The following is a 57671-nucleotide window of genomic DNA, read 5'->3' as shown; positions in this document are numbered from 1 at the left end:
TATATGCCGTCCGTGCGTTGTGCGACATCATTTTACAACAACCATCACCTAACTTACCGATGATTACGACGCCACAGCCCGCGACAACGGAACGATTAGATATTGGTGCTGATGCGAACGGGCCATCATTACTTGATTTTTAGGGGGAATAAAAATGAAAATATTTACAATTATTGCATCAATTAGTGCGGCGTTATGTGTTGCTTTCGGTGCTTTTGGAGCACATGTGTTAGAAGGAAAAATTCCAGAGAGATATATGGATACGTGGCAAAAAGCCGTTCAATATCAAATGTTCCATACGATCGGTTTATTTATTGTTGCCTTACTTGCGACAAAATGGCCGAACGTGACGCTGGTTGGCTGGTTAATGCTCGTGGGAATCGTTTTATTTTCAGGTAGTTTATATGCACTAAGCTTAACACAAATTAAATTACTTGGAGCGATTACGCCTTTAGGGGGCGTGTCGTTTATTATTGCTTGGCTACTTTTAGCGTATGTGGCAATGAAACAAATGTAAAACGAGGCGAGCTTGACGCCTCGTTTTTAACGTGGAGCATATGTGCTTAATCCGACACCAGATGCAAATGGATATTCATAATTAATTTCTTCATCAAACGTCACATAGTCGAGATAAATCATCGGCAATAAATAGCGCATTCCTGTTTGAGGGTCGCTTAAAATGAGATGATCACGACCAGCCGCTTCAATGACACCGCGGAAAATTTTCGCATTCCATTCGCGGTTGTTTTCAAATGTCATATAAACCGTAGCAATTTTTCCTTTGTTTAGGCGCAAAATGTTTTCAATATATGATTCTTCAATTGGAAGCATGCCGGGTAGCGGCTGACTTGCGGTTGTCGGTGTTTGCATCGCCCCTGTTTGCGGTGTAAACGTTGGTGCAGGCATGCCAAACGGATATGTTGGCATTTGGTATGGATAGTAGTACGGATACGGATAATATGGTGTTTGTTGACGTTCATCACTCATTGTACTTCCCCCTCAAAAAATTAATATACGCGTGGGCAATCCGAGCGAGTCGGTGCGTAAAAACAATGTGACTTAAAACGCCCGGCATTCCATTGATTAAACCATTGGGCTGGGCAAGCACCGTCTGGGCGGAAAAACCAAAGCGAATTCGTTGCAGGGTGAAATCGCTCGCCACGGATGACACGCCGGGCAAGGCGCATATCTTCTTCACGTGCCCGTTGATAAAAATATCCTTTTTGTACTGCTTCAAACCCGCCAGGACTTTGAAATACCATTTGGCGAATCGAACGAAGTCCTTCAAAATCTAAGCAGTTTGCGCGTACGCGGTTCACCCCAACATTCCCAACCATCAACATACCGAGCTGACCATCTTCTTCGGCTTCTGCCCGCATAAGACGGGCAAGCAATTTAACATCCTCCTCTGTATACGCAACAACAGCCATCCCTTCACCTCACTTTATAGAAATCGCTATTAGCCTATGATGAAAAATAAAAAATGTGAGGAAAGTCGTCATTGTTATATGTATGAAACACATCATAAAAAAAGACCTCCAAATCGGAGGTCTACACATGTAAAAAATGTTCCATTTTTTCTTTCGGTAAAATGTTGCCGACAAAGAAAGAGCCGAATTCACCAAATCGTGCGCTCACTTCATCAAAACGCATTTCATATACGAGTTTCTTGAATTGAAGGACATCGTTTGAAAATAGCGTGACGCCCCATTCGTAATCGTCCAATCCGACCGAACCTGTAATGATTTGAACGACTTTTCCAGCATACTTTCTTCCTGTCATGCCGTGTGCGCGCATCAAGTTGCGGCGTTCTTCCATCGGAAGCATGTACCAGTTGTCGTTTCCTTGGCGTCGTTTGTCCATCGGATAAAAGCAAACGTGATTTGTTTTCGGTAAGATCGGATATAAACGGCGACGCACTTCTGGATTTTCATATGGATCGCCAGCCTCAGCCGGCAAGTAATTGCTTAGTTCAACGACAGAGACGTACGAATAGGCTGGTACGAGATATTCAGCGAGCTTTGTTTTATTGATCGCTGTTTCAATTTCATGAAGCTCTTCCATCGTTGGACGTAAAAGCATAAACATGATGTCTGCTTTTTGTCCCATAATCGTGTAAATCGCATGACTACCTTCTTTCGCAGCCTCTGTGCTTTCCCATTTTTCAACTAACGTGAAAAACTCTTGTATCGCTTCTTGGCGCTCTTCATTTGTGAGCGTTTTCCAAGCCGCCCAATCTACCGTGCGGAAATCATGCAGGCAATACCAACCGTCTAACGTTTGTGCCGCTTCACTCATGTCCAACACTCCTTTTGTTATGTACTATCGAAATTGTATCATATGTGTTTCGTTTATGCCAAACACACTATTTTAAACGTTTGTAAATAAGAAAAGCAATGACAATGACGATTCCGCCGACGATCGTGATCGTTGTAAAATGCTGTTCAATAAATGTTTTCGCCTGCGCACCTAGGATGAAAATAATGAGCCCTTCTATAAAAAAGCGTGCTCCACGACCGATAAACGACCAAAAAAGCAACGTACGAATGTTGATGTTAGAAATGCCAGAGAAAATCGTAAACACTTTATACGGAATCGGTGTGAATCCTGCGATGACGATCGCCATCGCCCCATATTGTTGAAAATATTGCTCCACTTTGTCCATTTTCTCATCCGAGATAAAGTAACGTAAAATCGGTCTGCCGAACCTTTTTCCAATATACCACCCAAGTAATGCACCGAGCACGGAGGCGACCGTCGTTAAAAAGGAAAACCATAATGCTTTCTCTGGCTGGGCGATGCTTAATGGAATTAATAATACATCAGGTGGAATCGGGAAAAACGAGGATTCTGTAAATGAAACGATGACGAGACCAATAACACCAAATTCAAGCAACCATTGTTCAATATAATGAATCCATTGTGACATATTATAACGCTCCTTTGTTTTGTGCATGCTTCCTAACAAATATATCACTTTTTAGGCGATATATCACTCGGTACAAAAAACAGAATTGTTATAAAAAAAAGACTATTTTCGTTTATGGCGTAATTCATTGCTTTTCGTCTCAATAAGAGTATTCTAATAGATAGACGAATTTTTTTAAACTAAGGAGGAACATTTCGTGAGTGATTTATTTGCAGCCTTAAAACAAAAGGTCGCAGGAAGAAATGTAACGATCGTATTTCCAGAAGGACTTGATGAACGTATTTTAACAGCTGTCGGACGTCTAGCAGCAGAAAATGTATTGCGTCCGATTGTGATTGGCGATCAAGAAGCTGTCGTCCAAAAAGCAAAAGAGCTCGGTTTGACGCTTGAGAAAGTAGAGATCATCAACCCACATACGTATGAAGAAATGGATGAGATGGTTGCAGCGTTTATTGAACGTCGTAAAGGAAAAGTGACGGAAGAAGATGCGCGCAACATTTTGCTTGATGAAAACTACTTCGGTACGATGCTTGTGTATATGGGAAAAGCGCACGGGCTTGTGAGCGGTGCCGCACACTCAACAGCCGATACGGTTCGCCCTGCGTTACAAATCATTAAAACAAAACCAGGCATTCGTAAAACGTCGGGCGTGTTCATTATGGTACGTGGCGATGAAAAATATGTATTTGCCGATTGTGCCATTAACATCGCTCCAGATAGCCAAGATTTAGCAGAAATCGCAATCGAAAGTGCCCAAACAGCGAAAATGTTTGATATTGAGCCGCGCGTAGCGATGCTTAGCTTCTCAACGAAAGGATCAGCGAAATCACCGGAAACAGAAAAAGTGATCGAAGCGGTGCGCATCGCAAAAGAAATGGCGCCAGAGTTAACGCTCGATGGCGAGTTTCAATTTGACGCTGCATTTGTGCCGTCTGTGGCGAAAAAGAAAGCGCCAGACTCCGTCATACAAGGCGATGCGAATGTTTTTATTTTCCCAAGCTTAGAAGCAGGAAATATCGGGTATAAAATTGCCCAACGTCTCGGCAACTTTGAAGCGGTCGGTCCAATTTTACAAGGATTAAATCAACCGGTAAACGACTTGTCGCGCGGATGTAACGCCGAAGATGTATACAAATTATCACTTATCACAGCAGCGCAGGCGCTTGCGGCGATGGAATAATGAGTGAATTGTTGCGACAACAAACGTGGCGAATTATCGATCATTCGAGTCTCGGTCCATCGTTTGATGCGAAACAGTCATTTGCGTTTGATGATGCGCTTTGTGAATCCGTAGGTAACGGTCAGTCACAACCGATTGTTCGCTTATGGGTACATCATCATACGATTGTGCTCGGCATTCAAGATACGAAATTGCCGCATATTGACAAAGGACTCGCCTACTTACGCGAACAAGGTTGGCATACGATCGTTCGTAACTCTGGTGGATTGGCGGTCGTATTAGATGAAGGGGTTTTAAACGTTTCACTTATTTTTCAGGATACAAAAAGAGGAATTGACATTGATCGAGGATATGAAGCGATGGCGACACTCATTGCGCGCATGTTGCCAGAAGCGCGCGTGCAAGCAGGAGAAGTCGTCGGTTCGTATTGTCCAGGAAGTTTTGATTTAAGCATTGATGGAAAAAAGTTTGCGGGCATTTCACAGCGCCGCATTCGAGGTGGCGTCGCTGTGCAAGTGTATATATGTGCAAACGGAAGCGGCGCCGAAAGAGCGCAATGGATTCGTGAGTTTTATGAACGATCTCTTGCGGGAGAACAAACGAAATTTACGTATCCGACAATCGTTCCGCATACGATGGCATCGTTAAGTGAATTGCTCGGCAAACAAATGACCGTTTCAATGCTTATCATCCGCCTATACGAAGCTCTCCAATCGTTTGGAAGTACGCTTGCGCCATCATCGCTTACCCAAGCAGAATGGGAGCGATACTATATGTACTTTCAGCGTATGATCGACCGAAATGAAACGATGTTGCCGAAATAAAAAAGCTGTCCGGGTGTGACAGCTTTTTTACTCAGCAATTTTTTCGATTTTTTCTAAATTTCCGTTGCGATCCATTTTGAAAATAGGTGCCTTAAACTCATCTTCTGAAATTTCGATTTGTCTTGCCCGATTGATGATCCGAGCCATCGTTCCATAATCTTCGCGCAATTCTTCATTTTCTTTTTGTAGTTTTGTAAATTGTTGTTCTAGTTGTTTATATTGTTGTTGTAATTGTTCGAGCTCAAGCTTTAGTTGCTTATTTTCCACTAGCGCTGTTTCTTGACCGATGTACGATTGCTTTAAAGAGTGTAAAAAAGCAATGACATGGTCAAGTGTTAAATGACTTGTCTCGACATGTTCATATTCATTTGTTTGCACTTCTAACGGTTCCATCCCTAATTCTTCAAGCGAAGGTACAGGAGGTGTATAAAGCGGCCGTTTTCGCAACGCGTGTTTATTTCCAAGTGCACGTTGCCGTTGTTTACGGAACTTTTTCGCCATTTGTAACGATTCTTCGTATTGTTGGCGAACGACCGCATTCCAGCGAAATCCGCATGCGGCTGACGTACGATTCAACTTATCACCTACTTCTTCAAATGCATTTAATTGTGTGCTTCCTTCGCGCACGTGGCGCAGCACCGTTTCAGCTAACAACAAATCTTCTTCTTCAGTCCAAGCATCTTGTCGTTTTTTTGTCATGGAAAAAACCCCTTTCGCATTCTTTTATTTTCATAATCACCAAAAAACAAGAAAGATATACTATTTTTCAAAGGAAATAGATGTAGCTTGCATTGTTCGCATATACACGTTAGAATACTCGTTAGCGAAAAGGAGTGAGGACGGTATGCAAAATGAATTTCGCGTCTGTGACGATTGCCAAGCAACGAATTTAAAAACGTTGTTGCCAAGGTTAAAAAAATTAGATCCGAACGCGACTATTGAAATTGGCTGTCAATCGTATTGCGGTCCAGGTCGGAAAAAAGTGTTTGCGTTTGTCAACAATCGCCCTGTATCGGCGATGACGGAAGATGAATTAATTGAAAAGATTGCTGCGAAGTTGAAAAAATAAGGTGGCTGTCACCGATCAAGGGGCATTCTATGCGAGAGGAATGCCTTTTTTGTTTTATTTTGGTACATGTCATTGAAGGAAGTCTTTGTTTTTTTCATAGAACGCTCTATAATAAAGCTATGTTATGAACAGAAGAGAGGGAGAAGGATTGTACCTCAATGAAAAATTAAGTGAAGAGAAAGTGTTTAAAGATCCGGTGCATCGGTATGTGCATGTGCGAGATAAAGTCATTTGGGATTTAATTGGTACAAAAGAATTCCAACGGTTGCGTCGCATTAAACAGCTCGGTACGACGTATTTGACGTTTCATGGGGCGGAGCATAGTCGCTTTAATCATTCACTTGGTGTATATGAAATTGTTCGTCGTATCGTCGATGATGTGTTCGCAGGTCGACCGGATTGGGATGAAAATGAGCGCTTGCTTTGTTTATGCGCTGCGCTTTTGCATGATTTAGGGCATGGGCCGTTTTCGCATTCATTTGAAAAAGTGTTTCGTCTTGATCATGAGCAATTTACGCGCGCAATTATTTTAGGTGATACAGAAGTGAACGCGGTGCTTCGTCGTGTATCATTAAACTTTCCGAAAAAGGTTGCGGAAGTCATTGCGAAGACGTACGAAAATAAGCTCGTCGTTAGCCTTATTTCTAGCCAAATTGATGCCGATCGCATGGACTATTTATTGCGCGATGCATACTATACAGGTGTCAGTTACGGACATTTTGATATGGAGCGCATTTTGCGTGTCATGCGTCCGCGCGAAGAACAAGTTGTTATTAAGCGAAGCGGTATGCATGCAGTAGAAGATTATATTATGAGCCGATATCAAATGTATTGGCAAGTATATTTCCATCCTGTCACGCGTAGTGCTGAAGTGATTTTGACTAAAATTTTGCATCGCGCGAAACATTTATATTTAGCCGGTTATACATTTCAAACACCTCCTGTCCATTTCCAATCTCTTTTTCATGGAAACGTGCAACTAGAAGACTATTTAAAATTAGATGAAGCGGTGACATTATACTATTTTCAACAATGGCAAGATGAACGAGATTCAATTTTGAGCGATTTATGCCGTCGCTTTATGAATCGCAATTTATTTAAATACGTTGAATTTCAACCGACGAACGAGGAAATGAAAAAGCTAGTGGAATTGACGACGTTGTTTAAAAAGGCGGGCATTGATCCGGATTATTATTTAGTCGTTGACTCTTCATCCGATCTTCCGTACGACTTTTATCGTCCTGGGGAAGAAGAGGAGAGGCTCCCGATTTATTTGTTAATGCCGAACGGGGAGTTGCGTGAATTATCGCGGGAATCGACGATCGTTGATGCGATTTCGGGGAAACGGCGCACCGATCATAAACTATATTTTCCGCAAGATTTCCTCGATGACTTATCGACAAAACGAAATGTGAAGAAAAAAATTAAGCAACTTTTATATGAATAGGAGATGGGGACATTGCTTTTCGAGCATGCGAAAATAATGAAAGCGTTGGCGGCAGTCGGGGAGATTGTAGGGCGAAAAAAGTTACAAAAAATGATTTACATTGCGAAAAAAATGAAGTTTCCTTTTTATGAAAAATTCGATTTTCATTTTTACGGTCCGTATTCCGAAGAGTTGACATTGCGCATTGAAGAGTTATGTAACGTCGGATTTTTGCAAGAAATGAAAGAAAAAAAAGGCGGATATTATCAATATCGTTATGCGTTGACGGAAGCGGGTGAGCAGTTTTTAACTCACTATCATTTGGACATGCCTGATTTAGACGTTTGTTTGCGCAGCTTGAATGAACAAAGTGCAAGATTTTTAGAACTAGTCTCGACGATTTTATATTTTGAAGATTTAAGTAAGGATGAAGTGAAAGAAAAAGTATTTACATTAAAAAGCAAACAACGGTACACGGAGGAAGAAGTGGAAGAAGCGTATCGTTATATCGAACAGCTACGTGAGCAAGCGTACATAAAAAGCTGACCTCCAATGGTCAGCTTTCGTCGCTTAATCGCTTTCCGCCAATGGCATAATGATTTTTCGACATTTCTTCAATAAAAACGACAATTTTTTCTTTCGGTGCACCTGTCGTTTCTGCCACTGCGTCTGTTACTTTCTCAACGAGCGCTCGTTTTTGTTCTTCTGTGCGACCTTCAAGCATTTTTACGGTTACATATGGCATCGTGATCGCCCCTTTCTCCTTTATTCGACAATCTTCATTATATCACTCATCGACCGTTATCAGTAGTGCTTCCGCTTGTTTTTCGTGTATAATAATCAAAAAATGAAAAAAGTTTGAAAAGGAGAAGGAACGTGGATCAATTTTTAGCATATCCGCTTCGGGAAATACCGTATGTTGTATTGGCGCTTGCGCTTGCGTTTTCTGTCCATGAATTCGCCCACGCATACGTGGCGTATAAATTTGGGGATCCGACGGCAAAACAACAAGGGAGACTGACGTTGTCACCGCTTGCTCACTTAGACATATTAGGGACGTTGCTTATTTTTATTGCTGGGTTCGGTTGGGCGCGTCCGGTACCGGTCAATCGCGGATATTTTCGTCACCCGCGTCTTGCGGGCGTTCTCGTTTCTGTCGCAGGTCCGCTCAGCAATTTGTTGCTTGCGGCCATTGGCTTCGCTTTATGGTATGCGATGATTCGCATCGGTATATTTGAATTCATCCCAATCTGGTTTCGAGACGGATTGTATCAGTTTTTTGAAATTTATATCGGATTGAATATTTTATTGTTCGTTTTTAACTTATTGCCGTTTCCTCCGCTTGATGGTTATCGTATTGTCGAAGATTTAGCACCGATGCACGTGCGTGCGAAAATGACGCAATTTGAAAACTACGGGGCGCTCATTTTTTTAATTCTTATTTTTACGCCATTAGATCAATATACGATTCAACCGATTTTTCATGTCGCTATTCCAGCGGTTGCTCAATGGCTACAAAGTATATTTTCAACACTTATTTTGTAAAGAAAGGATGAATGATCGTGGAAGAGAAAAAAAAGCCGATGTTTAACATTATTAAAAAAGAGCCGAAAGTGCACGGAACGTTTGGAACAGGGGTGCTCAGTTTATCAAACGTTTCTCCAGTCATTATTGACGTTGAAGCAGGTGAAGCGTTCATTGATATGGGGGCGATGCATGCGCGTAGCGTCGTAGAAAAAGGCATTAAATTTACGCCAAATCGCGAAGAAGTGCCAAATGGCAAACTATATTGGCTCGTGTGGGTAACGATTGATCAGATGGAAGAAGGACCGTATTATGCCGGGGTGACGGCATGTGAGATGACGGTCGATCGTGAAGCGCGCCGCGGATATAAATCGCTTCCTGAGCACGTCAATCGGATGGATAAATCATTAAAGCGCCATATTATCGTCGACCATATGGATGGGCGCTCAAAAGAAGTTTTAGCTTCATTTTTACAACAACATAACCGCGACATGTGGGAGCGTTCGAGCGAGGAATTGAAACGTCAGCTTCAAAATCATGGATAAAATGTGACGGTTTTGTGAACGAGGTCATATCCATACTTGTCGTTGAGTGGGAAAAGGAGTAAACTAAAGGTACAAATGTAACACATGATAAAACTAGGACGCATAAACGCCCAAGCATACTCGCTTGGGCGTTTATGTTTTAAAACCAATCAAACAACCGTCTCAACCATGAATCTTTTTCTTTTTGTTTTTTCTTCTTTTTCTTTTCTTTTTGATGGTCTTTGCAGTAGTCAGTCGGCTCTGTGCCGACGACATAGTAGCTTAAGCGTTTGATCGGGCAAGCCGTTGTCGCAAGCTTTCCGCTATGAGGATCGACATATACGCCGATAACCCCTTCTGGTGGCTCAAATGTCGCGACTTTTCTTCCGCGTAAACTATCTTCCATAAAACTGACCCAAATATGTTTTGCGTATTGCTTTTCATCCGTGCGATCAATCGTTTCATCCCGGTCATATCCCGTCCAGACGGCGCTGACGAGCTGCGGCGTATAACCAATCATCCAACTGTCTGTTTTCGTCGTTCCTGATTTTCCAGCATACGGTCGAGTCATACGTGATGTAATCGATTGCCCCGTCACCGAAGCATAGTCATTTAACGTTGGATCAAACATGCCGGTCATTAAATGCGTCGTCACAAAAGCAAGCGCCGGATCGAGTATTTGTTCATCGCTTGACCGTTGTTCATATAGCACTTTTCCTTCATAGTTTGTCACCTTTTTAATAAATACAGGCTCGACTTTTTTTCCGCCATTGGCGATGATACTGTAGGCGCGCGCCATATCAATGACTTTCACAGGTGACGTACCTAGAGCAAGCGACGGCACTTCTTTCAATTTGCTTGTAATACCGAGTTGTTTCGCGATTGCCACAAGCTTGTCTTGTCCAAGTAGCAAATGCGTTTTTACAGCATAAACGTTATCGGAAAGAGCAATCGCTTGAGCAAGTGTAATTGCATCGTTTGCGTAATAGTTGTTAAAGTTTCGAGGTGTATATGTCGAGCCGTCTTCAAGTGTAAATGTTGTCGGTTCACTACGTAATAACGTCGATGGGGTGAACCCATGTTGTAGTGCGACATAATATAAAAACGGTTTAAATGTAGAACCAGGTTGACGTTCTGCTTGTGTTACGCGATTGAACGGGCTTTTTTCATAGTCGCGTCCCCCGACAAGTGCTTTGACTTCTCCTGTTTTTGGTTCCATCGCAACGAGTGCAACTTGAATATTTGATTGTGAATGAATCGTTTCTTTTATTTTTTCCTCCGCGATTGCCTGCATGTTGACATCGAGCGTCGTGTACACACGTAATCCGCCCATTTCAATCGTTTCTTCATCAAGTCTGAGCACCGTTTTTAACATATGCTTGACAGCGTCTTGGAAATATGGGGCAATCGTTTTTGTTTTCATATGCTCGCCGTTTGAAAAATGAAGCGGTTCATTTGCCGCTTGTTTTGCTTCTTCTTTCGATAAAAATTTTGCTTCAACCATCGAATGTAAAACGATGCGTTGCCGTTTCTTTGCTCGTTCTAGATCAACGAGTGGCGAATAGTAGCTTGGGCCTTTCGGAATGCCTGCAAGCATCGCTGCTTCTGCCACGGTCAGCTCACGAGCGGATTTTCCGAAATAAAAGTTAGCAGCTGCCTCAATGCCGTATACGCCATGTCCGTAGTAAATCGTGTTTAAATATCCTTCTAAAATATCATGTTTATCGTAGTTTGCTTCCAGTCGAATCGTATATAGTGCTTCTTGTATTTTGCGCCACCACGTCTTCTCATAGCTTAAAAACAAATTGCGTGCATATTGTTGGGTAATTGTGCTTGCTCCTTGCACTTTTTTCATCGCTTTTATATCGGTAACGATCGCCCCAGCGATGCGCTTCAAATCGAAACCGTAATGGTCAAAAAATTTTCGATCTTCCACCGCAATCGTTGCATCAACGGCGTGTTCAGACATGTCCGATAGTTTAACCCAATATCTTTTCCCACCGTAATGGTTTTCGCCAATTTTCGTCCCATCTTCCGCATAAAAAATCGTCGATTGTGGAACGGCTAAAGGGGGAGGACCTTGCCACTTTGCGAATATAATAAGCCCGACGATCGTGAGCGTGCCTAACAGGCTAGCAACAAACGCAAGCCAAAGAAATAGCCGCATATATTTAAATGTTCGTTTCCATCGTTCGATGGCAATCATCTCCATAGCCATCACCTCATTTTTTACGTTTAAAATTAGTATGAAAACATTTTTATTTTTTTAAACGTTTTCTAGCAATTTTTACTTGAAATTTTGCTAGATTGCTCTATACTTTTTCATGTTTAGCATTTTATTTTTTGGGCATGATAAGCGGTGCATTATTGACGAAAGGGTGTTCAATATGGAACTTTGGTTTACTGAAAAACAGACGGACAACTTTGGAATTACAGCACGAATTAAACGCACTTTACATACAGAGCAAACGGAATTTCAAAAGCTCGATATGGTCGAAACAGAAGAATTCGGGAACATGCTTATTTTAGACGGAATGGTCATGACGACACAAAAAGATGAGTTCGTCTATCATGAAATGGTTGCGCACGTTCCTTTATTTACGCATCCGCATCCAGAAAACGTCCTTGTTGTTGGTGGTGGAGACGGCGGTGTCATTCGCGAAGTGTTAAAGCATCCGAGCGTGAAAAAAGCGACGCTCGTTGAAATTGACGGAAAAGTGATCGAGTATTCAAAAAAATATTTACCGGAAATCGCGGGTCAATTGGACGACCCACGCGTTGAAGTAAAAGTAGATGACGGCTTCATGCACATTGCGCAAAGCGAAAACGAATATGATGTCATTATGGTTGACTCAACAGAGCCTGTCGGTCCAGCAGTTAATTTATTCACAAAAGGGTTTTATGCGGGCATTGCGAAAGCGTTAAAAGAAGACGGCATTTTTGTCGCACAAACAGACAATCCGTGGTTTAAAGCAGATTTAATTCGCACTGTTCAACGTGATGTACGTGAAATTTTCCCAATTACACGTTTATATATCGCAAACATCCCAACATATCCGAGCGGTATGTGGACGTTTACACTCGGTTCAAAAAAATATGATCCGCTTGAAGTAAGCGATGATCGCTTCCACGATATTGAAACGAAATATTATACAAAACAGCTTCATAAAGCATGCTTCGTATTGCCGAAATTTGTTGAAGACCTAGTGAAGTAAGGAGAGAAAACGATGCGATTTGATGAGGCGTATTCCGGTAACGTATTTATTAAAAGTCATCCAAATTTTGAAGAAAGCCAAGCGGTTATTTACGGAATGCCAATGGACTGGACGGTGAGCTACCGTCCGGGTTCTCGCTTCGGTCCAGCGCGCATTCGCGAAGTGTCGATTGGGCTTGAAGAATATAGCCCATATTTAGACCGTGAGCTGGATGAAGTGAAATATTTTGATGCAGGTGATATTCCTTTACCATTTGGTAACGCTCAGCGCAGTTTAGACATGATTGAACAGTTTGTTGATCGTATATTGGAAGCGGGAAAATTTCCGCTCGGTCTTGGTGGCGAACATTTAGTGTCTTGGCCGGTCATGAAAGCGGTGTATAAGAAATATCCAGACTTAGCGATTATTCATATGGATGCTCACACAGATTTGCGCGAGCATTACGAAGGCGAGCCGTTATCTCATTCCACGCCAATTCGTAAAATTGCTGAGCTTATCGGACCGAAAAATGTATATTCTTTCGGCATTCGTTCTGGAATGAAAGAAGAATTTGAGTGGGCAAAAGAAAACGGCATGTATATCGCAAAATTTGACGTGCTTGAGCCGTTAAAAGAAGTGCTTCCGACGCTTGCGGGTCGCTCGGTATATGTCACGATCGACATTGACGTATTAGACCCAGCGCATGCGCCAGGAACAGGAACCGTCGATGCAGGCGGTATTACGTCAAAAGAACTATTAGCTGCGATTCACGCCATCGCTCGTTCCGATGTGCGCGTTGTCGGAGCAGATTTAGTTGAAGTTGCACCTGTATATGACCATTCTGAACAAACAGCCAACACAGCAAGCAAGCTTGTACGGGAAATGCTTCTCGGTTGGGTAAAATAAAGATCAATCCCTGTCGGTGAGACAGGGATTTTTTTCATAAAACTATTGCCAACGTCATACATTGAAAGTAACATTTACATAGTGTCAATATTGGAAAGGAGGTGAAAAAATGGGCATTCGATTAATTAAAATTTCTGCTGTTTATTTCGCAATTGGCGTCTGTTTAGGGCTTTATATGTCGATGACGCACGTTTTTACATTTACACCTGTTCACGTTCATATTAACTTGCTTGGTTGGACAGCGTTGACGCTTGCTGGCATTTTATATCATTTATTCCCTCATGTTGCGGAAACGAAAACAGCGAAATTACATTTTTGGCTTCATAACGTCGGTTTACCAGCAATGATGATCGGCTTAGCGTTTGTCGTCTCTGGAAATGAAGCGTTCATTCCATTGACAGCGCTCGGAGGTACTCTTGTGACGCTCGCCGTACTCGTGTTTGCATGGAATGTATTAAAAAACTTAAAGCAGGTGTAATATGTTAGGCGGTCTCTAAAAAGAGGCCGCCTATTGCATGTATGCGCCTCTTTTTCTATACTTAACTACAGTCACAACAACAGCAAGGATGTGGGGAAGGTGAACGGAACACCAATACAACTCAAGCAAGTGACAGAAATTCGTGACGGTGCACGAAAAGAAATTGTTGTCATTGAGGCAAATGGTTTATACTACTTAAAAGGAGACGCAACGTATGTGACGTTTGAAGAGACGTACGAAGGAGAAACGATCAAAAATATTGTGAAGATTGCCAATGATGAAGTCGTCGTTCTTCGTTCCGGTGCAGTCTCGATGCGCCATACGTTCCGTAAACAGTCAGAAACGGTCGGCACGTACGAAAGTCCGGTGGCGCGCTGGGAAATGAAAACAAAAACAGAACAAGTTTTGTATCAGTATAATGAAAAAACAAAAAAAGGGCAGTTGTTTTTTTCCTACATACTCCATTTATCTGGGAAACATGTCGGTCGTCATGCAGTGACGATTTCGTTTAAGGAGGCAAAAAAATGAACATTGTTGAACAAATGAAACAAAAACTAAAAGAAGAAATTAAAGAAGCGGTCATTCGCTCAGGCGTCGCGACAGAAGCAGACGTTCCAAGCGTCATTTTAGAGACGCCGAAAGACAAAGCGCACGGCGATTATTCAACAAACGTCGCGATGCAACTCGCGCGCGTTGCGAAAAAGGCACCACGTATGATTGCGGAAGACATCGTGCATCATTTTAACGGTGAAGCTGTGTTCGTGAAAAAAGTAGACATTGCTGGACCAGGGTTTATTAATTTTTACATGGACAATCGTTATTTAACTGAGCTCGTTCCGACCATTTTACAAGCAGGGGACGCGTACGGTGAAACAAACGTCGGCAATGGACAAAAAGTGCAAGTCGAGTTTGTTTCCGCAAACCCGACAGGTAGCTTACATTTAGGTCATGCGCGTGGAGCAGCTGTTGGCGATTCATTATGCAACATTTTGAAAAAAGCAGGTTTTGACGTCACACGTGAATATTACATTAACGATGCTGGCAATCAAATCGCCAATTTAGCCAAGTCGGTCGAAGCGCGTTATTTTCAAGCGCTTGGTATCGATAAGGACATGCCAGAAGACGGCTACTTCGGTGAAGATATTATTGAGCTAGGGAAAAAATTAGCAGAAGAACATGGCGACAAGTTTGTCGCGCTCGATGAACAAGAGCGACTTCAACAATTCCGTGAACATGGGTTAGCGTTTGAAATGGATAAAATTAAAAAAGATTTAGCCGACTTCCGCGTCACATTTGATGTTTGGTATTCGGAAACATCGCTTTACCATAACGGAAAAATTGAGAAGGCGCTTGAAACGTTGCGCGAAAAAGGGCATATTTACGAGCAAGATGGCGCGACATGGTTCCGCTCGACGACATTCGGTGATGACAAAGACCGTGTACTTATTAAACAAGATGGCACGTACACGTATTTATTGCCGGACATTGCATACCATCAAGATAAACTTGAGCGTGGATTTGAAAAAATTATTAACATTTGGGGCGCGGATCATCACGGTTACATTCCGCGCATGAAGGCGGCAATCGCCGCACTCGGATACGACCCAAATGTGTTAGAAGTTGAAATTATTCAGCTCGTTAGTTTATATCAAAACGGTGAGAAAGTACGTATGAGCAAACGGACAGGGAAGGCGGTTACGTTGCGTGACTTAATGGAAGAAGTCGGACTGGACGCTACGCGCTATTTCTTTGCGATGCGCTCATCAGATACGCATTTAGATTTCGATATGGATTTAGCTGTATCGCAATCAAACGAAAACCCTGTATATTATGCACAATATGCCCATGCGCGCGTATGCAGCATGCTTCGTCAAGGCGAAGAACAAGGGTTATCTTATGATGGTGACCTATCTTTTACGTACGAATTAGCGGAAAAAGAAATCGACTTATTGAAAAAGCTTGGGGAGTTTCCTTCAGCTGTTGCGGAAGCAGCGGTGAAGCGTTCACCACATCGAATGACGAACTACATTTTCGATCTTGCCTCTGCATTGCATAGTTTTTACAATGCGGAAAAAGTGCTTGATGCAGCGAACGTGGAAAAAAGTCGCGCTCGCTTAGCACTTATGAAAGCTGTACAAATTACATTAAAAAATGCTTTAGCGCTTGTCGGTGTACATGCTCCTGAAAAAATGTAATACGAAAGAGGGTGTCCTAAATGACGGGGGCACCCTCTTTTACTACAATAACGGAGACATCCATGTCGCAACCCCTTCTTTCAGCCGATGAAGCCAAGATTGCTTGCGAAAATATTCCGCTGTCAACAACGTTGATGTGTCGATGTCTTTGGCGATCGTTTGTTTGACATGTTGAATGAACGATTTGTCATATATGTAACAATTTATTTCGTAGTTGATAAACAAACTGCGGCGATCGAAATTGGCGGTGCCGATATCACATATGTCATCATCAATGACGATCACTTTTGCATGGTAAAATCCGTTATAAAACTGATAAATACGTGCCCCTGCCCCAAGAAGTTGACGAAAATAAGGGAATGAAGCTTCTTTCACAAACGGATGATCGGCTTGCATCGGCACCATAATCGTCAGTTGAACGCCTCGTTTCATCGCTTCAAGAAGGGAATTCATAATTTTTTTACTTGGAATAAAATATGGGGTCCCGATGATGATTTCCTGTTTTGCTTGTTTAATCAGCTGAATAAATTCATCTTCTAAATACTTCCCGTCCGTTGGAAGAAAACGATGTTTCATCATTCCTTTTTGAAGGGGAGGAAAATACCGTTCATCATCCCCAAACGATTGCCCAGTCGCTTTTGTCCAGTCTTCTTGAAACTGTCGCTGCAAGTCATGCACACCTTCTCCGACAATCTTCAAATGATAGTCACGCCAATGGCCAAACTTCGGATCTTGACCGATATATTCTTTCCCGACGTTAAACCCACCTAAGTAGCCAATTTTCCCGTCAATAACAGTAATTTTCCGATGATTCCGTTCGTTCAATTTGTAGAAAAAAAACGGCAATGTCGGACGGTTCGCAAAAGCAAATTGCCCACTTTTTTGTCGGAGGGAAGCCGGTAACCCGAAGCTGCCGACCCAATCGACGAGCAGACGTACTTCTACCCCTTCGTTTACTTTTTGCTCAAGTAAAGAAAAAAATCGTTGACCCATTTCATCATCGCGTACGATGTAAAATAAAATGTGAATATGATGTTTCGCTTGTTCTAACTGTGCAAAATAGTCATCAAACAACGTTTCACCTGTCGTAAATAGCGTAATGTCGCTTTCACGTTCAATGCCGACCTTTTTTCGTGCTGATGCTTTTGACACTTTATCGCCCCATTTATAATCAAGCAAAAGAAGAAACAATAAAATGATCGCAATGACGAGCCAACGCATGCCTCCACTCCTTTCTTTCGTGTAGTTTCCCCAAAAAGAAAATAAAAAATGAGAAAAAATATTGACTGAATGCTCATTCATTATATAATGAAAGTAAGTTTGTTCAGAAAATTTATTTTATTTTTACAACAAAGGGGGAAGGGTATTGTGCTTTGGTTGAACTGGATCGCTTTTTTGCTTGTGACAGCGTACGCTGTTCATCTATTTGTCTATCTCGTCAAAACGCGCATTGCGTATATTAAGCTAGGGAAAAAAGTTGAGTTTGATGGAAAAGTAAAAGAACGTCTGCAAAACATATGGATCAACGTTTTTGGGCAAAAAAAGCTATTAAAAGATAAAAAAAGTGGCATTATTCACGTCATGTTCTTTTACGGCTTTATTCTCGTTCAATTTGGTGCTATTGACTTCATCATTAAAGGACTTGTACCGGGAGCGCACTTGCCGCTCGGGCCACTTTATCCAGCGTTTACGTTTTTTCAAGAAATTGTGACATTACTTATTTTAGTGGCGGTATTATGGGCGTTTTATCGTCGTTACATTGAAAAGCTTGTCCGCTTAAAACGTGATTTCAAAGCAGGACTTGTTCTTATTTTTATCGGTGGACTTATGCTTTCCGTGCTGTTTGGAAATGGCATGGGGCGCATTTGGCATAACGAAGGAACGTCATGGAGCGAACCTGTCGCTTCTGCGATTGCGCTTGCGTTTAGTTGGGTAGGAGAAACAGGAGCAGCAGTATTGTTTTTTGTTGCTTGGTGGGTGCACTTGCTGATTTTATTAACGTTTTTAGTGTACGTGCCACAATCGAAACATGCCCATTTAATCGCTGGACCAGTCAATGTCTTTTTTAGTCGGTTAACGAGACCGAAGCTTGAGAAAATCAACTTTGAAGATGAGACGCAAGAGGCGTTTGGTGTTGGGAAAATTGAAGATTTTAAGCAAACGCAACTCATCGATTTATATGCGTGTGTCGAGTGCGGGCGCTGCACGAACATGTGTCCAGCAACGGGGACAGGGAAAATGTTATCACCGATGGATCTTATTTTAAAATTGCGCGACCATTTAACTGAAAAAGGCGCAGCCATCACATCGAAAGCTCCTTGGGTACCAACGTTTGCGTTTGCGAATACAAAAGGAAACCAACTCGCCTTCATGGCGCAAGGAATGCAAGAACAAGCCGCAACGATCGAAATGCCAAATTTGATTGGCGATGTCATTACGGAAGAAGAAATTTGGGCATGTACGACGTGTCGCAACTGTGAAGACCAATGCCCAGTTATGAATGAACATGTCGATAAAATTATTGACTTACGTCGTTACCTCGTATTAACAGAAGGAAAGTTAAACCCTGATGCACAGCGTGCGATGACAAATATCGAACGTCAAGGAAATCCATGGGGACTGAATCGCAAAGAAAAGGAAAATTGGCGCGAGTTGCGTGAAGATGTCCGGATTCCGACAGTAAAAGAAATGCAAAAAGCTGGAGAAGAATTCGAATATTTATTCTGGGTCGGCTCGATGGGTTCATTCGATAACCGAAGCCAAAAAATTGCGTTAGCTTTTGCGCGCCTATTAAATGAAGCAGGCGTGAAATTTGCGATTTTAGGCAACAAGGAGAAAAACTCTGGCGATACGCCGCGCCGTTTAGGAAACGAATTTTTATTCCAAGAATTAGCAACATCTAACATTGCAGAGTTTGAAAAAGCAGGTGTGAAAAAAATTGTGACGATCGATCCGCATGCGTATAACACATTCAAAAATGAATATCCGGATTTCGGCTTTGAAGCGGAAGTATATCACCATACAGAGTTACTAGCAAAGCTTGTGGAAGAAGGTCGTCTCGTCCCGAAATATGAAGTCAACGAAGTCGTTACATTCCACGATTCATGTTATTTAGGCAGATATAACGATGTATACGATGCACCGCGTCAAATTTTGAAAGCGATTCCGGGTGTGAAGCTCGTGGAAATGGCACGCCATCGCGAAACAGGCATGTGTTGCGGTGCAGGTGGCGGATTAATGTGGATGGAAGAAACGACAGGCACGCGCATTAACGTAGCGCGCACAGAACAGGCGCTTGAAGTGAATCCAACAGTTATTAGCTCGGGCTGTCCGTACTGTTTAACGATGTTATCAGATGGAACAAAAGCAAAAGAAGTGGAAGAAAAAGTCGGCACGTATGATGTTGCTGAGTTGTTAGAAAAGGCTGTATTTGGACCTGTTCATTAAAAAATTCTAAAAAAAATAAATAGTTTTATTTTTAAGACATTTTAAGTATAATGAAAGCAACGGGAAGGTGTGCGGTTTCGTGCGCCTTCTTTGCCCGTCCATCATTGAACGAGCGTTCGCTCAACATTTTTGAAAGGGCTTTCTTATGAAGAAAAGGGGGAGAAACATGGGGAAAACGGTCATTGTTAGCGGGGTACGTACGCCATTTGGAAAATTTGGTGGAAGTTTAAGTGCATTCAGCGCTGCGCAGCTTGGAGGTATGGCAATCAAAGAGGCGCTCATGCGCGCAAATATGAATGCAGAAGATGTCGATGAAGTCGTTTTTGGTACTGTATTGCAAGGTGGACAAGGACAACTTCCATCGCGACAAGCGGCCAGAGAAGCAGGCATTCCGTGGGAGACGAAAACAGAAACGATTAATAAAGTGTGCGCCTCAGGGATGCGTAGTGTCACGCTCGGTGATCAAATTATTCGTGCTGGGGACGCGGATGTCATCGTTGCAGGTGGAATGGAATCGATGAGCAATGCACCGTATATATTGCCGAAAGCACGCTGGGGACTGCGCATGGGTGATTCGACGGTAAAAGATTTAATGGTGTATGACGGATTAACATGCAGTTTTACAGGCGTGCATATGGGCATTTACGGAAGTGAGACGGCAAAAGAGTTAGGTATTACGCGTGAAGAGCAAGATCGTTGGGCGTATCGAAGTCATCAATTAGCCATTGCAGCGATCGAAAGCGGTAAGTTTGCGGAAGAAATCGTTCCGGTTACGATTCCACAACGAAAAGGTGAATCGATCACGGTAGCGGTTGATGAATCACCGCGCAAAGATACGTCGCTTGAAAAATTAGCGAAGCTTGCGCCTGTGTTTGATCCAACAGGCACGATCACAGCAGGCAATGCGCCAGGGGTAAATGATGGGGCAGCTGCGCTTGTATTAATGAGCGAAGAACGGGCGCAACAAGAAGGGCTCACCCCGCTTGCGACGATTGTCGCGCATACGGCAATTGCCATTGAAGCGAAAGATTTTCCGAAAACGCCAGGCATCGTCATCAATGAATTGTTGCGTAAAACAGGAAAAACAGTAAACGACATTGATTTATTTGAAATTAACGAAGCGTTCGCTGCTGTCGCTTTAGCAAGCATGAAAATTGCCGACTTGCCGGAAGAAAAAGTAAACGTCAACGGCGGTGCTATTGCGCTTGGGCATCCGATCGGTGCAAGCGGGGCGCGCATTATTATTACGCTCATTCACGAATTAAAACGCCGTGGTGGTGGCCTTGGCATTGCAGCGATTTGTAGCGGCGGCGGTCAAGGCGATGCAGTAATGATTGAAGTTCATTAACGGGGGATGGAACGATGAAAAAAGTGATGGTTGTTGGTGCTGGTCAAATGGGGTCAGGGATTGCTCAAGTGTGTGCCACAGCAGGATATGACGTCATTTTAAACGATGTCAATGAAGAGCGCGTACAATGGGGGCTGAACAATATTGCGAAAAGCATCAATAAGTTTGTTGAAAAAGGAACATTCAGCGCACAACAGCGCGATGAAGTGATCGGTCGCATTCGTCCATCGACAACTTTGCAAGATGGAAGCGATGTCGATGTCGTCATCGAAGCGGTTGTTGAAAATATGGATGTGAAAACAGCATTGTTTGCACAGCTAGATGAAATCACTCCTCCGCATGCCATTTTAGCGACAAATACGTCCTCACTACCGATTACAGAAATTGCCGCAGCAACGAAACGACCAGAGAAAGTCATTGGCATGCATTTTATGAATCCAGTACCGATTATGAAACTCGTTGAAATTATTCGCGGTCTCGCGACGACTGACGAAGTATATGAAGCGATCGAACAAATGACAAAAACGTTAGGAAAAGTACCGGTTGAAGTAAACGATTTCCCAGGATTTGTTTCCAATCGTGTATTAATGCCGATGATTAACGAAGCGATTTATTGTTTATACGAAGGTGTGGCGACGAAAGAAGCGATTGACGAAGTGATGAAACTTGGCATGAATCATCCAATGGGACCGCTCACCTTAGCGGACTTTATCGGCTTAGATACGTGTCTATACATTATGGAAGTGCTTCATGATGGGCTTGGTGACGATAAATATCGTCCGTGTCCGCTTTTACGTAAATATGTGAAAGCGGGTTGGCTCGGACGAAAAACAGGGCGAGGATTTTACACGTACGAATAAAGGGGTTGTCAGCATGAATTTACATTTTACAGAAGAACAGCAAATGATGCGTCAAATGGTGCGCGAGTTTGCTGAAAATGAAATTGCACCGTTCGTTGAACGGATGGAGCGCGGAGAGTTTCCGCGCCCGATTCTTGAAAAAATGGCGGAGCTCGGCTTAATGGGGATTACTGTACCTGAGCAATATGGCGGTGCGGGGATGGATTTTACGTCATATATCATTGCGATACACGAAATTTCAAAAGTGAGCGCTGTCGTAGGGGTCATTTTATCTGTCCATACGTCTGTCGGCACAAATCCGATTTTATATTTCGGAACGGAGGAGCAAAAGCGAAAATATGTGCCGAAGCTCGCGCGCGGTGAATATTTAGGAGCGTTTTGCTTAACAGAACCAGGATCAGGATCGGATGCAGCAAGCTTAAAAACGACAGCCATTCGCGATGGTGACCATTATGTATTAAATGGCTCGAAAGTATTTATTACAAACGGTGGGGAAGCGGATACGTATATCGTATTTGCTCGTACAAATCCAGAAGAAAAAGGAAGTAAAGGAGTAAGCGCATTTATCGTTGAAAAACATACGCCAGGTCTTATCATCGGAAAAGACGAGAAAAAAATGGGGTTGCACGGCTCACGTACGGTTCAATTATCGTTTGAAGATATGCGCGTGCCTGCGGAAAACTTACTCGGTCAAGAAGGGGACGGATTTAAAATCGCGATGGCTAACTTAGATAGCGGTCGCATCGGGATTGCGGCTCAATCGCTTGGTATTGCCGAAGCCGCGCTTGAACATGCAACGAATTATGCGAAAGAACGCATTCAATTCGGTAAGCCGATCGCCGAACAACAAGGCATTGCGTTTAAACTAGCCGATATGGCAACGAACGTTGAAGCGGCCAAACTGCTCGTTTATCATGCTGCTTTTTTACGTTCAAACGGCATGCCGTGTGGAAAAGAAGCGTCGATGGCGAAGCTGTTTGCATCAAAAACAGCGATGGAAAACGCCATTGAAGCGGTACAAATTTTCGGAGGCAACGGCTACACAGAAGACTATCCAGTTGAACGATTATTCCGCGATGCGAAAGTATGCGAAATTTATGAAGGGACGAGTGAAATTCAACGGCTTGTCATTAGTAAACATTTGTTGAGGGGGATGGGAAAATGAATTTTCAACTTAGCGAAGAACATGAAATGATACGAAAAATGGTGCGCGATTTTGCGAAAAACGAAGTGGCACCGACAGCAGCAGAACGTGATGAAGAAGAACGTTTTGATCGCGACATTTTTAATAAAATGGCGGAGCTCGGTTTGACGGGCATCCCGTGGCCAGAGGAATACGGTGGTATCGGTAGCGATTATTTAGCATACGTCATCGCTGTGGAGGAGCTTTCAAAGGTGTGCGCCTCGACAGGAGTGACGCTTTCCGCTCACATTTCGTTAGCAAGTTGGCCGATTTATAAATTTGGAACAGAACAACAAAAACAAACGTATTTACGAGCATTAGCGACAGGAGAAAAGCTTGGGGCGTACGGTTTGTCTGAACCAGGAGCAGGTTCTGACGTTTCAGCAATGAAAACGCGTGCTGTAAAGGATGGCGATCATTACGTATTAAACGGCTCAAAAGTATGGATTACAAACGGTGGGGAAGCAGACATTTATGTTGTTTTTGCGGTGACAGATCCAGAGAAAAAACATCGTGGTATTAGCGCATTTATTGTTGAAAAAGGAACGCCTGGATTTTCGATCGGGAAAAAAGAGAAAAAGCTTGGCATTCGTTCATCACCAACAACCGAGCTTATTTTTGAAGATTGTCGCATTCCGAAAGAAAATTTGCTTGGTGAAGAAGGAGAAGGATTTAAAATTGCGATGATGACGCTTGATGGCGGTCGAAATGGCATCGCTGCGCAAGCGGTCGGCATCGCTCAAGGGGCGTTGGATGCAGCGGTAGAATATGCGAAAGGACGTATTCAATTCGGTAAGCCAATTGCAGAACAACAAGGCATTGCCTTTAAGCTAGCTGATATGGCAACAGCAATTGAAGCTGCTCGTTTACTAACATATCAAGCGGCATGGCTTGAATCAAACGGTTTACCGTATGGAAAAGAATCAGCGATGGCGAAATTGTTTGCAGGGGACACGGCGATGAAAGTGACCGTTGAAGCAGTACAAATTTTTGGTGGCTACGGTTACACGAAAGACTATCCAGTGGAGCGATTTATGCGCGATGCAAAAATTACGCAAATTTATGAAGGGACGCAAGAAATTCAACGCATCGTCATTTCAAGAATGTTAACGAAATAGGAGGGGTGTGATGAAAAAGCGTGAAGTGCCAGCGTCTGTCAAAGATGAGCGGCTTGTGAAAAAAAGGCGCAACCAAATGATTAAAGGGGCGATTTCGCTATTTAAACAAAAAGGGTTCCATCAAACGACGACGCGCGAAATTGCCCGCGCTTCTGGCTTTAGCATCGGGACGCTATACGAATACATTCGCAAAAAAGAAGACGTCCTTTATTTAGTGTGCGATCGCATTTACGATGAAGTGCGCGACCGCATGGAACAAGCTATTGATACGACACAAGGGGATTTAGACAGCTTAAAATTAGCGATTGCTTACTATTTCCGTGTCGTTGATGAACTGCAAGATGAAGTGCTCGTCATGTATCAAGAGGCAAAATCACTTGGTAAAGAATCGCTTCCTTATGTACTTAATAAAGAATTGCAAATGGTTGCGATGTTCGAACATATTTTGCGACGCTGTGTAGACAATGGGGTATTTTCTTTAACGGAACAAGAAATTCAATTATTTGCACATAACATTTTCGTTCTCGGTCAAATGTGGGGGTTTCGACGCTGGGCGTTGAAAAAAATGTATACGCTCGATGAATATATTCAATTGCAAACAAAGCTATTGCTTGAAGGGCTTATGAAGCGGTAGCGAAAGGGGATGGGAGAAAGATGGCGCACATTTATCGTCCAAAACATCACGTTCGCTTTGTGACGGCGTCTAGTTTATTCGATGGGCATGATGCGGCAATCAACATTATGCGTCGCATTTTGCAGGCGAGCGGAGCTGAGGTCATTCATCTTGGACATAACCGCTCGGTTGAAGAAATTGTGAACGCTGCGATTCAAGAAGATGTGCAGGGCATTGCGGTATCTTCGTATCAAGGCGGTCATATGGAGTTTTTTAAATATATGTACGACTTATTACAACAGCGTGGTGCGGGACATATTCGCATCTATGGTGGTGGCGGTGGTGTCATTATTCCAAGGGAAATAAAAGAATTGCACGAATATGGTATCGCGCGTATTTTCTCGCCAGAAGACGGTCGACGTTACGGATTGCAAGGAATGATTAACATCATGATGGAAGAATGTGATTTTCCGACTGTCAAAGAAATTACCGATGAAGTAGAGCGATTAGCAACCGGGGACGTTCAAGCCGTAGCTCGCTTAATTACAGTGTGTGAGAACGGCGTAAACGCTCATAGCGAAATCGCTGCTACAGCCGAAGCCGTTTTACGACAAGTGAAAGCGATGGCGAAACGCGTACCAGTTCTCGGTATTACTGGGACAGGCGGTGCGGGAAAAAGCTCGCTCACCGATGAACTTGTCCGCCGCTTTTTAAACGAAATTCCGGAGAAAAAAGTGGCGATTTTATCCGTTGACCCGACAAAACAAAAAACGGGCGGTGCGTTGCTTGGGGATCGCATTCGTATGAATGCCATTTCTTCTCCGCGGGTGTATATGCGGAGCTTAGCGACACGTAGCTCGCGTTCGGAATTGTCTCTTGCGATTCAAGATGCGATTGAAGTCGTGAAAGCGGCGGGCTTTGACTTAGTCATTGTAGAAACGAGCGGCATCGGACAAGGAGATGCAGCCATCAAAGATATTTGCGATATTGCGATGTATGTGATGACGAGCGAGTTCGGTGCTCCGTCACAGCTTGAGAAAATTGATATGATCGACTATGCCGATCTTATCGTTATTAATAAATTTGAGCGACAAGGTTCAGAAGATGCAAAGCGCCAAGTGCAAAAACAATACCAACGAAGCCATCAATTATTTGATCGCGATGTAAGCGAAATGCCTGTATTCGGAACGATCGCAAGCCAATTTAACGATCCAGGAACGAATACGCTGTTTGTTGCCTTAATCGACTTGATTAATGAACGAATGGGCACGAATTGGACAACGACGTTGCAAAAAGTCGATCATGTCGAAAAACAAAACGTCATCATCCCGAACGAACGTCGCCATTATTTGCGCGAAATTGCCGATACGATCCGTCAATATCATAAGCGCGTCAATGAACAATGTGACATTGCTCGCCGCGTATTTCAGCTTGAAGGCGCCATCGAAACGATGAATGAGTACCATCATGAACAAGCATTGGAAGCTTTACAAGATGCAAAACGATCATATGAGGAAAAATTAACGCCAGAGTCAAGAAAGCTATTAGCTTCATGGGAAGATGTCAAAAAGAAATATGCCGCTAAAGAGTTTGTGACGAAAGTGCGTGATAAAGAAATCGTTACACCGCTAACAACGAAAAGTTTAGCCGGTTTAGACATTCCGAAAGTCGCATTGCCGAAGTTTAAAGATTACGGAGAAATTTTACGATGGCTTTATAAAGAAAACGTTCCAGGTGTATTTCCATTTACTGCAGGTGTATTCCCGTTTAAACGGCAAGAAGAAGATCCGAAGCGACAATTTGCAGGAGAAGGTACGCCAGAGCGAACGAATCGGCGCTTCCATTACTTATGTAAAGACGATCCAGCGAAACGGTTAAGTACAGCGTTTGATTCCGTTACGTTATATGGAGAAGACCCGAATGAACGTCCAGATATTTTCGGAAAAATTGGTGAAAGCGGTGTAAGCGTTTGTACGTTAGATGATATGAAAAAGTTATACAAAGGTTTTGATTTATGCCATCCGCTTACATCTGTATCGATGACAATTAACGGCCCTGCGCCAATCATTTTAGCGATGTTTCTAAATACAGCGATTGATCAACAAGTAGAGAAGAAAGAAGCAGAGCTTGGACGAAAGTTAACGAAAGAAGAATACGAACAAGTCAAAGCATGGACGTTGCAAACGGTTCGAGGGACAGTCCAAGCAGACATTTTAAAAGAAGATCAAGGGCAAAATACGTGTATTTTTTCGACTGAGTTTGCTTTGCGCATGATGGGGGACATTCAACAATACTTTATCGACAATCGCGTTCGTAACTATTATTCTGTTTCAATCTCAGGCTATCATATTGCGGAAGCAGGGGCGAATCCGATTACGCAATTGGCGTTTACGTTAGCAAACGGTTTTACGTACGTGGAATATTATTTAAGCCGAGGCATGCACATTGATGATTTTGCGCCAAACTTATCGTTTTTCTTCAGCAACGGTCTCGATCCAGAATATACCGTTATCGGTCGGGTAGCCCGACGCATTTGGGCGGTTGCGATGCGCGAAAAATACGGAGCAAATGAGCGAAGCCAAAAGTTGAAATATCACGTACAAACATCAGGACGTTCGCTTCACGCTCAAGAAATTGACTTTAATGATATTCGAACAACACTACAGGCTCTCATGGCTCTTCATGATAACTGCAACTCGCTTCATACGAACGCCTATGATGAAGCGATCACTACGCCGACTGAAGAATCTGTTCGTCGCGCCATGGCCATTCAGCTTATCATTACAAAAGAGCATGGATTAACGAAAAATGAAAATCCGCTACAAGGATCATTCATTATTGAAGAACTAACGGACTTAGTTGAAGAAGCAGTATTAAAAGAATTTGAACGTCTTGATGAGCGTGGCGGTGTACTTGGTGCGATGGAAATGCAATATCAACGCGGTAAAATTCAAGATGAATCGATGTATTACGAAATGAAAAAACATAGTGGAGAGCTGCCGATTATTGGAGTAAACACATATTTAAACCCGAACGCAGCGGTTGAGGAAGAAATTGAAAGCCTGCAGCTTGCACGTGCATCATATGAAGAAAAGCAATTACAACTTGAAAACTTGCGCAAATTCCACGAAGAACATAAAGACGAAGTGGAAGAAGCGCTGGCGCGGTTAAAACATGTCGCGGTAAGCGGAGGAAACATTTTCGCTGAGCTCATGGAAACGGTCAGAGTTGCAAGCTTAGGACAAATTACGAAAGCGTTGTATGAAGTCGGTGGGCAATATCGCCGCAATATGTAATGTCGGGGCATGTCCCGACATTTTTTTTGGGCAACCGTCTAGCATAAAGTAAATGAATTTGTTTATAATGAATGGTATGGATTTTTGTTGTTTTCATACGTTGGAGAAAGGGAGTGCGGAAAGTGAGTTTGGAGCAATACTCTCAAGAACAATTGCGAGAGATGTCTTTCGTCGAACTTGCGTATTTGCTATTGTCTGAGAAAAAGCAGACGGTGTCATTTCAAGAGATGGTCGAACAGCTAGTCGCGATGAAAGGGTTATCTGAAAGTGAAGTAAGCGCGCGATTAGCGCAATTTTATACAGATTTAAACGTCGACGGCCGGTTTATTTGTGTTGGGGAAACGGCTTGGGGCTTGCGTTCGTGGTATCCGTATGACCAAACAGAAGATGAAGCAGTGCCTGTAGAACGCGTGAAGAAGAAGAAAAAAGTAGCCGATGACTTTGACGATTTCGATGAACTCATCGATGAAGACGAATTAGTATATGACGATTTAGATGAAGAATTATTAGATGATGAAGAGTTGTTAGACGATGATTTTGTATTAGATGAAGACGAAGAAGTCATTGATGATTTATTAGATGAAGAACTCGACTTAGACGACGCTCCAATTGATGAAGAGCTAGACGTCGTCGATGAAGAATTAGAGTTAGAAGAAGATGAGGAATTATAACCTTGACTTTTTACATCGATATATGTAGAATTCTGTTTGGGCTCTTTTCATAGAGATACGTTCGCTCCCTTACATATTTGTAAGCGGAGCGTTTTTATTTTTCCCCGAATTCGCACACACTGTAACTATTCTAAATGAGTTGAGGGGGAAGGTTTTCATGACAAAATATATTTTTGTAACAGGTGGCGTCGTATCATCGCTTGGAAAAGGAATTACGGCTGCGTCACTTGGCCGATTATTAAAAAATCGTGGCTTAAAAGTGACGATTCAAAAGTTTGATCCGTACATTAACGTTGACCCGGGAACGATGAGTCCGTATCAACATGGAGAAGTGTTCGTTACAGATGACGGAGCGGAAACGGACTTAGACTTAGGACATTATGAGCGCTTTATTGACATTAATTTAAACAAATACAGCAACGTAACAACAGGAAAAATATATTCGACCGTACTGAAAAAAGAACGTCGCGGTGATTACTTAGGTGGCACGGTACAAGTTATACCTCATATTACAAACGAAATTAAAGAGCGCGTGTTTCGGGCAGGACGTGAAACGAATGCGGACGTAGTTATTACTGAAATTGGAGGAACGGTTGGCGACATTGAATCTCTTCCGTTTTTAGAAGCGATTCGTCAAATTAAAAGCGATGTCGGACGCGACAACGTCATGTACATTCATTGTACGCTTGTACCGTATATTAAAGCAGCAGGTGAAATGAAAACGAAACCGACGCAACATAGTGTCAAAGAATTGCGCAGCTTAGGCATTCAGCCAAACGTCATCGTCGTGCGTACAGAAATGCCAATGTCTCAAGATATGAAAGATAAAATCGCTTTGTTCTGTGACATCGATCCGAAAGCGGTCATTGAAGCGCGCGATGCCGATACGTTATACGCTGTACCGCTTATGCTTCAAGAACAAAAGCTCGATCAAATCGTTTGCGAACATTTAAAACTAAATTGTAATGAAGCGGATATGACCGAATGGGTTGCGCTCGTCGAAAAAGTGCGCAACTTATCAAATAAAACAACGATTGCGCTCGTTGGAAAGTACGTTGAACTGCAAGATGCGTACATTTCTGTCGTCGAAGCGTTGCGTCATGCTGGATACGCATTTGATGCGGATATCGATATTCGTTGGATTAACTCTGAACATGTTGATCGAGACAACGTTGCCCAGTTGCTTCAAGGGGTAAATGGCATTCTCGTTCCGGGTGGATTTGGCGATCGTGGTATTGAAGGAAAAATTGAAGCGATCCGTTATGCCCGTGAACAACGTATCCCATTCCTCGGTATTTGTTTAGGTATGCAGTTAGCATCTGTCGAATTTGCTCGTCATGTCGTCGGATTAAAAGGCGCTCATTCGGCGGAAATCGATCCGAACACACCACATCCAATTATTGATTTATTGCCAGAACAAAAAGATATTGAAGATTTAGGAGGAACGCTTCGCCTTGGCTTGTATCCGTGCAAGCTCGTTGAAGGAACGAAAGCGTACGAAGCATATCAAGACGAAGTCATTTATGAACGCCATCGCCATCGTTATGAATTTAACAACGAGTATCGTACAATGATGGAGGAAAATGGTTTTGTCTTTTCCGGTACAAGCCCAGATGGTCGTCTTGTAGAAATTATTGAGTTGAAAGATCATCCTTGGTTCGTTGCGGCGCAGTTTCATCCGGAATTTACATCCCGCCCGACGCGTCCACAGCCACTTTTCCGCGAATTTATTCGCGCATCGTTAGAAAAATAAAAGAGGATGTCCGATATGGGCATCCTCTTACTCGTATTCGGCAACGATTTCTTGCGTCATGAGCGCTAAGCTATGATAGGCGAATAAAGCGGCAATCGCAGAAGGAAAGCCAACACGCGTACCATTTTCTGTTGGAACGAGCGGCTGTTTTAAACATAAATCAATATGTACATCGACATAGTCAACAAGTGATGCCGTCGTCTCTGCTTTAACAGATGACATGCCGATCGTCCATATGTTTTGTTCTTGAAGCTGTTTGGCGATGTCAATGGCTTTTTCATCTGTGCAAAAACGCGCAACAATAAGCACGCGGTCAGCAGTTTTTACTTCGGTTAAGTTGAACCGTTTTACGTTTGGCAGCCTTTCAGCTCCATGTAGCGCTTCCGCAACAACCGCTTCCATTTCATCGATACCGTAAATAAAAATCGTACCGTTACCAATGACCGCCTGCGCAAGTAAACGGGCGGCATCTTCAAGCTGTTGTTCTTCTTGGGCACTTATGCGCTGAAACACACCAGCGAGCTGTGTCGATAATATTTTTAACATGATAAATCTCCTTTTCATGCGACTTTATCTTTGTTGCTCATTATATTAAAAAATAAAAAAATGATCAAAATTAGAGCATGAAGCAGGATAAATGGTAAAAATTTCGAAATAATGATACGATAATAAAAATAGGAGCTTTACATATGAAAAAAAGGGAAAAATAGAGGTGTTTATATGGCGGGGAAGATTTTGATTGTGGACGATCAGTTTGGCATTCGTATTTTATTAAATGAAGTATTTCAAAAAGAAGGGTACGAAACGTATCAAGCGGCAAACGGTGTTCAAGCGCTTGATTTGTTTGCGAAGCACTCCCCAGATTTAGTGTTGTTAGATATGAAAATTCCTGGCATGGACGGAGTAGAAATTTTAAAGAAAATGAAAGAGATGAATGAAAATGTGAAAGTCATTGTAATGACGGCTTACGGAGAGCTTGATATGATTCATGAAACGAAGAAACTCGGTGCGCTGACACATTTTGCGAAACCTTTTGATATAGACGATATGCGTGATGCAGTGAAACAATATATCGGATAACCATTGACATCTTTTTGAACTTTTTTCACAAAGTTTTGTTCGTTTCGGTGAATAAGGTTGATGTGTGGAAACAAAGTTTGTTATTCTTATAATGTACATACTATTCGATGTCGTCTTGTATAAATTTGTCGTATTTTGGTCATTGTACATGTGAGAGGCGCTTTCGGATAGTGAATCATGGCTACATTTAAGGAGGATTTAACGATGCCTTTAGTTTCAATGACGGAAATGCTTAAACAAGCATTGGCAGGCAAGTATGCGGTCGGTCAATTCAATATTAACAACTTAGAATGGACGCAAGCGATTTTAGCAGCAGCGGAAGAAGAAAAGTCCCCTGTGATCCTCGGTGTGTCTGAAGGAGCAGCTCGCTATATGGGCGGCTTTAAAACAGTTGTGAATATGGTCAAAGGGTTAATGGAAGACATGAACATTACGGTTCCTGTTGCGATTCACCTTGACCACGGTTCAAGCTTTGAAAAGTGTAAAGCAGCAATTGACGCCGGATTTACATCTGTTATGATCGATGCATCACATCATCCGTTTGAAGAAAACGTCGAAATTACATCAAAAGTTGTAGAGTACGCTCATGCACGTGGCGTATCTGTTGAAGCCGAGCTCGGAACAGTCGGCGGACAAGAAGATGATGTTGTTGCAGAAGGAATCATTTATGCAAATCCAGATGAGTGCGAAGAGCTTGTCAAGCGTACAGGCATCGACTGTTTAGCACCAGCGCTTGGATCTGTACATGGTCCATACAAAGGTGAGCCAAAATTAGGCTTCAAAGAGATGGAAGAAATTCGTGATCGTACAGGTGTACCACTCGTATTACATGGTGGAACAGGTATTCCGACTGAACAAATTCAACGTGCCATTTCGCTCGGTACATCAAAAATTAATGTGAACACAGAAAATCAAATGGCGTTTACAAAAGTGGTGCGTGAAGTGTTAGCAAAAGATGAAAAAGTGTACGATCCACGCAAGTTCCTCGGCCCTGGCCGCGATGCGATTAAAGAAACAGTGATTGGCAAAATGCGTGAATTCGGTTCTTCCGGCAAAGCGTTGTAATAAAAGCCGCACCGTTTCAGCCTTGCTGAAGCGGGCGGTTTTGTTTCATTCCACTTTGAAAGCGTTTAGGAGGTTGAAAATTATGAAATTTTTTATTGACACAGCAAATATTGATGAAATTCGCCATGCGCATGAGCTTGGTATTTTAGCGGGAGTAACAACAAATCCAAGCCTTGTGGCAAAAGAGAACGTATCATTCCACGATCGTCTTCGTGAAATTACTTCTCTCGTTTCGGGCTCGGTTAGTGCGGAAGTTATCGCTACAGATGCAGAAGGAATGATTGCGGAAGGGGAAGAATTAGCGAAAATTGCCCCAAACATTACAATTAAAGTACCGATGACGCCAGAAGGACTAAAGGCAGTAAAAGTATTTAGCGAAAAAGGCATTAAAACAAACGTAACACTTATTTTCAGCGCAAATCAAGCATTGTTGGCGGCACGCGCTGGGGCAACATATGTATCGCCATTTTTAGGTCGCTTAGACGATATCGGTCATAACGGATTAGACTTAATTGAAACGATTGCAAACATTTTTGCCATTCATGACATTGAGACAGAAATTATCGCGGCATCCATTCGTCATCCACAACATGTGACAGAAGCAGCATTAAAAGGGGCACACATTGCGACAGTTCCTTACAACGTGCTTATGCAACTATTTAAACATCCACTTACTGATCAAGGCATCGAAAAATTTTTAGCAGACTGGAATAAAGCAAACCAAAAATAACGATTAAGCAGTTTTCCGTCGCGTTCTAGTACTTGCTTTGCGAGAAGGGAGACACATATGGAAAAGTTAAAAATCGTTGGCGGTGACCTCCTTCAAGGCTCCGTGCGCGTTAGTGGCGCGAAAAATAGCGCAGTTGCCCTCATTCCAGCCGCTATTTTAGCCAACTCACCTGTAGTCATTGAAGGGTTGCCGAACATTTCAGATGTTCATGTGCTCGGACAATTAATTGAAGAAATTGGCGGTACCTTTCATTTCGATGAACACGAAGTCGTCATCGACCCGACACATATCGTTTCCATGCCTTTGCCAAACGGAAAAGTGAAAAAGTTGCGCGCTTCTTATTATTTGATGGGTGCGATGCTCGGACGATTTAAAAAAGCAGTTATTGGATTGCCGGGCGGTTGTCATTTAGGACCGCGTCCGATTGATCAGCATATTAAAGGATTTGAGGCGCTTGGTGCAAAAGTGACAAACGAACAAGGTGCCATTTATTTACGGGCTGAAGAACTTCACGGTGCGCGCATTTACTTGGACGTCGTCAGCGTAGGCGCAACGATCAACATTATGTTAGCTGCCGTCTTAGCGAAAGGACGAACCATTATTGAAAACGCGGCAAAAGAACCGGAAATTATTGATGTTGCGACGCTGTTGACAAATATGGGTGCGCGCATTAAAGGAGCAGGAACAGACGTCATTCGTATTGACGGAGTAGAGCAGTTGCACGGTTGCCGCCATTCCATTATTCCGGATCGCATTGAAGCAGGAACGTATATGATTATCGGTGCAGCCATGGGAAAAGGGGTGATCATCGACAACGTCATTCCACAACATTTAGAAGCGGTCATTGCGAAAATGCGAGAAATGGGCGTCATCGTAGAAACGAGCGATGACCAAATTTTTGTTGCGACGAAAGATCATCTTCGTGCTGTCGATATTAAAACGCTCGTTTACCCTGGTTTTCCGACCGATCTACAACAGCCATTCACTTCACTATTAACGAAAGCGTCTGGGACGAGCATTGTGACAGATACAATTTATAGCGCGCGATTTAAGCATATTGATGAATTGCGGCGCATGAACGCTAACGTAAAAGTTGAAGGGCGTTCAGCGATCATTACAGGTCCATCTCGACTACAAGGGGCAAAAGTACGTGCAACCGATTTGCGTGCAGGAGCTGCGCTTGTCGTTGCTGGATTGATGGCCGAAGGGGTTACAGAAATTACAGGATTGGAACATATTGATCGTGGCTATAGCAACTTAGTTGACAAACTTGCTAATCTCGGCGCAACGATTTGGCGCGAAAAAATGACAGAACAAGAAATCGAACAGCTGAAGAACACATAATGCAACAAAGGGGAGAGGGAGAAACGATGGAAAGAAGTTTATCGATGGAGCTTGTCCGTGTAACAGAAGCTGCTGCATTAGCTGCAGCACGCTGGATGGGGCGCGGTAAAAAAGATGAAGCAGATGAGGCGGCTACGTCTGCGATGCGTGATGTATTTGATACAGTTCCGATGAAAGGAACGGTTGTCATCGGTGAAGGGGAAATGGATGAAGCACCGATGTTGTACATTGGGGAAAAGCTTGGCAACGGTTACGGTCCGCGCGTTGATGTCGCAGTTGACCCACTTGAAGGAACAAATATTGTCGCTTCTGGCGGTTGGAACGCTTTAGCGGTTGTTGCTGTAGCGGATCATGGCAACTTGCTTCATGCGCCAGATATGTACATGGATAAAATTGCTGTTGGACCTGAAGCGGTCGGCATGATCGACATTAACGCACCGATTATTGATAATTTAAAAGCGGTAGCAAAAGCAAAAAACAAAGATATTGAAGACGTTGTGGCGATTATTTTAAATCGTCCTCGTCATGAACGCATTATTGCGGAATTGCGCGAAGCCGGTGCACGCATTAAGCTCATTAATGACGGTGACGTTGCTGCCGCGATTAATACAGCTTTTGATCATACGGGTGTAGATATTTTATTTGGTTCAGGAGGGGCACCAGAAGGGGTATTAGCGGCTGTTGCGCTGAAATGCCTCGGTGGAGAAATACAAGGAAAACTATTGCCACAAAACGATGCGGAATTAGAACGTTGTAAAAAAATGGGTATTGACGTAAACCGTGTGTTGCGTATGGAAGATCTCGTCAAAGGGGACGATGCCATTTTTGCAGCAACGGGTGTAACGGACGGAGAGTTGTTGCGGGGGGTACAATTTAAAGGTGCATATGGCGAAACACACTCCGTTGTTATGCGTGCGAAATCTGGCACAGTTCGTTTCATCGAAGGACGCCACAGCTTAAAGAAAAAGCCGAACCTAGTCATCAAATAATTGCGGGATGCGCGAACTTTTCGCGCTCTCGCTCTTTTTCTATTGATTGACAATATAAAAAAAGGGTAAAATAGTCATGTTACGTCTCTTCTCGTAATCATCTTTTCATCTTCGCTGTTTCCAACCCAAAGAGTAATTCATGAAAATAAATAAAAGAGTGGTGTAAGTATGGAGTTAGGAGATTTAACGATTGCAACGCTAGAAAATATGACGATTAAAGAGCTATACGAATTAGCTCGTCAATACAAAATATCATATTACAGTAAACTGACAAAAAAAGAATTAATTTTTGCCATTTTAAAAGCGCGCGCGGAACAAGACGGTCTTTTCTTCATGGAAGGCGTGCTTGAAATTATTCAATCAGAAGGGTTTGGTTTTTTACGTCCAATTAACTATTCCCCTAGTTCAGAAGATATTTATATTTCCGCATCGCAAATTCGTCGCTTCGATCTGCGCAACGGTGATAAAGTATCAGGAAAAGTGCGTCCACCGAAAGAAAACGAGCGGTATTTCGGGTTGTTGCACGTCGAAGCTGTAAATGGTGAGGATCCAGAAATTGCAAAAGAGCGCGTACACTTCCCAGCGCTTACGCCGCTTTATCCAAACCGACAGATGAAGCTAGAAACGACACCGGAAAAACTATCTACTCGTCTCATCGATTTGATTGCTCCGATCGGATTCGGTCAGCGCGGTTTAATCGTCGCGCCCCCAAAAGCAGGGAAAACGATGTTGTTAAAAGAAATTGCCAACAGCATCACAACGAATCATCCCGATGTTGAGTTGATCGTTTTGCTTATTGACGAGCGTCCAGAGGAAGTGACCGACATTGAACGTTCCGTATCTGCCGATGTCGTGAGCTCGACGTTTGATGAAGTGCCAGAAAATCATATTAAAGTGGCGGAGCTTGTGCTTGAACGTGCGATGCGTCTTGTTGAACATAAACGTGACGTTGTCATTTTAATGGACAGTATTACTCGTTTAGCACGTGCATACAACCTCGTCATTCCTCCAAGCGGACGTACGCTTTCAGGAGGAATTGACCCGGCCGCATTCCACCGTCCAAAACGGTTTTTTGGAGCTGCGCGCAACATTGAAGAAGGCGGTAGTTTAACGATTTTAGCGACTGCTCTTGTTGATACAGGTTCGCGCATGGACGATGTCATTTATGAAGAATTTAAAGGAACAGGAAATATGGAGCTTCATCTTGACCGTTCATTAGCCGAAAAACGTATTTTCCCTGCGATTGACATTCGTCGCTCAGGTACACGAAAAGAAGAGTTATTAATCCCGAGAGAACATTTAGAAAAATTATGGGCGATTCGCAAAACGATGTCGGATACGCCAGACTTTATTGAACGATTTATTCACCGATTAAAACAGACAAAGACAAACGAAGAGTTTTTTGCGATGTTGGATGAAGAGTGGAAAACAGCCGGAAATTTAAAACGGTTATAAATGGATAGTTGCAAAACAGCGGGACGGTTGTTATAATTTTATCATGTGTGTTTTTGATTGCATATAAACTCTGTTTCGAAAAGATTCAGGGCGGAAGGAGATGAAATGGAATGAAAGCAGGAATCCATCCAAACTATAAAAAAGTGATGGTTAAATGCGCGTGTGGAAACGAGTTTGAGAGCGGTTCTGTTAAAGACGAAGTGCGCGTAGAAATTTGCTCAGCGTGCCATCCATTCTACACAGGACGTCAAAAATTCGCTTCTGCTGCAGGACGTGTTGATAAATTTAACAAAAAATACGGCCTTAAGTAATCCGTATGTCATGAAAACAGGCAAGCGAACATTTTTCACTTGCCTGTTTTTTTCGTGAAAGCTTGAAAGGAAGGGGACGCCCTGATGTATGTCATGAAGCAATCCGGCTGGCTCGAAGTCATTTGCGGTAGCATGTTTTCAGGAAAATCGGAAGAGCTCATTCGCCGCGTACGTCGCGCCCAATTTGCGAAACAAGAAGTGAAAGTGTTTAAGCCAGCGATCGATAATCGATATAGCGAAGAGGCAGTTGTTTCTCATAATGGAACATCTGTTATCGCCATCCCTGTTTCTTGTGCGCTAGACATTCGAAAGCACATCTCCGCAAATACGGACGTTGTGGCAATTGATGAAGTGCAGTTTTTTGACGAACATGTCGTTGATGTTGTGCAACAGCTTGCTGATGAAGGATATCGTGTCATTGTGGCTGGTTTAGACCAAGATTTTCGCGGTGAACCGTTCGGACCTGTTCCAACGTTAATGTCTATCGCTGAATCGGTGACAAAGCTACAAGCTGTTTGTACCGTCTGTGGCTCTCCCGCATCGCGCACGCAGCGGCTCATTAACGGTCGTCCTGCATCGTACAACGACCCTGTCATTTTAATCGGTGCCAGCGAATCGTACGAACCACGTTGTCGCCATCATCACGAAGTGCCTGATCATCCAGCGAAAAATAACACAAGTACAGAAACGGTGACTCGTCCATAAGGGCGAGTTTTTTCGTATGATCGTTTATGATATAATGAAAAGTCGAGGTGAGAAAAATGTTCGATCGTTTACAGGCAGTAGAAGCCCGTTATGAAAAATTAAATGAACTATTAATGGATCCAGAAGTATTAAATGACCCGAAAAAGTTACGTGATTATTCGAAAGAGCAATCCGATTTAGCGGAAACGGTACAAACGTATCGCGAATATAAATCGGTGCGTGAGCAGTTAGCAGATGCGAAAGCGATGCTGGAAGAAAAGCTCGACCCAGATATGCGCGATATGGTGAAAGAAGAAATTAACGAGCTAGAAGAGCGTGAAGAACAGCTTGTTGAAAAGTTAAAAGTATTGTTGCTTCCGAAAGATCCGAACGACGATAAGAACGTCATTATGGAAATTCGTGGGGCAGCAGGTGGAGAGGAAGCCGCGCTTTTTGCAGGCGATTTATATCGCATGTATACGCGCTACGCGGAGTCGCAAGGATGGAAAACAGAAGTGATTGAGGCACATCCAACAGGACTTGGCGGCTACAAAGAAATCATCTTTATGATTCAAGGAAAAGGGGCATATTCAAAATTAAAATTTGAAAACGGTGCCCATCGCGTTCAGCGCGTACCAGAGACGGAATCGGGTGGACGCATTCATACGTCAACAGCGACAGTTGCGTGTTTGCCAGAGATGGAAGAAATCGAAATTGAAATTAACGAAAAAGATATTCGCGTTGATACGTTTGCATCGAGCGGTCCGGGAGGGCAAAGTGTCAATACGACGATGTCAGCTGTTCGTTTAACGCACATTCCAACAGGAATTGTCGTATCGTGCCAAGACGAAAAATCGCAAATTAAAAATAAAGAAAAAGCGATGAAAGTATTGCGCGCGCGCATTTACGATAAATACCAACAAGAAGCGCGTGCCGAATATGACCAAACGCGCAAACAAGCGGTCGGAACAGGCGATCGTTCTGAACGTATTCGCACGTACAACTTCCCACAAAATCGCGTGACAGATCATCGCATTGGATTGACGATCCAAAAACTTGATCAAGTGTTAGAAGGAAAGTTAGATGAAATTATTGATGCGCTCATTTTAGACGATCAATCCAAAAAATTGGAGCAAGCGAACAATGAGCAGTAAAATATATGAAGTCCTTCAATGGGCTTCTTCTTTTTTCCGAGAGCATGGAAAGGAAGAAACGGCTGCGGAATGGTTATTGCGTCATCATTTACAAATGACTCGTGCGCAACTATTTGCTAATTTGCGCGAGCCGATCGATGAAACGTGTAAACAAATATTTATGGCGGATGTAAAAAAACACGCGCTAGAGCATATTCCGATTCAATATTTGATCGGATATGAACAGTTTTACGGACGGACGTTTATCGTCAATGAGCATGTATTAATTCCACGTCCAGAAACTGAAGAGCTCGTTTCACATGTGCTGGCGCGCGCACAAAAACAGCCGCTTTCCGTCGTTGATGTCGGAACAGGAAGTGGAGCGATTGCGATTACGTTGTCGTTAGAACGACCAATGTGGCGTGTGTATGGCATCGATATTGCCGCTTCATCGCTTGAAGTCGCGAAAAAAAATGCCGCTCATCTTGGCGCGAACGTGCATTGGTTGGAGGGGGATTTATTACAGCCGATGATCGAACGAGGCATACAAGTCGATGTCGTTGTTTCTAATCCGCCATACATTCCAGCCTGTGACATTCCGGCATTATCGCCTGTCGTGCAAAAAGAACCGCTTCGTGCGCTTGTCGGCGGTGAAGACGGCTTATTATTTTATCGTCGTCTCACCGAACAATTGCCACAAGTTGTCTCAGCAAAAGCACTAATTGCATTTGAAATCGGTCACGGACAAGGACAAGCGGTACAAACGATGTTACAACAAACATTTCCTTCCGCGTATGTCGACGTCCTTTTTGACATAAACAACAAAGAGCGCATCGTCATTGCCGATCTCGCTTCCGAGTAACATCGGAAGCTTTTTATATTTTTTTCATTTTCATAGTTTATCAAACTCCTTTTCTGGTTACACTGCATAACAAGAAAGGGGAGATAAACGATGAATAAATACGTGATTATTTTATATATAACAATGATTATGATAGGTGCGATTATTACAATATACGGTCAACAAACCGAAGCGCAAGGAGATGTCGTCATTCCAAATGAAGCGGTACGGTTGCGCATTTTAGCGAATAGCGATTCACCAGCGGACCAAGCGTTAAAGCGCGCCGTTCGTGATGCGGTCAATGAACAAATTACGACATGGGTAAGCGACCTAACATCATTTGAAGAAGCAAAGCAGGTTATTGCCCAACATGTGCCAGACATTGAACAAACGGTCGCTCGCGTTCTTCATGAGAAGAAGAGCGATCAGTCTTACAAAGTGACGTTTGGACGTGTATCATTTCCAACGAAAATATACGGCTCATACGTATATCCAGCAGGTGAGTATGATGCTGTATTAATTACGCTCGGCAAAGGGGAAGGAGCAAACTGGTGGTGCGTCTTGTTTCCTCCCCTCTGTTTTCTCGACTTTTCCACAGGTGAAGCCGTTCGTTCTGTAGAAAAACAAGTTGAACAAGGGAAACAAGTCGATCAAATAAGTGAACAACCGCTTGTTGTCGAGGATGAACAGCAAATAGAAGTGAAATTTTTCGTTGCGGAAGTATGGAAAAAGCTCATGCAATAAATATATCCACAAAATTATCAACAAAAAAGAAAAACATATCCACAATTTGTGGACAATTATTGAGTATTTTGTATGAATCTTTTATACTCATGGAAGAAATGGCTGTAAAATGCTTGTCAGATGTCGATAAACAAACAAGCAACTTGAATATGTATGAGGTGAAAACGTTGAAAACACATGTGTTTTTTGTGGATAAAAATGTGGATGACTTAAACAGTTGTCCACAAATTATACAGGCAGCGTCGTATTTACAGCGAGGTGAGCTTGTCGCATTTCCGACAGAAACGGTGTATGGTCTTGGTGCGAACGCGATGTCCACAGCAGCTGTGGAAAACATTTTTGTAGCGAAAGGAAGACCGAGTGATAATCCACTCATTGTCCACATTGCAACGACAGAACAATTGCACGATATTGCTTGCGACATTCCTCCTGTTGCATCCACATTGATAGAGCATTTTTGGCCTGGTCCGTTGACACTCGTCCTTCCAAAAAAAGAAGCGGTCTCCTCGCGCGTTACTGCAGGGTTAAATACGGTGGCGGTGCGCATGCCGAATCATCCGATCGCTCTTGCGCTCATTCAGGCAAGCGGCCTGCCTATTGCTGCACCAAGTGCGAATCGTTCCGGAAGACCAAGTCCGACAACGGCTAAACATGTGCTTGATGATTTAGATGGACGCATTGCGGCCATTGTCGATGGAGGGGCGACAGGAGTTGGGGTTGAATCGACGGTTATTGACTGCACGACAGCGATCCCAACGATTTTACGACCGGGTGGCGTAACAAAAGAGGACATTGAACAAGTGATCGGTGTTGTGGATATCGATCGTGCGCTTGTGGAAAAAGAAGCGGTGCCGAAATCTCCGGGGATGAAATATACGCATTATGCTCCGAAAGCGCCGTTAATTGTCGTGAACGGTTCTTCGGCCTTTTTGCAACAACTTGTGAATGAAAAGCGTGCCAACGGCTTAAGAGTAGGGGTGTTGACGACGGAAGAACGACGTCACACATATGAATCTGACGTTGTCATTCCTTGTGGACGACGGAACGATTTACGGACCGTTGCTCAACAACTATATGATGTACTGCGAGCGTTTGATGAAACAAATGTTGATATCATTTATAGCGAATCGTTTCCGTATGAAGGAATCGGTGTAGCCATTATGAATCGTTTATTAAAAGCGGCAGGTCATGAACAAATCATGGAAAAATGATGTCTAAACTCCTTAGGGTGTGCATATGTTAACGTGAAGGCACGTCCTAAGGAGGCTTTGTATGATTGGGGAAATGATCACATTAGCGATGATGGCATTTGCGTTGGGGATGGATGCATTTTCAGTCAGCCTTGGTATGGGTTTGCTTCAGCTTCGTTTGAAGCAAATTGCCTACATTGGATTAACGGTAGGTTTTTTTCATATTGTCATGCCTTTAGCTGGGATAGTGATCGGTCGATTGTTATCTGTTCAGCTTGGTCATATGGCGACATATATCGGGGGAGTATTATTGTTTATTCTTGGTGTGCAAATGGTTGTCGCTTCTTTTCGTCATGAACAAGAACGTTGGTTGAGGCCTGTTGGCATCGGTTTGTTTTTATTTGCATTTAGCGTTAGCCTCGACAGTTTTTCTGTTGGATTAAGTTTAGGCATTTACGGAGTAGAAGTCGTATTTGCGGTGATTGCATTCGGATTGACGAGCATGGTGTTAACATGGATGGGATTGCTTCTTGGACGCCGTTTTCAACGTTGGTTAGGTACATATAGCGAGGCGTTAGGTGGTACTATTTTACTTTTATTTGCATGTAAACTATTATTTCCTTTGTGAGCTGGGGGATTCCAGTTCTTTTTCTTTTGTTTAGTCTATATTTTGTCCTACGGTTTGCTTTATAATAATAGTAAACATGTGGGAAATGATGAGAGGTGTGAATAGTGAGTCAAACGAACGTTTTGTTTGTATGCACAGGAAATACGTGTCGAAGTCCGATGGCGGAGGCACTACTCAAGCATAAACAACTCCCGCACGTGCAAGTGAGGTCGGCTGGAGTTTTTGCGTTTGATGGGAGCGAAGCATCACAACATGCGAAAGCAGTGCTCGCTGAAAAAGGGATCGATATCGATCATCGTGCTGCGTTGTTAACGAAAGAACATATTGACTGGGCGACATACGTATTAACGATGACCGAAAGTCATAAGCAACATGTGTTAGCGCGTTTTCCAGAGGCAGAAGGAAAAACGTATACGTTAAACGAATTTCTTGGTGACGATAAAGATGTTATTGATCCATTTGGTGGCTCGATTGATGTGTATCGCCAAACGCGCGATGAGCTCGAACAAGCAATCGAAAAGCTACATGAAAAGTTATAAAGCAGGGGGGATATACGATGGGGGGAAAATATACATTTAGTTTACAAAAGAAGTTAGCCATTTTTACAACTGTATTAGCAATCATTACGTATTCGACGAGCGCCTTTTACATTTATGTGCTTTACGACTATGTCAAACCGTGGCTTCCGTTTAGTGAAAATACGTTTACCATTTTGACGCTGTTGCTCGGTATTTTTTGGTCTGGTGTATTGGCATATTATGCGGCACGTTTCATTACGAAACCGCTTTCTCAACTTGAACAAGCTGCATTAAAAGCAGCAAAAGGTGAAATCGGACAAGATGTACCTGTACCAAAGTCAGATGATGAAATTCGTTCGCTTGCGCTTGCGTTTAACGATATGTTGCGCAGTTTGCGGGAAATGGTACAAAGTATTCAACAAAATTTTGCACATACGAATGAAAAAGTAGTAGAGATGACAAATGTGTCCCGCATCGCTGCAGAACAAGCGGAAAACATTGCGCGCACGATTGATGAAATTTCAAAAGGGGCGGATAATTCCGCTGTTGCGATGCAAACGACAGCCGAAGCGGTAGAAGATGTATTAGCGATCGCAGGAAATGTACAACAAAAAGCGATGCAGTCTGAAAAGCTATCGACTGAGATGGTAGCGAAGCTCGAAGAAAGCCGTCGCGTCATCGGCTCGCTTATCGCTGGTATTCAACAATTAGCGAAAAACAACGAGGCGTCGCTACATGTTGTGCGACGTTTAGAAGATCATGCGAAAGAAGTTGGACAAATTATTTCGCTTGTTGGGGATATTGCAGGGCAGACGAATTTATTAGCGTTAAATGCTTCAATCGAGGCAGCGCGTGCTGGTGAGCATGGCAAAGGTTTTGCTGTCGTTGCAGAAGAAGTAAGAAAGCTAGCGGATGAAAGTGCCAAGGCAGTACAAGGCATTTCAGAGCTCGTTCAAAACATTCAACATGAAGTAGCCAACGTCGTTAACCAAATTACAGAACAAGTGAACAAAGCAAATGACGAAGCGAAAAAAGGAAACGAAACAAATGAGGCCATTTCCCATATGAGCGCATCCATTCATGAAGTAGCAGATGCCGTGAAACAAATTGCTCAACTTGTTGATGAACAAACGAAATACATTCAACAAACATCTGTTCAATCGCAAGAGGTGGCTGCTATTGCCGAGCAAACATCCGCTGGGGCGGAAGAAGTGACAGCGGCGACACAAGAGCAAACAGCCGTTATCGAAAGCGTGCGTGAACTAGCAATGGAACTTGGAGAACAAGCAGAAAAATTAAAACAAACGATTGCCCGTTTTCGTTTATAAGCATAATAAATGATGAAAAGACCGTCTCGACCCGTTAAAATGAAAAGAGACGGTTTTTTCTTTACAACGATTGAGGAGGGGTTCAAACGTGAAAGTAGCAATTGCATCAGACCATGGTGGCATTCGGATTCGTGAGGAAATTAAAAAACTCATGGATGAAATGGGGATTGAATATACAGACTTTGGGTGTGAGTGTGAAACATCGGTCGATTATCCGGATTATGCTCTGCCAGTTGCGCAAAAAGTGGCGAGCGGTGAATTTGACCGCGGGATTTTGATTTGCGGAACAGGAATTGGCATGAGCATTGCCGCAAACAAAGTGAAAGGAATTCGTTGTGCGCTCGTTCATGACGTATTTAGTGCAAAAGCGACGCGCGAGCATAACGACAGCAATATATTAGCGATGGGCGAGCGCGTCATTGGACCAGGACTAGCGCGCGAGATTGCAAAAGTATGGCTGACAACCTCATTTGAAGGAGGCCGTCACGAAAAACGCATTCAAAAAATTTCCGCTTATGAAAACGAGCAATAAAGGTGGGATTGTCGTGACGGACATGGAACAATGGCGTAGTCAATGGCAAAAGGCGCTTGCTGAGTTTCGTGCTCAAGTGTCACTGACGGAAAAAGATGTTATCGTCATCGGATGTAGCACAAGTGAAGTCATTGGAGAAAAAATTGGGACGGCAGGAACGATGGACGTGGCGGCGATGTTGTTTCAACAATTAAAACGGTGGCGCGATGAAACAGGTGTACAGCTTGCATTTCAATGTTGTGAACATTTAAACCGAGCATTAGTTGTCGAACGACAAACGGCGATGATAAAGCAGCTTGAAATCGTGAGCGTTATTCCCGTTCGCAACGCAGGAGGAGCGATGGCAGCATATGCATATACGCAGCTAGATGACCCTGTCGTCGTTGAACATATTCGTGCAGATGCGGGGATTGATATTGGCGCTACATTAATCGGTATGCATTTGAAACATGTTGCGGTTCCTGTTCGCACATCGATTAAGCAAATTGGGCATGCGACCATTACATTTGCAAAAACGAGACCGAAACTGATCGGGGGCGAGCGTGCCGTCTATTCACAAGAAAAGGCGAACAAATCATGTTCACTAGGTTAATTTTGTTCACTTTTTCATTTAAAAATGTGTTAAGATAAAAAAGAATATTCACAATTTAGGGGAGGATTGTCAATGAGTCGCTTGTCACAGCAAGATCCGCAAGTATTTCAAGCTATTCAAGATGAATTGAAACGACAACAAACGAAAATCGAGTTAATTGCATCGGAAAACTTCGTTAGTGAAGCTGTCATGGAAGCGCAAGGATCGGTATTAACGAACAAATATGCCGAAGGATATCCGGGACGTCGATATTACGGCGGTTGTGAACATGTTGATGTCGTTGAAGAGCTTGCGCGCGAACGTGCAAAACAATTGTTCGGAGCCGAGCATGCAAATGTTCAGCCACATTCTGGTGCACAAGCAAACATGGCGGTATATTTTACGATTTTGCAGCATGGGGATACTGTACTTGGCATGAATTTGTCACACGGAGGGCATTTGACGCACGGAAGCCCGGTGAACTTTAGTGGTATCCAATACAACTTCATTGAATACGGTGTCGATCCAGAAACTCACCGTATTAACTACGACGACGTCCGTGAAAAAGCATTAAAACATAAACCGAAATTGATCGTTGCTGGGGCAAGCGCATATCCTCGCACGATTGACTTTGCGAAGTTTCGTGAAATCGCTGATGAAGTAGGCGCTTATTTCATGGTTGATATGGCACATATCGCAGGGCTTGTGGCGGCAGGTTTGCATCCGAATCCTGTTCCGTATGCACATTTTGTCACGACAACGACGCATAAAACGTTGCGCGGTCCGCGCGGGGGCATGATTTTATGCCAAGAGCAGTTCGCCAAACAAATTGATAAAGCGATTTTCCCAGGCATTCAAGGCGGCCCGCTCATGCATGTCATCGCCGCAAAAGCCGTTGCGCTCGGTGAGGCGTTACAAGACGATTTCAAAACATATGCGCAAAACATTGTGAACAATGCGAAACGTCTAGCGGAAGCGCTAGTGGCAGAAGGTTTTACACTTGTTTCAGGTGGAACAGACAATCATTTATTATTAATTGACCTTCGTTCAATCGGATTAACAGGAAAAGTGGCTGAAAAAGTGCTTGATGAAATCGGTATTACAGTCAATAAAAATACGATTCCATATGACCCGGAAAGCCCGTTTGTCACAAGCGGTATTCGCATCGGTACAGCAGCAGTAACGAGCCGTGGCTTTGGACTCGAAGAAATGGACGAAATTGCACGTATCATTTCTATTGCGCTCAAACATAAAGATGACGAGCAAAAATTAGACGAAGCGCGCCGTCGTGTGGCTGCGTTAACTGAAAAATTCCCATTGTATGCATAATGATAGGTGTCCCGGACTGGGGCACCTTTTCTTCAGTTGAATCATCCGTTGTTTTTATGTAAAATTTACAAGAATGCATATTACAAAAAGGGGCGACTGACATGAGTAAAGTGTACGTATTTGATCATCCGTTAATTCAACATAAGCTTACATACATTCGCGACAAACATACAGGAACAAAAGAGTTTCGCGAGCTTGTTGAAGAAGTGGCGACGCTCATGGCGTTTGAAATTACACGCGACTTGCCGCTTCAAGAAGTTGAAATCGAAACACCTGTCAGCAAAGCGAAAGCGAAAGTGATCGCAGGGAAAAAATTAGGCATCATCCCGATTTTGCGAGCAGGGATCGGAATGGTGGACGGCATTTTGAAGCTTATTCCAGCCGCAAAAGTTGGACATATTGGTTTATATCGCGACCCAGAGACGTTAAAACCTGTTGAATATTATGTAAAGCTTCCGACTGATGTCGAAGAGCGCGACTTCATTGTCGTCGATCCGATGCTTGCGACAGGTGGTTCAGCTGTTGAGGCGATTCATGCGCTGAAAAAACGCGGCGCGAAAAACATTAAGTTTATGTGTTTAATCGCTGCACCAGAAGGGGTAGAGGCCGTGCAACAAGCCCATCCAGATGTTGATATTTACATTGCCGCATTAGACGAAAAATTGAACGATCACGGCTATATCGTACCAGGTCTTGGCGATGCCGGAGATCGTCTATTTGGAACGAAGTAAGGTGGGCACGATGAATAGACGAAAAGTCATGACCATTTTCGGTACGAGACCGGAAGCGATTAAAATGGCACCGCTCGTGTTAGAATTGCAAAAATATGAAGATATTGAGTCAATTGTGACTGTCACAGCTCAACATCGTCAAATGCTTGATCAAGTACTTGATATTTTTGGTATTCAGCCACATTACGATTTAAACATTATGAAAGAGCGTCAAACGCTTGTTGATATTACGACAAGGGCGCTTGCTGGCTTAGACGATGTCATGAAAAAAGTAAAACCAGACATCGTTCTTGTCCATGGCGACACAACAACGACATTTGTCGCTAGTCTGGCAGCGTTTTATAACCAAATTGCCGTCGGGCATGTGGAAGCAGGACTTCGAACGTGGAATAAGTACTCGCCGTTTCCAGAAGAAATGAATCGACAATTGACGGGAGTATTAGCTGACTTGCATTTTGCCCCAACCGCGAAAGCAGCGGAAAATTTACGTGCAGAAAATAAGCCAGAGCACGCCATTTTCATTACAGGTAACACGGCGATTGATGCGTTAAAAACGACGGTGCGTGAAGCGTATACGCATCCGATTTTAGAAAAGGTAGCGGGAAGCCGTATGATTTTATTGACAGCACACCGCCGTGAAAACCTTGGCGATCCGATGCGAAATATGTTCCGTGCAGTCAAAAGGCTTGTGGAAGATTATGATGATGTGCAAGTTGTGTATCCTGTTCATTTAAATCCTGTCGTGCGCGAGTTAGCGAACGACATATTAGGAAACGATGAACGTATTCATTTAATCGAGCCGTTAGATGTGATCGACTTCCATAACTTTGCGGCAAGGGCGCATATCATTTTAACGGACTCAGGTGGCGTGCAAGAAGAAGCCCCTTCACTTGGTGTGCCTGTTCTCGTATTGCGCGATACGACGGAGCGCCCTGAAGGCATCGAAGCAGGAACGCTCAAGTTAGCTGGAACGGATGAACAAACGATTTACACGCTAGCAAGTGAACTATTAACAGATGAAAAAGCATATGACCAAATGGCAAAAGCGTCAAATCCGTACGGTGATGGATGGGCATCGAAGCGGATTGTCGAAGCGATTCGCTACTATTTCAAACAAAGCGATGTTCCGCCAACGCCATTTCAGCACGAAAAAGGGATGTGATGACGCATCCCTTTTTCTTTCCAAAAATTTTCCCTGTTTTTGTGACCGAACGCATTGACATCGTGTTTTCACTATTGTATGCTTACAAAGGGATAAGGATAACCTTTTTAAAAATACAGTAAATTCTGAAAATGAAAAGTGAGGCTTTCGTATGCGACAACATGAGCGCCATCCGTTTCGAGCGATCGGTTTGATGACGGCGATATCTTCCCAACTTGTCGGCTCTGTTTTAGTTGGGATTTTCGGAGGGCGTTTTGTCGATGAACGATTTGGCACTGAACCGCTTTTTTTAATTGTCGGGTTGCTTCTTGGGTTGGCGGCTGGTGTTTATGCGATGATTCGCCTCATTCGCTCATTTTTTTCAGGAGAGGAAAAATGAACGAGCTACAGCAACATTGGCGGCGTCACAAATCATACATACTATATTTGCTGGTGGTTTACGTGCTTGGCTGGGCGTTTACGCCTTATTCGCAAGCGTTTTCAAGTTTGTTTCTCGGGACAGTCATCAGCTTATATAACGGCTGGACGATGGTGCGAAAGGTGGAACGGTTTGGACAAGCGGTTGCGTCAGGGCAAAAAGCGCGCTCGCTCGGTATGATGTCACGCATGGCTGCGGCTGCCTTGGCTGTTTTCATTGCTTTTCGCTGGCCAGATCAATTTTCTGTTGGGTGGATCGTATTGGGATTAATGACATCTTATATTGTCATTATAATAGATTTCTTTTTCCAAAAAACAAAAGGGGAAGAGAGGTGAGTACAGATGCATCACGAAGCTCCTTTATACACGTTGTTTGGCTTAACATTTAACTTGGCCAACGTATTAATGATTACGGTTACATCCGTCATTGTGTTTGTCATTGCCGTATTAGCAACACGCAACTTAGCGATGAAGCCAACGGGAATGCAAAACTTTCTTGAATGGGTCATGGATTTTGTCAAAGGCATTATTAAAAGCAATATGGATTGGAAAACAGGTGGACGCTTTCATATGCTTGGGATGACGCTCATCATGTACATTTTTGTAGCGAATATGCTTGGTCTACCATTTTCAGTCGTCATTGACAACAAGTTGTGGTGGAAATCCCCAACCGCTGACCCGGTTGTGACGTTAACGTTGGCAACGATGGTTGTGGCGTTATCGCATTACTACGGCATCAAACTTAACGGTTTCAAAGAATATGCAAAAGGGTTCGTTAGCCCGATGCCAATTTTATTCCCGCTAAAAATCATTGAAGAGTTTGCGAACACATTAACGCTCGGTCTCCGTCTATACGGAAACATTTTTGCGGGTGAAATTTTGTTAGCGCTCTTGGCGGGAAGTTTAGCGACAGGAGTCGGCGGAACGATTGCGGCGATCATTCCAACGATCGCATGGCAAGGATTTAGTATTTTCGTCGGCGCGATCCAAGCGTTCATTTTTACAATGTTAACAATGGTTTATATGGCGCACAAAGTGAGTCATGACCATTAATTTTCATACACATTCATTTCAACATAAAAAATTGAAGGAGGACTTTTCAAATGGGTGTATTAGCAGCTGCAATTGCAATTGGTTTAGCGGCACTTGGTGCTGGTATTGGTAACGGTTTAATCGTATCTCGTACAGTAGAAGGAATTGCACGTCAACCAGAGGCGCGCGGTATGTTACAAACAACAATGTTCATCGGGGTAGCGTTAGTCGAAGCGATCCCAATCATCGCGGTCGTTATCGCGTTCATGGTTCAAGGTCGCTAGAACTGAGCGCTCGTTCGAAACGAGCTATAACTGCATACGGAAACGAAACTCGTTCAACAATGGCGAAGATCATTCCATGAGAACCTTCGCCATTCCTTTATGTTCGTACGCACACGTTCCGATCGATAATTCGGGCGATTTTTGAAGGGAGTGAAACGCGCGGTGGTAAACATGTTTGTATTAGGTGCTGGTGGACATGGGTTCAACGGCGGCGACATCTTATTTCAATTAATCATGTTCCTCTTGCTCATGTTCTTGCTTCGTAAATATGCGTTCGGTCCGTTAATGGGCGTTATGAAACAACGCGAAGAGCATATTGCGAACGAAATTGAGCAAGCAGAAAAGCATCATCAAGAAGCGAAAAAGCTTGCAGAAGAACAACGCGAATTAATGAAAAAATCACGCCAAGAAGCGCAAGCACTGATTGAAGAAGCTCGCAAGCTTGGCGAAGAGCAAAAAGAGCAAATCATTCAAGCGGCTCGCCAAGAAGCGGAGCGCCTAAAAGAAGCAGCGAAAAAAGAAATCGCACAAGAGAAAGAACAGGCGATGGCAGCATTGCGTCAACAAGTTGCTTCGTTATCCGTACTCATTGCATCAAAAGTCATTGAAAAAGAGTTGAGCGAACAAGATCAAGCGAAGCTGATTAGCGAGTACATTCAAGAGGTAGGAGAAAGCCGATGAACAAACAAGTCGTAGCGAAACGATATGCGTCGGCACTTTTTGAAATTGCGAAAGAACAACAGCTTCTGGATCAGCTCGAACAAGAACTTCGCGTCGTCAAACAAGTGTTTGCACAAAATGAAGCGCTTCTTTCTGTGTTAAATCATCCGAAAATTGCACTAGCGAAAAAGAAAGCGCTCGTTCAAGAAGCATTTGCAAACATTTCGACGGTATTGCAACATACGCTCATGTTGCTTTTAGATCGCCATCGCATCGATATCGTCAACGATTTAGCTGATGCGTTTATTGCGCTAGCGAATGAGGCGCGCGGTGTAGCCGAGGCGATCGTTTATTCCGCTCGTCCGTTAACGGAAGATGAAACGAATGCGCTTGCAGATGTGTTTGCGAAAAAAGTCGGCGTCGATACGCTTCGCATCACGAACATCATCGATAAAGATGTGATCGGTGGCGTCAAAGTGCGCATCGGAAACCGCATTTTCGACGGAAGCGTCAGTGGAAAATTAGCAAGATTACAGCGACAGTTAACTCGCTAACATTTATAGATAGGGGTGAAATGCATGAGCATCAAAGCGGAAGAAATTAGCGCGCTGATAAAAAAGCAAATTGAAAACTATCAGTCTGAAATCGAAGTGAGCGATGTCGGTACAGTCATTCAAGTCGGTGACGGAATCGCTCGTGCTCATGGCCTCGACAACGTCATGTCAGGAGAGCTTGTTGAGTTTGCCAACGGCGTCATGGGATTGGCGCTAAACTTAGAAGAAAACAACGTCGGTATCGTTATTTTAGGGCCGTACACAGGTATTAAAGAAGGCGATGAAGTACGTCGCACAGGTCGCATTATGGAAGTGCCAGTCGGTGAAGCGTTAATCGGTCGTGTCGTGAACCCATTAGGACAACCGGTAGACGGGCTTGGTCCAATTGAAACGACAGAAACTCGTCCGATTGAAAGTCCAGCCCCTGGCGTAATGGATCGCAAATCTGTTCATGAGCCATTACAAACGGGAATTAAGGCGATTGACGCGCTTGTTCCAATCGGTCGCGGTCAACGTGAGTTAATTATCGGAGACCGTCAAACAGGTAAAACGTCCGTTGCGGTAGATACAATCATCAACCAAAAAGGTAAAAACATGATTTGTATTTATGTCGCAATCGGACAAAAAGAATCAACAGTTCGTAACGTCGTTGAAACGTTGCGTAAATATGGTGCATTAGATTACACAATCGTCGTTACAGCATCTGCGTCACAACCAGCTCCGCTTTTATTCTTAGCGCCATATGCGGGCGTAACGATGGGTGAATATTTCATGTATAAAGGACAACACGTCCTCGTTGTATACGATGATTTATCCAAACAAGCGGCAGCGTATCGTGAGCTTTCGTTATTATTACGTCGTCCACCAGGTCGTGAAGCGTACCCAGGTGACGTATTCTACTTGCATTCTCGCTTGCTTGAGCGCGCAGCAAAATTAAGCGATGCGAAAGGTGCAGGTTCATTAACAGCGTTGCCGTTCGTTGAAACACAAGCAGGTGACATTTCAGCATACATCCCAACAAACGTCATTTCTATTACGGACGGACAAATTTTCTTGCAGTCTGATTTGTTCTTCTCAGGTGTGCGTCCAGCGATTAACGCCGGTCTTTCTGTATCGCGCGTCGGTGGTGCAGCGCAAATTAAAGCGATGAAAAAAGTATCAGGTACGCTCCGTCTTGACTTAGCGGCATATCGCGAATTAGAGGCGTTTGCACAATTCGGTTCCGACCTTGACAAAGCGACACAAGCAAAACTTGCTCGCGGTGCGCGCACAGTTGAAGTGTTGAAACAAGGTTTACATGAGCCACTACCAGTTGAAAAACAAGTAGCGATTATTTACGCATTGACACGCGGCTTTTTAGATGACATTCCAGTAGAAGACATTCGCCGCTTTGAAAAAGAGTTCCATGCGTGGTTAGATAAAGACGAAAACGGTCAGAAACTAATGGAACATATTCGCACAACAGGCGATCTTCCAAACGAAGAAGACTTCAACAAAGCGATTGAAGCGTTCAAAAAGACGTTTGTTGTATCCGAGTAAGAAAAGTGAGCGGAACAGCATAGCTGTTCCGTCCCCTTTCAACAATTGAGCGAAAAAGGTGGTGAAACCTTTGGGAGCATCGTTACGCGATATAAAAGCACGCATTAACACGACAAAAAAGACGAGCCAAATTACAAAAGCGATGGAAATGGTCTCGGCATCGAAATTAAACCGTGCTGAGCATAACGCAAGATCGTTTACACCGTATATGGAAAAAATTCAAGAAGTTGTGGCGAGCGTTGCGCTTGGTAGCAATGACGCTTCTCATCCAATGCTCGTAAAGCGCCCGGTAAGAAAGACGGGATATTTAGTAATTACATCGGACCGTGGCTTAGCTGGCGCCTACAATAGCAACGTGCTTCGTACCGTTTTTCAAACAATTCAAGAGCGTCACCGTTCGGCAGAAGAGTATGCGATTATTGCAATCGGTCGCGTCGGTTTAAACTTCTTTAAACGCCGCAATATCCCGGTAGCTCTACATATTACCGGTTTGCCGGACCAGCCGACATTTGCGGACATTAAAGAAATTGCGAACAAAACAGTAAACATGTTTGCAGATGGTACGTTTGATGAATTGTACATGTTTTACAACCATTTTGTAAGCGCCATTCAACAAGATGTGACGGAGAAAAAGCTATTGCCTTTAACGGATTTAGCTTCTGATAAAAAGTTGACAACTTACGAATTTGAACCGTCACAAGAAGAAATTTTAGAAGTATTGTTGCCACAATACGCTGAAAGCTTAATTTATGGTGCGTTGCTTGATGCGAAAGCGAGCGAGCATGCGGCGCGGATGACAGCCATGAAAAACGCAACAGACAACGCAAAAGAATTGATTCGGACACTTACGCTTTCTTACAACCGTGCCCGCCAAGCAGCGATTACGCAAGAAATTACAGAGATTGTGGCCGGAGCGAACGCATTGCAATAAGGTTGATTAGCAGTTAGGAGGGAAAACGATGGCAAAAGGACGCGTTATTCAAGTTATGGGTCCTGTTGTAGACGTCAAGTTCGAAGACGGACACTTACCTGCGATTTACAACGCCCTAAAAATTAAACATAAAGCGCGTAGCGAAAAAGAAGTCGACATCGACTTAACGTTAGAAGTAGCCCTTCACCTTGGGGACGACACAGTGCGCACAATTGCGATGTCAACGACAGACGGATTAGTGCGTGGTATGGAGGTCATCGATACAGGAGCACCGATTTCAGTTCCTGTTGGTGAAGTTACACTCGGACGCGTATTTAACGTATTAGGAGAACCAATTGACTTAGGCGAAGACATTCCAGAAGATGCTCGTCGCGACTCCATTCACCGTCCAGCACCAAAATTTGAACAACTTTCAACACAAGTTGAAATTTTAGAGACAGGAATTAAAGTTGTTGACCTTCTCGCCCCTTACATTAAAGGTGGAAAAATCGGATTGTTCGGTGGTGCGGGCGTAGGAAAAACGGTTTTAATCCAAGAGTTAATTAACAACATCGCGCAAGAGCACGGTGGTATTTCTGTATTCGCCGGCGTTGGTGAGCGCACGCGTGAAGGAAACGACTTGTATCATGAAATGAAAGACTCTGGCGTTATTAATAAAACAGCGATGGTATTCGGTCAGATGAACGAGCCACCTGGAGCACGTATGCGCGTAGCATTAACAGGATTAACAATGGCGGAATATTTCCGTGACGAACAAGGACAAGACGTATTGTTCTTCATCGACAACATTTTCCGTTTCACACAAGCAGGTTCAGAGGTTTCAGCGTTATTAGGACGCATGCCTTCGGCGGTAGGTTACCAACCGACACTTGCGACAGAAATGGGTCAATTACAAGAGCGGATTACATCGACAGCTGTCGGTTCGGTTACGTCGATTCAAGCGATTTACGTACCAGCGGACGACTACACAGACCCAGCACCAGCGACAACGTTCGCACACTTAGATGCGACAACAAACTTAGAGCGTAAATTATCAGAGATGGGTATTTACCCAGCGGTAGACCCGCTCGCATCGACATCTCGTGCGCTTTCACCTGACATCGTTGGGGAAGAGCATTACCAAGTTGCACGTAAAGTACAACAAACGTTGCAACGCTATAAAGAATTGCAAGATATTATCGCCATCCTTGGTATGGATGAGCTTTCTGAAGAAGATAAACTTGTCGTTCATCGCGCTCGTCGCATTCAGTTCTTCTTATCACAAAACTTCCACGTCGCTGAACAGTTTACAGGACAACCAGGTTCATATGTTCCTGTAAAAGAAACAGTTCGTGGCTTTAAAGAAATTTTGGAAGGAAAATATGACCATCTTCCAGAAGATGCGTTCCGCTTAGTCGGCCGTATTGAAGAAGTTGTTGAAAAAGCGAGAAAAATGGGCGTAGAAGTTTAATAAGGGACCGAGGAGGATTTTTTCATGAAGACGATTAAAGTCAGTGTCGTAACTCCGGACGGCCCAGTATATGAAGCGGATGTGGAAATGGTGAGCGCTAAAGCGCAAAGCGGCGAACTCGGCGTGTTGCCAGGGCACATTCCGATGGTCGCACCGCTAGAGATTGGCGCAGTTCGCTTAAAAAAGGGAAATGCGACTGAACTTGTAGCGGTGAGCGGTGGCTTTTTAGAAGTTCGCCCTGATCGTGTAACGATTTTGGCGCAAGCTGCAGAACGAGCAGAAGATATTGACGTTGCGCGGGCAAAAGCGGCGAAAGAACGGGCTGAACGCCGTTTGCAAGCGAAACAAGATGAAATTGATCATAAACGGGCAGAATTAGCTTTACGTCGTGCAATTAACCGTTTAAATGTGGCAAATCGTCACTTTTAACCCTAAGAGCATTGTCTCTTAGGGTTTTTTGTTTATTTTTGGAACAAGTTTTATCGACACATATGTGAAGAAGTGATATAATGTTATCGGTTACAGTCGTAATAGTGTGATGTTTTTGAAAAATGTGTATAAAGTCACAAAGGGGTGGGACATCGTTGAACGTTTATGTAAACAGTTATGTAGTCGTCTTTGTGTTTCTTTGTTTAGGTATTTTACTTCCGATCGTTGCGCTCACAGCGGGACGTTTTCTTCGTCCACATGCGCCAAATGCAGCGAAACAAACGACATACGAAAGCGGATTAGATCCGTTTCACGATTCGCGAGTGCAATTTAATGTGCGGTATTACATTTTTGCATTATTGTTCGTTATTTTTGATGTAGAGACTGTATTTTTATATCCGTGGGCGGTCGCGTTTGAAAAACTCGGTGCATTTGCGCTCATTGAAATGCTTATTTTCGTCGTCATGTTGTTAATTGGACTTGTGTATGCTTGGAAGAAGAAGGTGTTAAAATGGATGTAAAATTATTGAACGTATCAGATCAAGAAATGGAAGAAATGCGTCGCAACGTTTTTTTAACGACATTAGAACAGTTAAAAGCATGGGCGCGTAGCAATTCCTTATGGCCACTCACGTTTGGTCTTGCCTGTTGTGCGATTGAAATGATGGGAGTTGGTTCTTCGCATTACGATTTAGACCGCTTCGGCTCTTTCTTTCGCACATCGCCTCGTCAATCAGACGTCATGATCGTTTCAGGAACGGTGACGAAAAAAATGGCTCCCATTGTTCGCCGTTTATATGATCAAATGCCTGAGCCGAAATGGGTCATTGCGATGGGTTCATGTGCGACAGCAGGTGGGCCATATGTGAAATCGTATTGCGTCGTGAAGGGTGTCGATCAAATTGTACCTGTTGACGTATACATTCCAGGCTGTCCACCAAATCCAGCTGCATTAATTTATGGCATTAACAAACTAAAAGAGAAAATTCGCTACGAAGCGAAAACAGGAAAGAAGGTGCTGTAAATGAGCGAGGAAAAAGATTTACAGCAACTAAAAAAAGAAGCAGCGGAACGCGCAAAACAATTAGCAAAAGAGCGACTGGCAGCGAAGCAAGCAGCGGAACAAACTGAGCCTCCGCTCGAAAGCGAAGATGACCTTGCGCTTGCGAAGAAAAAAGCGGCGGCAGCGGCGAAGGCGAAAGCTGCAGCGCTGGCAAAACAAAAAGCGATGGAGTCTGGAGACTTAAGCGAAGAAGAATTAGCGAAGAAAAAAGCGGCAGCAGCGGCGAAGGCGAAAGCTGCAGCGCTGGCGAAACAAAAAGCGATGGAGTCTGGAGACTTAAGCGAAGAAGAATTAGCGAAGAAAAAAGCGGCGGCAGCGGCGAAGGCGAAAGCTGCAGCGCTGGCGAAACAAAAAGCGATGGAGTCTGGAGACTTAAGCGAAGAAGAATTAGCGAAGAAAAAAGCGGCGG

64 protein-coding genes and 1 pseudogene (1 of these 65 cut by a window edge) are annotated in these 57671 nt (G+C 43.5%); 56 read left to right on the top strand and 9 right to left on the bottom strand.

What is annotated here, in order from left to right; all coding sequences use genetic code 11:
* Together HNR43_RS07220 and HNR43_RS07215 are read left to right on the top strand one after the other, a co-directional pair.
* Positions 1 to 143, top strand: partial view of a YwdI family protein gene (locus tag HNR43_RS07220; protein ID WP_183242562.1) — the 3' portion only. Its footprint begins 94 nt before the window's first position; the window shows 143 of its 237 coding nt (coding positions 95–237); its start codon lies off the left edge, out of view; it ends in the stop codon at positions 141 to 143.
* Positions 144 to 154: 11 nt separating this feature from the next.
* A complete protein-coding gene (locus tag HNR43_RS07215) occupies positions 155 to 517 on the top strand; it encodes a DUF423 domain-containing protein (RefSeq protein WP_183242560.1) in 363 nt (120 codons plus the stop codon).
* Between the two features lie 26 nt (positions 518 to 543).
* Here HNR43_RS07215 and gerQ read toward each other — a convergent pair whose 3' ends face one another.
* From gerQ to HNR43_RS07195, 4 genes are all read right to left on the bottom strand, one after another.
* Positions 544 to 987, bottom strand: a complete 444-nt coding sequence (gene gerQ / locus HNR43_RS07210; RefSeq protein WP_183242558.1) for a spore coat protein GerQ — start codon at positions 985 to 987, stop codon at positions 544 to 546.
* Positions 988 to 1007: 20 nt separating this feature from the next.
* The gene (locus HNR43_RS07205; RefSeq protein WP_183242556.1) at positions 1008 to 1430 is read right to left on the bottom strand and encodes a cell wall hydrolase; all 423 of its coding nucleotides are present in this window, start codon (positions 1428 to 1430) and stop codon (positions 1008 to 1010) included.
* A gap of 121 nt (positions 1431 to 1551) precedes the next feature.
* Positions 1552 to 2298, bottom strand: a complete 747-nt coding sequence (gene hemQ, locus HNR43_RS07200; RefSeq protein WP_183242554.1) for a hydrogen peroxide-dependent heme synthase — start codon at positions 2296 to 2298, stop codon at positions 1552 to 1554.
* 67 nt (positions 2299 to 2365) lie between these two features.
* Positions 2366 to 2929, bottom strand: a complete 564-nt coding sequence (locus tag HNR43_RS07195; RefSeq protein WP_183242552.1) for a YqaA family protein — start codon at positions 2927 to 2929, stop codon at positions 2366 to 2368.
* A 196-nt stretch (positions 2930 to 3125) separates the two neighbouring features.
* Between HNR43_RS07195 and pta the strand changes: the two genes are divergently transcribed.
* Complete coding sequence (gene pta / locus HNR43_RS07190) at positions 3126 to 4109, top strand: phosphate acetyltransferase (protein ID WP_183242550.1); 984 nt, start codon at positions 3126 to 3128, stop codon at positions 4107 to 4109.
* A complete protein-coding gene (lipL, locus tag HNR43_RS07185) occupies positions 4109 to 4933 on the top strand; it encodes an octanoyl-[GcvH]:protein N-octanoyltransferase (RefSeq protein WP_183242548.1) in 825 nt (274 codons plus the stop codon). The genes pta and lipL overlap by 1 nt, the downstream gene beginning before the upstream one ends.
* A 27-nt stretch (positions 4934 to 4960) precedes the next feature.
* On the opposite strand, the gene HNR43_RS07180 is transcribed toward lipL, so the two are convergent.
* Complete coding sequence (locus HNR43_RS07180) at positions 4961 to 5632, bottom strand: RsfA family transcriptional regulator (protein WP_183242546.1); 672 nt, start codon at positions 5630 to 5632, stop codon at positions 4961 to 4963.
* Positions 5633 to 5777: 145 nt separating this feature from the next.
* Between HNR43_RS07180 and HNR43_RS07175 the strand changes: the two genes are divergently transcribed.
* The 3 genes from HNR43_RS07175 to HNR43_RS07165 all read left to right on the top strand — a co-directional run bounded on the left by HNR43_RS07175 (position 5778) and on the right by HNR43_RS07165 (position 7974).
* Positions 5778 to 6002 carry a YuzB family protein gene (locus tag HNR43_RS07175; protein WP_003397078.1) on the top strand — a complete coding sequence of 75 codons (225 nt, stop codon included), beginning with the start codon at positions 5778 to 5780 and terminating at the stop codon, positions 6000 to 6002.
* A 124-nt stretch (positions 6003 to 6126) separates the two neighbouring features.
* Positions 6127 to 7449 (top strand): HD domain-containing protein, encoded by a 1323-nt coding sequence (locus HNR43_RS07170; RefSeq protein WP_183242544.1) that lies wholly within the window; start codon positions 6127 to 6129, stop codon positions 7447 to 7449.
* 12 nt (positions 7450 to 7461) lie between these two features.
* Positions 7462 to 7974 (top strand): YwgA family protein, encoded by a 513-nt coding sequence (locus tag HNR43_RS07165; RefSeq protein ID WP_183242542.1) that lies wholly within the window; start codon positions 7462 to 7464, stop codon positions 7972 to 7974.
* Between the two features lie 10 nt (positions 7975 to 7984).
* Here HNR43_RS07165 and HNR43_RS07160 read toward each other — a convergent pair whose 3' ends face one another.
* Positions 7985 to 8173 carry a 2-hydroxymuconate tautomerase gene (locus HNR43_RS07160; RefSeq protein WP_183242540.1) on the bottom strand — a complete coding sequence of 63 codons (189 nt, stop codon included), beginning with the start codon at positions 8171 to 8173 and terminating at the stop codon, positions 7985 to 7987.
* A gap of 131 nt (positions 8174 to 8304) precedes the next feature.
* On the opposite strand from HNR43_RS07160, the gene HNR43_RS07155 reads away from it, so the two are divergent.
* Positions 8305 to 8973, top strand: coding sequence for a site-2 protease family protein (locus HNR43_RS07155; protein WP_055440807.1), 669 nt, complete (start codon positions 8305 to 8307; stop codon positions 8971 to 8973).
* Positions 8974 to 8990: 17 nt separating this feature from the next.
* A complete protein-coding gene (locus HNR43_RS07150) occupies positions 8991 to 9497 on the top strand; it encodes a YwhD family protein (RefSeq protein WP_183242538.1) in 507 nt (168 codons plus the stop codon).
* Positions 9498 to 9636: 139 nt separating this feature from the next.
* Here the strand turns inward: HNR43_RS07150 and HNR43_RS07145 are convergent, their stop codons facing one another.
* Positions 9637 to 11688: a transglycosylase domain-containing protein gene (locus tag HNR43_RS07145; protein WP_183242536.1), complete on the bottom strand. Its 2052-nt coding sequence runs from the start codon at positions 11686 to 11688 to the stop codon at positions 9637 to 9639.
* A 175-nt stretch (positions 11689 to 11863) separates the two neighbouring features.
* On the opposite strand from HNR43_RS07145, the gene speE reads away from it, so the two are divergent.
* From speE to argS, 5 genes are all read left to right on the top strand, one after another.
* Positions 11864 to 12691 carry a polyamine aminopropyltransferase gene (gene speE, locus HNR43_RS07140; RefSeq protein WP_183242534.1) on the top strand — a complete coding sequence of 276 codons (828 nt, stop codon included), beginning with the start codon at positions 11864 to 11866 and terminating at the stop codon, positions 12689 to 12691.
* A gap of 12 nt (positions 12692 to 12703) precedes the next feature.
* Positions 12704 to 13576, top strand: a complete 873-nt coding sequence (gene speB / locus HNR43_RS07135; protein ID WP_183242532.1) for an agmatinase — start codon at positions 12704 to 12706, stop codon at positions 13574 to 13576.
* Positions 13577 to 13685: 109 nt separating this feature from the next.
* A complete protein-coding gene (locus HNR43_RS07130; protein ID WP_183242530.1) occupies positions 13686 to 14054 on the top strand; it encodes a cytochrome-c oxidase in 369 nt (122 codons plus the stop codon).
* 90 nt (positions 14055 to 14144) lie between these two features.
* Positions 14145 to 14582, top strand: a complete 438-nt coding sequence (locus HNR43_RS07125; protein WP_055440803.1) for a YwiB family protein — start codon at positions 14145 to 14147, stop codon at positions 14580 to 14582.
* A complete protein-coding gene (gene argS / locus HNR43_RS07120) occupies positions 14579 to 16249 on the top strand; it encodes an arginine--tRNA ligase (protein WP_183242528.1) in 1671 nt (556 codons plus the stop codon). The genes HNR43_RS07125 and argS overlap by 4 nt, the downstream gene beginning before the upstream one ends.
* Positions 16250 to 16291: 42 nt before the next feature.
* Here argS and cls read toward each other — a convergent pair whose 3' ends face one another.
* A complete protein-coding gene (gene cls / locus HNR43_RS07115; RefSeq protein ID WP_246346271.1) occupies positions 16292 to 17470 on the bottom strand; it encodes a cardiolipin synthase in 1179 nt (392 codons plus the stop codon).
* Between the two features lie 87 nt (positions 17471 to 17557).
* Between cls and HNR43_RS07110 the strand changes: the two genes are divergently transcribed.
* The 9 genes from HNR43_RS07110 to pyrG all read left to right on the top strand — a co-directional run bounded on the left by HNR43_RS07110 (position 17558) and on the right by pyrG (position 30538).
* Positions 17558 to 19696 (top strand): (Fe-S)-binding protein, encoded by a 2139-nt coding sequence (locus tag HNR43_RS07110; protein WP_183242698.1) that lies wholly within the window; start codon positions 17558 to 17560, stop codon positions 19694 to 19696.
* A 166-nt stretch (positions 19697 to 19862) separates the two neighbouring features.
* Positions 19863 to 21044 (top strand): acetyl-CoA C-acetyltransferase, encoded by a 1182-nt coding sequence (locus HNR43_RS07105; RefSeq protein WP_183242524.1) that lies wholly within the window; start codon positions 19863 to 19865, stop codon positions 21042 to 21044.
* 14 nt (positions 21045 to 21058) lie between these two features.
* Complete coding sequence (locus HNR43_RS07100) at positions 21059 to 21904, top strand: 3-hydroxybutyryl-CoA dehydrogenase (RefSeq protein ID WP_183242522.1); 846 nt, start codon at positions 21059 to 21061, stop codon at positions 21902 to 21904.
* Positions 21905 to 21917: 13 nt separating this feature from the next.
* Complete coding sequence (locus HNR43_RS07095; protein WP_055440798.1) at positions 21918 to 23069, top strand: acyl-CoA dehydrogenase; 1152 nt, start codon at positions 21918 to 21920, stop codon at positions 23067 to 23069.
* A complete protein-coding gene (locus tag HNR43_RS07090) occupies positions 23066 to 24205 on the top strand; it encodes an acyl-CoA dehydrogenase (RefSeq protein ID WP_183242520.1) in 1140 nt (379 codons plus the stop codon). Before HNR43_RS07095 ends, HNR43_RS07090 begins: the two co-directional genes overlap by 4 nt.
* 10 nt (positions 24206 to 24215) lie before the next feature.
* On the top strand, positions 24216 to 24839 hold the full coding sequence (locus HNR43_RS07085) for a TetR/AcrR family transcriptional regulator (RefSeq protein WP_183242518.1): 624 nt from the start codon (positions 24216 to 24218) through the stop codon (positions 24837 to 24839).
* A gap of 20 nt (positions 24840 to 24859) precedes the next feature.
* Positions 24860 to 28114, top strand: coding sequence for a fused isobutyryl-CoA mutase/GTPase IcmF (icmF, locus tag HNR43_RS07080; protein ID WP_183242516.1), 3255 nt, complete (start codon positions 24860 to 24862; stop codon positions 28112 to 28114).
* Between the two features lie 71 nt (positions 28115 to 28185).
* The gene (gene rpoE / locus HNR43_RS07075) at positions 28186 to 28785 is read left to right on the top strand and encodes a DNA-directed RNA polymerase subunit delta (RefSeq protein WP_221248220.1); all 600 of its coding nucleotides are present in this window, start codon (positions 28186 to 28188) and stop codon (positions 28783 to 28785) included.
* A gap of 157 nt (positions 28786 to 28942) precedes the next feature.
* Positions 28943 to 30538 (top strand): CTP synthase, encoded by a 1596-nt coding sequence (pyrG, locus tag HNR43_RS07070; RefSeq protein WP_183242512.1) that lies wholly within the window; start codon positions 28943 to 28945, stop codon positions 30536 to 30538.
* A 27-nt stretch (positions 30539 to 30565) separates the two neighbouring features.
* On the opposite strand, the gene HNR43_RS07065 is transcribed toward pyrG, so the two are convergent.
* Positions 30566 to 31084 carry a DUF2529 domain-containing protein gene (locus HNR43_RS07065; protein WP_183242510.1) on the bottom strand — a complete coding sequence of 173 codons (519 nt, stop codon included), beginning with the start codon at positions 31082 to 31084 and terminating at the stop codon, positions 30566 to 30568.
* Positions 31085 to 31258: 174 nt separating this feature from the next.
* Here HNR43_RS07065 and HNR43_RS07060 point away from each other — a divergent pair, with 174 nt between their 5' ends.
* From HNR43_RS07060 to HNR43_RS06900, 33 genes and pseudogenes are all read left to right on the top strand, one after another.
* Positions 31259 to 31618 (top strand): response regulator, encoded by a 360-nt coding sequence (locus HNR43_RS07060; RefSeq protein ID WP_032101337.1) that lies wholly within the window; start codon positions 31259 to 31261, stop codon positions 31616 to 31618.
* A 204-nt stretch (positions 31619 to 31822) separates the two neighbouring features.
* A complete protein-coding gene (locus HNR43_RS07055; protein WP_009360981.1) occupies positions 31823 to 32683 on the top strand; it encodes a class II fructose-bisphosphate aldolase in 861 nt (286 codons plus the stop codon).
* Between the two features lie 82 nt (positions 32684 to 32765).
* On the top strand, positions 32766 to 33413 hold the full coding sequence (fsa, locus tag HNR43_RS07050; RefSeq protein WP_003397044.1) for a fructose-6-phosphate aldolase: 648 nt from the start codon (positions 32766 to 32768) through the stop codon (positions 33411 to 33413).
* A gap of 57 nt (positions 33414 to 33470) precedes the next feature.
* Positions 33471 to 34757 carry a UDP-N-acetylglucosamine 1-carboxyvinyltransferase gene (locus HNR43_RS07045; protein WP_183242508.1) on the top strand — a complete coding sequence of 429 codons (1287 nt, stop codon included), beginning with the start codon at positions 33471 to 33473 and terminating at the stop codon, positions 34755 to 34757.
* Between the two features lie 26 nt (positions 34758 to 34783).
* The gene (gene glpX, locus HNR43_RS07040) at positions 34784 to 35746 is read left to right on the top strand and encodes a class II fructose-bisphosphatase (RefSeq protein WP_183242506.1); all 963 of its coding nucleotides are present in this window, start codon (positions 34784 to 34786) and stop codon (positions 35744 to 35746) included.
* Between the two features lie 168 nt (positions 35747 to 35914).
* Positions 35915 to 37201, top strand: coding sequence for a transcription termination factor Rho (rho, locus tag HNR43_RS07035; protein WP_183242505.1), 1287 nt, complete (start codon positions 35915 to 35917; stop codon positions 37199 to 37201).
* Positions 37202 to 37311: 110 nt separating this feature from the next.
* Positions 37312 to 37512 (top strand): 50S ribosomal protein L31, encoded by a 201-nt coding sequence (gene rpmE / locus HNR43_RS07030; protein WP_003397039.1) that lies wholly within the window; start codon positions 37312 to 37314, stop codon positions 37510 to 37512.
* An 84-nt stretch (positions 37513 to 37596) separates the two neighbouring features.
* Positions 37597 to 38217 carry a thymidine kinase gene (locus HNR43_RS07025; protein ID WP_183242503.1) on the top strand — a complete coding sequence of 207 codons (621 nt, stop codon included), beginning with the start codon at positions 37597 to 37599 and terminating at the stop codon, positions 38215 to 38217.
* A 56-nt stretch (positions 38218 to 38273) separates the two neighbouring features.
* Positions 38274 to 39350, top strand: a complete 1077-nt coding sequence (prfA, locus tag HNR43_RS07020; protein ID WP_183242501.1) for a peptide chain release factor 1 — start codon at positions 38274 to 38276, stop codon at positions 39348 to 39350.
* Positions 39340 to 40191 (top strand): peptide chain release factor N(5)-glutamine methyltransferase, encoded by an 852-nt coding sequence (gene prmC, locus HNR43_RS07015; protein ID WP_183242499.1) that lies wholly within the window; start codon positions 39340 to 39342, stop codon positions 40189 to 40191. Before prfA ends, prmC begins: the two co-directional genes overlap by 11 nt.
* A gap of 90 nt (positions 40192 to 40281) precedes the next feature.
* Entirely contained in the window at positions 40282 to 40914 is a 633-nt protein-coding gene (spoIIR, locus tag HNR43_RS07010; RefSeq protein ID WP_183242497.1) for a stage II sporulation protein R, read from the top strand.
* A 149-nt stretch (positions 40915 to 41063) separates the two neighbouring features.
* Entirely contained in the window at positions 41064 to 42125 is a 1062-nt protein-coding gene (locus HNR43_RS07005; RefSeq protein WP_183242696.1) for an L-threonylcarbamoyladenylate synthase, read from the top strand.
* Positions 42126 to 42186: 61 nt separating this feature from the next.
* Positions 42187 to 42732 (top strand): manganese efflux pump MntP, encoded by a 546-nt coding sequence (locus HNR43_RS07000; protein WP_183242494.1) that lies wholly within the window; start codon positions 42187 to 42189, stop codon positions 42730 to 42732.
* Positions 42733 to 42836: 104 nt separating this feature from the next.
* Complete coding sequence (locus HNR43_RS06995; RefSeq protein WP_183242492.1) at positions 42837 to 43271, top strand: arsenate reductase/protein-tyrosine-phosphatase family protein; 435 nt, start codon at positions 42837 to 42839, stop codon at positions 43269 to 43271.
* Between the two features lie 17 nt (positions 43272 to 43288).
* The gene (locus HNR43_RS06990) at positions 43289 to 44578 is read left to right on the top strand and encodes a methyl-accepting chemotaxis protein (RefSeq protein ID WP_183242490.1); all 1290 of its coding nucleotides are present in this window, start codon (positions 43289 to 43291) and stop codon (positions 44576 to 44578) included.
* 88 nt (positions 44579 to 44666) lie between these two features.
* Positions 44667 to 45110 carry a ribose 5-phosphate isomerase B gene (gene rpiB / locus HNR43_RS06985; protein WP_183242488.1) on the top strand — a complete coding sequence of 148 codons (444 nt, stop codon included), beginning with the start codon at positions 44667 to 44669 and terminating at the stop codon, positions 45108 to 45110.
* Positions 45111 to 45132: 22 nt separating this feature from the next.
* A complete protein-coding gene (locus HNR43_RS06980) occupies positions 45133 to 45702 on the top strand; it encodes a TIGR01440 family protein (RefSeq protein WP_246346274.1) in 570 nt (189 codons plus the stop codon).
* A gap of 72 nt (positions 45703 to 45774) precedes the next feature.
* Positions 45775 to 47010, top strand: a complete 1236-nt coding sequence (gene glyA / locus HNR43_RS06975) for a serine hydroxymethyltransferase (RefSeq protein ID WP_183242484.1) — start codon at positions 45775 to 45777, stop codon at positions 47008 to 47010.
* A 101-nt stretch (positions 47011 to 47111) separates the two neighbouring features.
* Positions 47112 to 47741, top strand: a complete 630-nt coding sequence (gene upp / locus HNR43_RS06970) for a uracil phosphoribosyltransferase (RefSeq protein ID WP_009360966.1) — start codon at positions 47112 to 47114, stop codon at positions 47739 to 47741.
* 10 nt (positions 47742 to 47751) lie between these two features.
* Complete coding sequence (gene wecB, locus HNR43_RS06965; protein ID WP_183242482.1) at positions 47752 to 48903, top strand: non-hydrolyzing UDP-N-acetylglucosamine 2-epimerase; 1152 nt, start codon at positions 47752 to 47754, stop codon at positions 48901 to 48903.
* A 151-nt stretch (positions 48904 to 49054) separates the two neighbouring features.
* The gene (locus HNR43_RS06960) at positions 49055 to 49282 is read left to right on the top strand and encodes an AtpZ/AtpI family protein (RefSeq protein WP_035049382.1); all 228 of its coding nucleotides are present in this window, start codon (positions 49055 to 49057) and stop codon (positions 49280 to 49282) included.
* A complete protein-coding gene (locus tag HNR43_RS06955; protein WP_183242480.1) occupies positions 49279 to 49656 on the top strand; it encodes an ATP synthase subunit I in 378 nt (125 codons plus the stop codon). Before HNR43_RS06960 ends, HNR43_RS06955 begins: the two co-directional genes overlap by 4 nt.
* Positions 49657 to 49662: 6 nt before the next feature.
* A complete protein-coding gene (atpB, locus tag HNR43_RS06950) occupies positions 49663 to 50373 on the top strand; it encodes a F0F1 ATP synthase subunit A (protein ID WP_006319877.1) in 711 nt (236 codons plus the stop codon).
* 50 nt (positions 50374 to 50423) lie between these two features.
* On the top strand, positions 50424 to 50636 hold the full coding sequence (gene atpE / locus HNR43_RS06945) for a F0F1 ATP synthase subunit C (protein WP_003253662.1): 213 nt from the start codon (positions 50424 to 50426) through the stop codon (positions 50634 to 50636).
* Between the two features lie 171 nt (positions 50637 to 50807).
* Positions 50808 to 51317 (top strand): F0F1 ATP synthase subunit B, encoded by a 510-nt coding sequence (gene atpF, locus HNR43_RS06940; protein WP_183242694.1) that lies wholly within the window; start codon positions 50808 to 50810, stop codon positions 51315 to 51317.
* The gene (locus HNR43_RS06935) at positions 51314 to 51850 is read left to right on the top strand and encodes a F0F1 ATP synthase subunit delta (RefSeq protein ID WP_183242478.1); all 537 of its coding nucleotides are present in this window, start codon (positions 51314 to 51316) and stop codon (positions 51848 to 51850) included. Before atpF ends, HNR43_RS06935 begins: the two co-directional genes overlap by 4 nt.
* A gap of 24 nt (positions 51851 to 51874) precedes the next feature.
* Positions 51875 to 53389: a F0F1 ATP synthase subunit alpha gene (gene atpA / locus HNR43_RS06930; protein ID WP_009360961.1), complete on the top strand. Its 1515-nt coding sequence runs from the start codon at positions 51875 to 51877 to the stop codon at positions 53387 to 53389.
* Positions 53390 to 53459: 70 nt separating this feature from the next.
* A complete protein-coding gene (locus tag HNR43_RS06925) occupies positions 53460 to 54320 on the top strand; it encodes a F0F1 ATP synthase subunit gamma (protein ID WP_183242476.1) in 861 nt (286 codons plus the stop codon).
* A gap of 28 nt (positions 54321 to 54348) precedes the next feature.
* Positions 54349 to 55770 carry a F0F1 ATP synthase subunit beta gene (gene atpD / locus HNR43_RS06920; protein WP_183242474.1) on the top strand — a complete coding sequence of 474 codons (1422 nt, stop codon included), beginning with the start codon at positions 54349 to 54351 and terminating at the stop codon, positions 55768 to 55770.
* Positions 55771 to 55794: 24 nt separating this feature from the next.
* Positions 55795 to 56199 carry a F0F1 ATP synthase subunit epsilon gene (locus HNR43_RS06915; protein WP_032101314.1) on the top strand — a complete coding sequence of 135 codons (405 nt, stop codon included), beginning with the start codon at positions 55795 to 55797 and terminating at the stop codon, positions 56197 to 56199.
* A 122-nt stretch (positions 56200 to 56321) separates the two neighbouring features.
* Positions 56322 to 56720 (top strand): NADH-quinone oxidoreductase subunit A, encoded by a 399-nt coding sequence (locus HNR43_RS06910; protein WP_012576182.1) that lies wholly within the window; start codon positions 56322 to 56324, stop codon positions 56718 to 56720.
* Complete coding sequence (locus HNR43_RS06905) at positions 56711 to 57223, top strand: NuoB/complex I 20 kDa subunit family protein (RefSeq protein WP_006319894.1); 513 nt, start codon at positions 56711 to 56713, stop codon at positions 57221 to 57223. Before HNR43_RS06910 ends, HNR43_RS06905 begins: the two co-directional genes overlap by 10 nt.
* A pseudogene (locus HNR43_RS06900) lies at positions 57224 to 57671 on the top strand (NADH-quinone oxidoreductase subunit C); the annotation flags it as partial.

Source organism: Anoxybacillus mongoliensis (assembly GCF_014201515.1).
Taxonomy (GTDB): Bacteria; Bacillota; Bacilli; order Bacillales; family Anoxybacillaceae; genus Anoxybacillus; species Anoxybacillus mongoliensis.
This window is presented reverse-complemented; position numbering and strand designations above follow the sequence as displayed.

Coding starts and splice junctions, on each gene's coding strand:
- speE (WP_183242534.1), top strand. CDS start 11,864: ATGGAACTTTGGTTTACTGAAAAACAGACGGACAACTTTGGAATTACA.
- HNR43_RS07055 (WP_009360981.1), top strand. CDS start 31,823: ATGCCTTTAGTTTCAATGACGGAAATGCTTAAACAAGCATTGGCAGGC.
- prmC (WP_183242499.1), top strand. CDS start 39,340: ATGAGCAGTAAAATATATGAAGTCCTTCAATGGGCTTCTTCTTTTTTC.
- HNR43_RS06935 (WP_183242478.1), top strand. CDS start 51,314: ATGAACAAACAAGTCGTAGCGAAACGATATGCGTCGGCACTTTTTGAA.
- HNR43_RS07175 (WP_003397078.1), top strand. CDS start 5,778: ATGCAAAATGAATTTCGCGTCTGTGACGATTGCCAAGCAACGAATTTA.
- HNR43_RS06980 (WP_246346274.1), top strand. CDS start 45,133: ATGGAACAATGGCGTAGTCAATGGCAAAAGGCGCTTGCTGAGTTTCGT.
- rho (WP_183242505.1), top strand. CDS start 35,915: ATGGAGTTAGGAGATTTAACGATTGCAACGCTAGAAAATATGACGATT.
- rpoE (WP_221248220.1), top strand. CDS start 28,186: ATGGTATGGATTTTTGTTGTTTTCATACGTTGGAGAAAGGGAGTGCGG.
- HNR43_RS07205 (WP_183242556.1), bottom strand. CDS start 1,430: ATGGCTGTTGTTGCGTATACAGAGGAGGATGTTAAATTGCTTGCCCGT.
- HNR43_RS07110 (WP_183242698.1), top strand. CDS start 17,558: ATGAAAGTAAGTTTGTTCAGAAAATTTATTTTATTTTTACAACAAAGG.
- HNR43_RS07145 (WP_183242536.1), bottom strand. CDS start 11,688: ATGGAGATGATTGCCATCGAACGATGGAAACGAACATTTAAATATATG.
- spoIIR (WP_183242497.1), top strand. CDS start 40,282: ATGAATAAATACGTGATTATTTTATATATAACAATGATTATGATAGGT.
- HNR43_RS07000 (WP_183242494.1), top strand. CDS start 42,187: ATGATTGGGGAAATGATCACATTAGCGATGATGGCATTTGCGTTGGGG.
- prfA (WP_183242501.1), top strand. CDS start 38,274: ATGTTCGATCGTTTACAGGCAGTAGAAGCCCGTTATGAAAAATTAAAT.
- wecB (WP_183242482.1), top strand. CDS start 47,752: ATGAATAGACGAAAAGTCATGACCATTTTCGGTACGAGACCGGAAGCG.
- glyA (WP_183242484.1), top strand. CDS start 45,775: ATGAGTCGCTTGTCACAGCAAGATCCGCAAGTATTTCAAGCTATTCAA.
- cls (WP_246346271.1), bottom strand. CDS start 17,470: ATGCGTTGGCTCGTCATTGCGATCATTTTATTGTTTCTTCTTTTGCTT.
- HNR43_RS07195 (WP_183242552.1), bottom strand. CDS start 2,929: ATGTCACAATGGATTCATTATATTGAACAATGGTTGCTTGAATTTGGT.
- HNR43_RS06960 (WP_035049382.1), top strand. CDS start 49,055: ATGCGACAACATGAGCGCCATCCGTTTCGAGCGATCGGTTTGATGACG.
- lipL (WP_183242548.1), top strand. CDS start 4,109: ATGAGTGAATTGTTGCGACAACAAACGTGGCGAATTATCGATCATTCG.
- HNR43_RS06915 (WP_032101314.1), top strand. CDS start 55,795: ATGAAGACGATTAAAGTCAGTGTCGTAACTCCGGACGGCCCAGTATAT.
- HNR43_RS06990 (WP_183242490.1), top strand. CDS start 43,289: ATGGGGGGAAAATATACATTTAGTTTACAAAAGAAGTTAGCCATTTTT.
- glpX (WP_183242506.1), top strand. CDS start 34,784: ATGGAAAGAAGTTTATCGATGGAGCTTGTCCGTGTAACAGAAGCTGCT.
- hemQ (WP_183242554.1), bottom strand. CDS start 2,298: ATGAGTGAAGCGGCACAAACGTTAGACGGTTGGTATTGCCTGCATGAT.
- icmF (WP_183242516.1), top strand. CDS start 24,860: ATGGCGCACATTTATCGTCCAAAACATCACGTTCGCTTTGTGACGGCG.
- HNR43_RS07090 (WP_183242520.1), top strand. CDS start 23,066: ATGAATTTTCAACTTAGCGAAGAACATGAAATGATACGAAAAATGGTG.
- atpB (WP_006319877.1), top strand. CDS start 49,663: ATGCATCACGAAGCTCCTTTATACACGTTGTTTGGCTTAACATTTAAC.
- HNR43_RS07025 (WP_183242503.1), top strand. CDS start 37,597: ATGTATGTCATGAAGCAATCCGGCTGGCTCGAAGTCATTTGCGGTAGC.
- HNR43_RS07100 (WP_183242522.1), top strand. CDS start 21,059: ATGAAAAAAGTGATGGTTGTTGGTGCTGGTCAAATGGGGTCAGGGATT.
- HNR43_RS06910 (WP_012576182.1), top strand. CDS start 56,322: ATGTGTATAAAGTCACAAAGGGGTGGGACATCGTTGAACGTTTATGTA.
- HNR43_RS06905 (WP_006319894.1), top strand. CDS start 56,711: ATGGATGTAAAATTATTGAACGTATCAGATCAAGAAATGGAAGAAATG.
- atpD (WP_183242474.1), top strand. CDS start 54,349: ATGGCAAAAGGACGCGTTATTCAAGTTATGGGTCCTGTTGTAGACGTC.
- speB (WP_183242532.1), top strand. CDS start 12,704: ATGCGATTTGATGAGGCGTATTCCGGTAACGTATTTATTAAAAGTCAT.
- HNR43_RS07065 (WP_183242510.1), bottom strand. CDS start 31,084: ATGTTAAAAATATTATCGACACAGCTCGCTGGTGTGTTTCAGCGCATA.
- HNR43_RS07095 (WP_055440798.1), top strand. CDS start 21,918: ATGAATTTACATTTTACAGAAGAACAGCAAATGATGCGTCAAATGGTG.
- rpmE (WP_003397039.1), top strand. CDS start 37,312: ATGAAAGCAGGAATCCATCCAAACTATAAAAAAGTGATGGTTAAATGC.
- HNR43_RS07005 (WP_183242696.1), top strand. CDS start 41,064: ATGTATGAGGTGAAAACGTTGAAAACACATGTGTTTTTTGTGGATAAA.
- pyrG (WP_183242512.1), top strand. CDS start 28,943: ATGACAAAATATATTTTTGTAACAGGTGGCGTCGTATCATCGCTTGGA.
- HNR43_RS07180 (WP_183242546.1), bottom strand. CDS start 5,632: ATGACAAAAAAACGACAAGATGCTTGGACTGAAGAAGAAGATTTGTTG.
- fsa (WP_003397044.1), top strand. CDS start 32,766: ATGAAATTTTTTATTGACACAGCAAATATTGATGAAATTCGCCATGCG.
- HNR43_RS07160 (WP_183242540.1), bottom strand. CDS start 8,173: ATGCCATATGTAACCGTAAAAATGCTTGAAGGTCGCACAGAAGAACAA.
- HNR43_RS07060 (WP_032101337.1), top strand. CDS start 31,259: ATGGCGGGGAAGATTTTGATTGTGGACGATCAGTTTGGCATTCGTATT.
- upp (WP_009360966.1), top strand. CDS start 47,112: ATGAGTAAAGTGTACGTATTTGATCATCCGTTAATTCAACATAAGCTT.
- HNR43_RS07085 (WP_183242518.1), top strand. CDS start 24,216: ATGAAAAAGCGTGAAGTGCCAGCGTCTGTCAAAGATGAGCGGCTTGTG.
- HNR43_RS07130 (WP_183242530.1), top strand. CDS start 13,686: ATGGGCATTCGATTAATTAAAATTTCTGCTGTTTATTTCGCAATTGGC.
- HNR43_RS07170 (WP_183242544.1), top strand. CDS start 6,127: ATGAACAGAAGAGAGGGAGAAGGATTGTACCTCAATGAAAAATTAAGT.
- argS (WP_183242528.1), top strand. CDS start 14,579: ATGAACATTGTTGAACAAATGAAACAAAAACTAAAAGAAGAAATTAAA.
- atpA (WP_009360961.1), top strand. CDS start 51,875: ATGAGCATCAAAGCGGAAGAAATTAGCGCGCTGATAAAAAAGCAAATT.
- atpF (WP_183242694.1), top strand. CDS start 50,808: ATGTTTGTATTAGGTGCTGGTGGACATGGGTTCAACGGCGGCGACATC.
- HNR43_RS07215 (WP_183242560.1), top strand. CDS start 155: ATGAAAATATTTACAATTATTGCATCAATTAGTGCGGCGTTATGTGTT.
- gerQ (WP_183242558.1), bottom strand. CDS start 987: ATGAGTGATGAACGTCAACAAACACCATATTATCCGTATCCGTACTAC.
- HNR43_RS07045 (WP_183242508.1), top strand. CDS start 33,471: ATGGAAAAGTTAAAAATCGTTGGCGGTGACCTCCTTCAAGGCTCCGTG.
- HNR43_RS07105 (WP_183242524.1), top strand. CDS start 19,863: ATGGGGAAAACGGTCATTGTTAGCGGGGTACGTACGCCATTTGGAAAA.
- atpE (WP_003253662.1), top strand. CDS start 50,424: ATGGGTGTATTAGCAGCTGCAATTGCAATTGGTTTAGCGGCACTTGGT.
- HNR43_RS06955 (WP_183242480.1), top strand. CDS start 49,279: ATGAACGAGCTACAGCAACATTGGCGGCGTCACAAATCATACATACTA.